Source organism: Terribacillus halophilus (genome assembly GCF_900101385.1).
Taxonomy (GTDB): domain Bacteria; phylum Bacillota; class Bacilli; order Bacillales; family Amphibacillaceae; genus Terribacillus; species Terribacillus halophilus.
On the sequence record NZ_FMZB01000002.1, the window covers coordinates 458,580 to 516,250 of the forward strand.

49 protein-coding genes and 1 pseudogene (2 of these 50 cut by a window edge) are annotated in these 57,671 nt (G+C 46.0%); 18 read left to right on the top strand and 32 right to left on the bottom strand.

The window, feature by feature from the left end; genetic code table 11:
• From BLQ53_RS05570 to proC, 8 genes and pseudogenes are all read right to left on the bottom strand, one after another.
• A protein-coding gene (locus BLQ53_RS05570) for an alpha/beta hydrolase (protein ID WP_244499263.1) crosses the window boundary here: on the bottom strand, positions 1-422 show its 5' portion. It extends 322 nt beyond the left edge of the window; the window shows 422 of its 744 coding nt (coding positions 1-422); its start codon is at positions 420-422; the stop codon falls past the left edge of the window.
• Between the two features lie 3 nt (positions 423-425).
• On the bottom strand, positions 426-1,463 hold the full coding sequence (locus BLQ53_RS05575) for a FecCD family ABC transporter permease (RefSeq protein ID WP_093726279.1): 1,038 nt from the start codon (positions 1,461-1,463) through the stop codon (positions 426-428).
• The gene (locus BLQ53_RS05580; RefSeq protein WP_093726280.1) at positions 1,453-2,469 is read right to left on the bottom strand and encodes a FecCD family ABC transporter permease; all 1,017 of its coding nucleotides are present in this window, start codon (positions 2,467-2,469) and stop codon (positions 1,453-1,455) included. The genes BLQ53_RS05575 and BLQ53_RS05580 overlap by 11 nt, the downstream gene beginning before the upstream one ends.
• 2 nt (positions 2,470-2,471) lie before the next feature.
• Entirely contained in the window at positions 2,472-3,419 is a 948-nt protein-coding gene (locus BLQ53_RS05585) for an iron-hydroxamate ABC transporter substrate-binding protein (RefSeq protein WP_093726281.1), read from the bottom strand.
• 168 nt (positions 3,420-3,587) lie between these two features.
• A complete protein-coding gene (locus BLQ53_RS05590; protein WP_093726282.1) occupies positions 3,588-4,625 on the bottom strand; it encodes a PTS sugar transporter subunit IIC in 1,038 nt (345 codons plus the stop codon).
• A gap of 103 nt (positions 4,626-4,728) precedes the next feature.
• Positions 4,729-5,991, bottom strand: a complete 1,263-nt coding sequence (locus BLQ53_RS05595) for a glutamate-5-semialdehyde dehydrogenase (RefSeq protein WP_093726283.1) — start codon at positions 5,989-5,991, stop codon at positions 4,729-4,731.
• Between the two features lie 16 nt (positions 5,992-6,007).
• On the bottom strand, positions 6,008-7,117 hold the full coding sequence (gene proB / locus BLQ53_RS05600) for a glutamate 5-kinase (RefSeq protein ID WP_093726284.1): 1,110 nt from the start codon (positions 7,115-7,117) through the stop codon (positions 6,008-6,010).
• A gap of 42 nt (positions 7,118-7,159) precedes the next feature.
• Positions 7,160-8,005 (bottom strand): annotated as a pseudogene (gene proC / locus BLQ53_RS05605) (pyrroline-5-carboxylate reductase); the annotation flags it as partial.
• A gap of 292 nt (positions 8,006-8,297) precedes the next feature.
• Here proC and BLQ53_RS05610 point away from each other — a divergent pair.
• The 4 genes from BLQ53_RS05610 (at position 8,298) to BLQ53_RS05625 (ending at position 12,800) form a co-directional block, all read left to right on the top strand.
• Entirely contained in the window at positions 8,298-9,677 is a 1,380-nt protein-coding gene (locus BLQ53_RS05610; protein WP_093726286.1) for a PepSY-associated TM helix domain-containing protein, read from the top strand.
• Between the two features lie 16 nt (positions 9,678-9,693).
• Positions 9,694-10,167, top strand: a complete 474-nt coding sequence (locus tag BLQ53_RS05615; protein WP_170829584.1) for a FixH family protein — start codon at positions 9,694-9,696, stop codon at positions 10,165-10,167.
• Between the two features lie 100 nt (positions 10,168-10,267).
• Positions 10,268-11,419, top strand: a complete 1,152-nt coding sequence (locus tag BLQ53_RS05620; RefSeq protein ID WP_170829585.1) for an FtsW/RodA/SpoVE family cell cycle protein — start codon at positions 10,268-10,270, stop codon at positions 11,417-11,419.
• 61 nt (positions 11,420-11,480) lie between these two features.
• A complete protein-coding gene (locus tag BLQ53_RS05625) occupies positions 11,481-12,800 on the top strand; it encodes an MATE family efflux transporter (RefSeq protein ID WP_093726289.1) in 1,320 nt (439 codons plus the stop codon).
• Position 12,801: 1 nt separating this feature from the next.
• Here the strand turns inward: BLQ53_RS05625 and BLQ53_RS05630 are convergent, their stop codons facing one another.
• Positions 12,802-14,058, bottom strand: coding sequence for a DNA polymerase IV (locus BLQ53_RS05630; protein ID WP_093726290.1), 1,257 nt, complete (start codon positions 14,056-14,058; stop codon positions 12,802-12,804).
• Positions 14,059-14,239: 181 nt separating this feature from the next.
• Here BLQ53_RS05630 and BLQ53_RS18890 point away from each other — a divergent pair, with 181 nt between their 5' ends.
• Entirely contained in the window at positions 14,240-14,413 is a 174-nt protein-coding gene (locus BLQ53_RS18890) for a hypothetical protein (RefSeq protein WP_170829586.1), read from the top strand.
• Between the two features lie 80 nt (positions 14,414-14,493).
• Here BLQ53_RS18890 and BLQ53_RS05635 read toward each other — a convergent pair whose 3' ends face one another.
• Positions 14,494-15,321: an HAD-IIB family hydrolase gene (locus BLQ53_RS05635; protein WP_170829587.1), complete on the bottom strand. Its 828-nt coding sequence runs from the start codon at positions 15,319-15,321 to the stop codon at positions 14,494-14,496.
• Between the two features lie 107 nt (positions 15,322-15,428).
• On the opposite strand from BLQ53_RS05635, the gene BLQ53_RS05640 reads away from it, so the two are divergent.
• Positions 15,429-16,409: a LacI family DNA-binding transcriptional regulator gene (locus tag BLQ53_RS05640; RefSeq protein ID WP_093726292.1), complete on the top strand. Its 981-nt coding sequence runs from the start codon at positions 15,429-15,431 to the stop codon at positions 16,407-16,409.
• Between the two features lie 45 nt (positions 16,410-16,454).
• Here the strand turns inward: BLQ53_RS05640 and BLQ53_RS05645 are convergent, their stop codons facing one another.
• A complete protein-coding gene (locus tag BLQ53_RS05645; protein ID WP_093726293.1) occupies positions 16,455-17,783 on the bottom strand; it encodes a 6-phospho-beta-glucosidase in 1,329 nt (442 codons plus the stop codon).
• 179 nt (positions 17,784-17,962) lie between these two features.
• Here BLQ53_RS05645 and BLQ53_RS05650 point away from each other — a divergent pair, with 179 nt between their 5' ends.
• Complete coding sequence (locus tag BLQ53_RS05650; protein WP_093726294.1) at positions 17,963-18,976, top strand: LacI family DNA-binding transcriptional regulator; 1,014 nt, start codon at positions 17,963-17,965, stop codon at positions 18,974-18,976.
• Positions 18,977-19,038: 62 nt separating this feature from the next.
• Entirely contained in the window at positions 19,039-19,317 is a 279-nt protein-coding gene (locus tag BLQ53_RS05655; protein ID WP_170829563.1) for a hypothetical protein, read from the top strand.
• 264 nt (positions 19,318-19,581) lie between these two features.
• Here BLQ53_RS05655 and BLQ53_RS05660 read toward each other — a convergent pair whose 3' ends face one another.
• On the bottom strand, positions 19,582-20,034 hold the full coding sequence (locus tag BLQ53_RS05660) for an NUDIX hydrolase (RefSeq protein WP_093726296.1): 453 nt from the start codon (positions 20,032-20,034) through the stop codon (positions 19,582-19,584).
• A 113-nt stretch (positions 20,035-20,147) separates the two neighbouring features.
• Between BLQ53_RS05660 and BLQ53_RS05665 the strand changes: the two genes are divergently transcribed.
• From BLQ53_RS05665 to BLQ53_RS05675, 3 genes are all read left to right on the top strand, one after another.
• Positions 20,148-20,507: a Lin0512 family protein gene (locus tag BLQ53_RS05665; protein ID WP_093726297.1), complete on the top strand. Its 360-nt coding sequence runs from the start codon at positions 20,148-20,150 to the stop codon at positions 20,505-20,507.
• 1 nt (position 20,508) lies between these two features.
• Positions 20,509-20,970 (top strand): 8-oxo-dGTP diphosphatase, encoded by a 462-nt coding sequence (locus BLQ53_RS05670; RefSeq protein WP_170829588.1) that lies wholly within the window; start codon positions 20,509-20,511, stop codon positions 20,968-20,970.
• A gap of 483 nt (positions 20,971-21,453) precedes the next feature.
• Positions 21,454-23,877: an immune inhibitor A domain-containing protein gene (locus tag BLQ53_RS05675; RefSeq protein WP_425288284.1), complete on the top strand. Its 2,424-nt coding sequence runs from the start codon at positions 21,454-21,456 to the stop codon at positions 23,875-23,877.
• Positions 23,878-23,898: 21 nt separating this feature from the next.
• On the opposite strand, the gene BLQ53_RS05680 is transcribed toward BLQ53_RS05675, so the two are convergent.
• Both BLQ53_RS05680 and BLQ53_RS05685 read right to left on the bottom strand, forming a co-directional pair.
• Positions 23,899-25,308 (bottom strand): sensor histidine kinase, encoded by a 1,410-nt coding sequence (locus tag BLQ53_RS05680; RefSeq protein WP_244499265.1) that lies wholly within the window; start codon positions 25,306-25,308, stop codon positions 23,899-23,901.
• Between the two features lie 14 nt (positions 25,309-25,322).
• Entirely contained in the window at positions 25,323-26,000 is a 678-nt protein-coding gene (locus BLQ53_RS05685; protein ID WP_212733356.1) for a response regulator transcription factor, read from the bottom strand.
• A 204-nt stretch (positions 26,001-26,204) separates the two neighbouring features.
• On the opposite strand from BLQ53_RS05685, the gene BLQ53_RS05690 reads away from it, so the two are divergent.
• Together BLQ53_RS05690 and BLQ53_RS05695 are read left to right on the top strand one after the other, a co-directional pair.
• Entirely contained in the window at positions 26,205-27,683 is a 1,479-nt protein-coding gene (locus BLQ53_RS05690; RefSeq protein ID WP_093726300.1) for an ABC transporter permease, read from the top strand.
• A gap of 15 nt (positions 27,684-27,698) precedes the next feature.
• Positions 27,699-28,376 carry an ABC transporter ATP-binding protein gene (locus tag BLQ53_RS05695; RefSeq protein WP_093726301.1) on the top strand — a complete coding sequence of 226 codons (678 nt, stop codon included), beginning with the start codon at positions 27,699-27,701 and terminating at the stop codon, positions 28,374-28,376.
• 38 nt (positions 28,377-28,414) lie between these two features.
• On the opposite strand, the gene BLQ53_RS05700 is transcribed toward BLQ53_RS05695, so the two are convergent.
• The gene (locus BLQ53_RS05700) at positions 28,415-29,776 is read right to left on the bottom strand and encodes an amino acid permease (RefSeq protein WP_093726302.1); all 1,362 of its coding nucleotides are present in this window, start codon (positions 29,774-29,776) and stop codon (positions 28,415-28,417) included.
• Positions 29,777-30,361: 585 nt separating this feature from the next.
• On the opposite strand from BLQ53_RS05700, the gene BLQ53_RS05710 reads away from it, so the two are divergent.
• On the top strand, positions 30,362-31,771 hold the full coding sequence (locus BLQ53_RS05710; RefSeq protein WP_093726304.1) for an amidase family protein: 1,410 nt from the start codon (positions 30,362-30,364) through the stop codon (positions 31,769-31,771).
• A gap of 241 nt (positions 31,772-32,012) precedes the next feature.
• Positions 32,013-33,548: an amino acid permease gene (locus BLQ53_RS05715; RefSeq protein WP_093726305.1), complete on the top strand. Its 1,536-nt coding sequence runs from the start codon at positions 32,013-32,015 to the stop codon at positions 33,546-33,548.
• A 17-nt stretch (positions 33,549-33,565) separates the two neighbouring features.
• Here BLQ53_RS05715 and BLQ53_RS05720 read toward each other — a convergent pair whose 3' ends face one another.
• The 3 genes from BLQ53_RS05720 to manA form a co-directional block, all read right to left on the bottom strand.
• On the bottom strand, positions 33,566-33,829 hold the full coding sequence (locus tag BLQ53_RS05720; protein WP_093726306.1) for a hypothetical protein: 264 nt from the start codon (positions 33,827-33,829) through the stop codon (positions 33,566-33,568).
• 106 nt (positions 33,830-33,935) lie between these two features.
• Positions 33,936-35,960, bottom strand: coding sequence for a penicillin-binding transpeptidase domain-containing protein (locus BLQ53_RS05725; protein WP_093726307.1), 2,025 nt, complete (start codon positions 35,958-35,960; stop codon positions 33,936-33,938).
• Positions 35,961-36,092: 132 nt separating this feature from the next.
• Positions 36,093-37,046 (bottom strand): mannose-6-phosphate isomerase, class I, encoded by a 954-nt coding sequence (gene manA, locus BLQ53_RS05730; protein WP_093726308.1) that lies wholly within the window; start codon positions 37,044-37,046, stop codon positions 36,093-36,095.
• A gap of 129 nt (positions 37,047-37,175) precedes the next feature.
• Here manA and BLQ53_RS05735 point away from each other — a divergent pair, with 129 nt between their 5' ends.
• On the top strand, positions 37,176-37,652 hold the full coding sequence (locus tag BLQ53_RS05735) for an STAS domain-containing protein (protein WP_093726309.1): 477 nt from the start codon (positions 37,176-37,178) through the stop codon (positions 37,650-37,652).
• 33 nt (positions 37,653-37,685) lie between these two features.
• Here BLQ53_RS05735 and BLQ53_RS05740 read toward each other — a convergent pair whose 3' ends face one another.
• The 13 genes from BLQ53_RS05740 to BLQ53_RS05800 form a co-directional block, all read right to left on the bottom strand.
• On the bottom strand, positions 37,686-38,243 hold the full coding sequence (locus tag BLQ53_RS05740; protein WP_093726310.1) for a TetR/AcrR family transcriptional regulator: 558 nt from the start codon (positions 38,241-38,243) through the stop codon (positions 37,686-37,688).
• 21 nt (positions 38,244-38,264) lie between these two features.
• The gene (locus BLQ53_RS05745; protein ID WP_093726311.1) at positions 38,265-40,589 is read right to left on the bottom strand and encodes a YhgE/Pip domain-containing protein; all 2,325 of its coding nucleotides are present in this window, start codon (positions 40,587-40,589) and stop codon (positions 38,265-38,267) included.
• 368 nt (positions 40,590-40,957) lie between these two features.
• Positions 40,958-42,163 (bottom strand): S1C family serine protease, encoded by a 1,206-nt coding sequence (locus tag BLQ53_RS05750; RefSeq protein WP_093726312.1) that lies wholly within the window; start codon positions 42,161-42,163, stop codon positions 40,958-40,960.
• 56 nt (positions 42,164-42,219) lie between these two features.
• Positions 42,220-43,017 (bottom strand): MBL fold metallo-hydrolase, encoded by a 798-nt coding sequence (locus tag BLQ53_RS05755; protein ID WP_093726313.1) that lies wholly within the window; start codon positions 43,015-43,017, stop codon positions 42,220-42,222.
• 13 nt (positions 43,018-43,030) lie between these two features.
• On the bottom strand, positions 43,031-43,882 hold the full coding sequence (locus BLQ53_RS05760) for a two-component system regulatory protein YycI (protein WP_093726314.1): 852 nt from the start codon (positions 43,880-43,882) through the stop codon (positions 43,031-43,033).
• Entirely contained in the window at positions 43,882-45,174 is a 1,293-nt protein-coding gene (locus tag BLQ53_RS05765; RefSeq protein ID WP_093726315.1) for a YycH family regulatory protein, read from the bottom strand. The genes BLQ53_RS05760 and BLQ53_RS05765 overlap by 1 nt, the downstream gene beginning before the upstream one ends.
• Positions 45,171-47,018 carry a cell wall metabolism sensor histidine kinase WalK gene (gene walK, locus BLQ53_RS05770; RefSeq protein WP_093726316.1) on the bottom strand — a complete coding sequence of 616 codons (1,848 nt, stop codon included), beginning with the start codon at positions 47,016-47,018 and terminating at the stop codon, positions 45,171-45,173. Before walK ends, BLQ53_RS05765 begins: the two co-directional genes overlap by 4 nt.
• A 5-nt stretch (positions 47,019-47,023) precedes the next feature.
• The gene (gene yycF, locus BLQ53_RS05775) at positions 47,024-47,728 is read right to left on the bottom strand and encodes a response regulator YycF (RefSeq protein WP_093726317.1); all 705 of its coding nucleotides are present in this window, start codon (positions 47,726-47,728) and stop codon (positions 47,024-47,026) included.
• Between the two features lie 178 nt (positions 47,729-47,906).
• Positions 47,907-49,196 (bottom strand): adenylosuccinate synthase, encoded by a 1,290-nt coding sequence (locus BLQ53_RS05780; protein WP_093726318.1) that lies wholly within the window; start codon positions 49,194-49,196, stop codon positions 47,907-47,909.
• A gap of 152 nt (positions 49,197-49,348) precedes the next feature.
• Positions 49,349-50,713: a replicative DNA helicase gene (gene dnaB / locus BLQ53_RS05785; RefSeq protein WP_093726319.1), complete on the bottom strand. Its 1,365-nt coding sequence runs from the start codon at positions 50,711-50,713 to the stop codon at positions 49,349-49,351.
• 102 nt (positions 50,714-50,815) lie between these two features.
• Positions 50,816-51,262: a 50S ribosomal protein L9 gene (gene rplI / locus BLQ53_RS05790; protein ID WP_093726320.1), complete on the bottom strand. Its 447-nt coding sequence runs from the start codon at positions 51,260-51,262 to the stop codon at positions 50,816-50,818.
• Positions 51,259-53,229 carry a DHH family phosphoesterase gene (locus BLQ53_RS05795; protein ID WP_093726321.1) on the bottom strand — a complete coding sequence of 657 codons (1,971 nt, stop codon included), beginning with the start codon at positions 53,227-53,229 and terminating at the stop codon, positions 51,259-51,261. Before BLQ53_RS05795 ends, rplI begins: the two co-directional genes overlap by 4 nt.
• Positions 53,230-53,265: 36 nt before the next feature.
• Positions 53,266-54,204 (bottom strand): YybS family protein, encoded by a 939-nt coding sequence (locus tag BLQ53_RS05800; RefSeq protein WP_170829589.1) that lies wholly within the window; start codon positions 54,202-54,204, stop codon positions 53,266-53,268.
• Positions 54,205-54,948: 744 nt separating this feature from the next.
• On the opposite strand from BLQ53_RS05800, the gene BLQ53_RS05805 reads away from it, so the two are divergent.
• Both BLQ53_RS05805 and BLQ53_RS05810 read left to right on the top strand, forming a co-directional pair.
• Positions 54,949-55,764, top strand: a complete 816-nt coding sequence (locus BLQ53_RS05805) for a histidinol-phosphatase (RefSeq protein WP_093726323.1) — start codon at positions 54,949-54,951, stop codon at positions 55,762-55,764.
• 208 nt (positions 55,765-55,972) lie between these two features.
• Entirely contained in the window at positions 55,973-57,289 is a 1,317-nt protein-coding gene (locus BLQ53_RS05810) for an APC family permease (RefSeq protein WP_093726324.1), read from the top strand.
• Positions 57,290-57,322: 33 nt separating this feature from the next.
• Here the strand turns inward: BLQ53_RS05810 and serA are convergent, their stop codons facing one another.
• Positions 57,323-57,671: the 3' end of a phosphoglycerate dehydrogenase gene (serA, locus tag BLQ53_RS05815; RefSeq protein WP_093726325.1), read on the bottom strand. 1,235 nt of this gene lie beyond the right edge of the window; only the last 349 of its 1,584 coding nucleotides appear in the window; its start codon lies off the right edge, out of view; its stop codon occupies positions 57,323-57,325.

Below are 57,671 nucleotides of genomic sequence, written 5' to 3' on the forward strand. Positions count from 1 at the left end.
TACAAGCACTGTTTCTCCTGCTGGATAGGATAGCTGTCCATGATCCTGGGCTGCAGCTCCTCGGCGAGCCAATCCAGGAAAGTATCAGCTCCTCCGTGCTTACTCATCGTCACGCCTTTAAATCTGTCCGGATACTTATAAACCGCAGCTGGGGGTGTAAAATCATAAAATCGATGTTCTCTAACAACCGCATTTTCGGCGTGTAATGCTACTCCCACAACTATTGCCGGTTCGATTCCTGTTTTAGGTGCATTACCGGCTTGATTTCGTATCGTATCAGCGCCATATCCGAAATACATATGGCCATCCAACACATAAATGACAGGAAATCCTTCTGGCGGCGGGGATTGTTCCGGAATGTATATTTGGACATGATACTGCACTTCCGGCTCCTTGCCAGGAACTATCATTTCTTCTATCATGATTCAGCCTCCTCTGTTCGCTCTTGCCAGCAAGAACAAGAAATAAGGTACTCCAATAATCGAAACCACAATACCTACTGCCAACTCTGCCGGGGCAAAGACGGTTTTTGCGATATAATCCGAAAAAACGAGCAGGACCATACCGGCCAACGCGCTGATTGGCATATTGTAGCGGTAATCATTTCCGACTAGACGCCTGCTGATATGCGGTGCAATCAAACCGACAAAGGCAATGCCGCCGGAGACAGATACACAGGCACTGACCAATCCGATACTGGCCAGCAGCAGGACGACCTTCTCCCGTTCATTGCGGATGCCGAGGCTACGAACCGAATCATCGCTCAACTGAAAATAATTGAGCAGGTACGATTTCCGGTAAAGAATGGCGCTAAGGATGATGACCCATGGCAGCATGGCATAAATATAAATCCAGTTCGCATTATAGATACTGCCTGTTGTCCACACTGTGGCCATTTCAAAATCATTTGCGTTCATTTTCAGGGATATGTACAAAGAAAGCGCCCCAAAGCCTGTTCCCAGCGCGATACCAGTCAAGATGAGCCGCTGCATATCAAGCGTACCTTGACGCCAGGAGAAAGCAAAGATGAGCAGCGCCACCAGCAGACCACCCACAAAGCCGAATATCGGCATCATCAGGACGGCCAGCCAACCGCCAATCGACTCCGATTGGATCATTCCTTGGAAGAAGAAGATATAGATGACGATAGCAGTCCCGGCACCGGCATTGATGCCGAGTATGCCTGGGTCGGCGAGGCCATTGCGCGTGATTCCCTGCATGACAGCTCCAGCAATGCCAAGACCTGCACCGACGAGAGCACCGACAATGATCCGAGGCAGACGGAACTGAAAGATGACCAGTTCAAGTTTACGATCATCGCTCCACCCAAAAAGTGTCCGGAAAATTTCCCCAAGGCTCATTGCATAACTGCCGCTTGTCAGGTGCAGGTAAATGGAGATCAAGAGCAGCACCGTAATGACAAGTCCGCTGAGCATCAGCTTCGACCCGATTTTAAGCTGCATATTGTTTCCCTCCCTTTCTCCAGATGAGATAGAGGAAGAACGGAACGCCAATAAAAGCGGTCACAACACCAATCGGTGTCTCAAACGGCGCGTTAATAAAGCGGCTGATCACATCCGACAAGCAAAGGAAAATACCGCCAATGACCGCAGCGCATGGAATGAGCAGCCTGTAATCGACTCCGATCAAAAAACGCGTGATATGGGGCACGACAAGCCCGACAAATGCAATTTTCCCAACAAGTGCGACAGCAGTACCAGTCAGGCAGACAACACTAAGCATACTAATCAGTTTGATATACACCGTCTTCTGACCCAATCCTGCTGCAACCTCTTCCCCCAAAGCCATGACGGTGACTGACTTGGAAACGGACATAGCCAAAACCAAGCCAACCAGCCCAATCGGCACAGCCAATTTCAGCATATGGACATCCACGCCATCCATTCTTGCGTTGTACCAAATGCTGATATGCTGTGACACCTGGTAATAGGAAGCAAATGCTGCAGCAATACCGCTCAGGAATGTACCGATAACTGTCCCGATGATCGCCAGCTGAACTGGCGCCATCCCGTTTTTCAGCAGTGATGCAAAGCCAAACACAATGCCTGCACCCAGAGCTGAACCAGCCATGGAGTAGATGATCATCATATGATCAGATAAACCTGGAGCCAATACCATGCACATTGTAATCACCAAAGCCGAACCGTCATTGACACCCATAATGGATGGAGAAGCGAGATAGTTCCTTGTGATTCCCTGCATTATTGTCCCTGCTATTGCCAGGAATGCACCGACTAGCAACGCTGCCAGCGCCCTCGGCAATCTGGCGGTCAGGAGGATTGTATGATCGACATTTTGGGCATCATAGTGGAAAATCGCATCCCAAATCGTACTTACAGGCATGTCCTTGACGCCATATAGTACAGAAATCAATACAACCAGAGCTCCTGTCAAAGGAGCCGTAAGCAGCACTAACCAAGCAATTCTATTTTTTGTGCCTTGATACATGCCTACTCAGCCAGCTTCTCAGTTGCTGCTTTCAGGAATTCCGTTTTACTCCATGCTGTGCCTCCTTGGGCAAGCGGATCGATTGCGTTTACGAATACATGATCTTCCTTGGCTGCATTAATCGATTTGAATATTTCATTAGCTTGCAAATCATCTAAAGCACTAGCATTCTCAGGGTTTTCTGACGCTTCGAATTGGAGGAAGAGATAGTCAGGATTTACTTCCGCCAGTTTCTCCAGCGATATTTCTGCCTGTGCTTCTGCTTCTCGGACAACTTCAGGTACTTCCAACCCCAAATCGTCGTATAGAACCGGGTTCAGATATACATTTTCCGGATAGACATAGAGGCTGCCTGCCCGGATGCGTACAACAAGTACTTGCTTATCCTGTAGCTTTTCCCCAATTTCTGTCTTGCCTGATTCCACGTCTTCCTTATAATCTGCGATGATTTGTTCTGCTTCTTCCTCTTTATCTGTCAGTGAGCCTAGAAGCTCCAAGTTTACTTCCCAGTTTTCCGAAACATGGGAGTATGGAATCGTTGTAGCAATATCATTCAGTGATTTGCTCACATCTTCCGGGAATTTAGAAGAACCTAAAATTACGTCCGGTTCAAGGGAAAGAATCGTTTCGTAATTCGGCTGCATCTTCTCACCAATTAGTTCTACACCTGACAACTCATCCTCCAAATAAGCTGGCGTTTCACCGCCAACAGATAGTGCTCCAGCCGGTTTAACTCCTAAAACAGCTGCATCCTCCATTGATTCAAGGCTTGCTGCTACAATAGTGCCCTTTTCAGCCGGCAAGGTATATTCTTTATCTAAGTATGTAATCTGTTGTTCCTTTTTCTTCGATGATTCACCAGATGCTGTATCTTCCCCATTCCCGCAAGCAGCCAAAGAAAAGCTCAAGGCTGCAGCAAAGCCAATACCAGTTACTGTTTTCCACTTCATATTGCTCTTCTCCTTTTCGTACTTTAGCTTGATCAGGACTAAAGATCGGGATTAATTGATAATGATTATCATAATCAACTATAGCAAAATAGGAAAAAGATGCAATAAGAAATGACCACCAACCTCATAAAAAAAGTAAATAGGCTGCAGGGAATCCTGCAGCCAGCCTCAATCAAAATGTAATTTATAATCGCCGGACTTGATCCAGTTCCACTTTTTTGTGAATAGATATAACAGTATCACGTTCAAAACAAAAGGCAGGAAAAAGAAAACAGCTACCATGATAGTGATATTAGCAGCTGTCCATCCTCCATCGGCAAGCTGCATATAGTTTAGCGGTCCAACAAATCCCGACAATCCAAATCCTGCACTATATGGCGTTCCTTCGATCTTTAATAACCCTGCCAATGCCCCCAATGCTGCCGCTGTCAAAAACATGGGCAATGCAATACGGGGCTTCATGAAGAAGTTTCGCATTTGGATTTTTGGAGAACCGAGAACATGTGCCAAAGCAGTACCAAGTGAATTGGCTTTATAACTGGCAATGGCCAATCCGATACCCGCTGCAACAATGCCAAGATTGGCTGCGCCAGATCCGATGCCGGCCAAGGAAATGACCGTCGCCACACCGACAGTGGATATGGGAGATAAAATAATGAAACAGAAAATAACTGCAAGAAGTGCTCCCATTATTATTGGCTGCCATGTTGTCATCCCTGCGATTGCTTCCCCTATAAGTCCAGTACCGCCTTTTATGTAAGGTAATAAAATCAAACCTATCATACCAGGGACAAGTATACTTAGAGTCGGCAGCAGGAGGATGCTGTACGCCTTCAATCTGTCCCCGATGAATCTTACGAATAATACTGCCAATGCTGCTGTTATACCTGTATTGATAACAATACCGATACCTTGCAAAGCAAAAAGGCCATCCGCCGTTTTCTGGATCGCTCCGCTTCCGACCATAGCAGCTATGCCCACACTCGCTGTCTGTATCGGTGTCAGCTTGAATGAGATACCTACCATCACACCAATCAATACAGGCAGCAGGCTCATGACGAAAACCGTTGTATCATACACTGCTTGCAAAACGGGCACGTGGGGTATTGCAAGCTTCAGCAGTTCACCTAGCAGTGCATTCGGAATCAAAGCAACGACGATGCCGATGCTCATGCCATTCAGCAGCTTGCTGAAAAATTCTTTCATCTGCTTCTCTCCTCTCATATAGCGTTTGATTATAGATAATCAATTATGAATTGTCAATATATTCTGACCAATAAAAAAGCTCATCCGAGTGGACGAGCCTTTCTTATCTTGTTTGGCCATTGCCTTTCATGACATATTTATAAGTGGTCAATGCTGGCAGTCCCATTGGTCCGCGTGCATGAAGTTTCTGTGTTGAAATACCAATTTCAGCTCCGAAACCAAGGGCATGGCCATCAGTGAATCGTGTTGATGCATTATGATAAAGTGCTGCTGCATCGATAGCTTTCATGAATTTGCCGACTGCTTCATCATCTTCAGAAATGATAGCCTCCGAGTGTTTTGTTCCATAACGGTCGATGTGGCCGATCGCTTCTTCCACTGAATCGACGACACGCACCGCTACATCCAGACTAAGATATTCATCCGTCCAGTCCCCTTCGGTTGCAGGCGTACAGTCAGGCAGCAGTTCAACAGCTGACTCATCGCCATGTGTCTGAATGCCATTTTCACGTAATGCCTGTACCAATGCATCTTTGTTTGCTTCCAGCCATTCACGATGAACAATCAATGTCTCCAAAGCATTACATACTGCCGGACGATCCGTTTTGGCATTCAGGAAAGTTGCCAATGCCATATCGACTTTAGCAGTTTTATCAATGTACATATGACAGTTGCCCACGCCCGTTTCCAATACAGGTACTGTCGCAGAATCAACGACAGCCTGAATGAGCGAGGCCCCGCCGCGAGGGATGAGTACATCGATATGCTCCTTCATCGTAAAGAGCTTTGCCGTTTCTTTCCGATCCGTCGATTGGATGAGCTGAACTGCATCAGCAGGTACTTTTGTCTTCTGGAGTGCTTTCTTGATGACCTTCACGATTGCCGTATTCGTATGAATGGCAGATGATCCGCCTTTTAACACGATTGCGTTACCGGACTTCAGTGCAAGACCTGTCGCATCTGCTGTCACATTCGGACGAGCTTCATAGATCATGCCGATGACCCCAAGTCCAACTGTGATACGGCTGACATGCAAGCCGTTTTTCAATGTCCATTCACTGACTACCTGTCCAGTCGGGTCTTCCAGTTCAACAACTTCCTTCAGTCCATTCGCAAAATCCTCGATACGCTCACGAGTCAGTTTTAAACGGTCCAGGAATGCTGCATCGAAACCCTTTTCTTCCCCAGCCTTCATATCCTTGTCATTCGCTGTGAGAATTGCCTCATAGTCTTTATCCAATTGCTCTGCCACTGCAAGCAGTGCCTCATTTTTATCGGCAGTCGTCAATAGTGCAAGCTTTTTAGCCCCTGCTTTCGCTGCAATGGCTTGCTCCTCGACTGTTACTACTTCTTTTATTTGCTCCACGGTTTTCCTCCTTCAGTCATCGAATTGGTACAGTGTGTTCCAGCTCACAGACAAATGCTTCCTGATCGACGATTGATTCTTTCCTATTTCGTACCGAGCTTCTCAATGCTTGCCAAAGCTCCGACGCAGCTTGATTTACAATGCCAAGACCGATCCGCGCTCCTGTTTCGTCCTGAATCCGGACGACATCGCCCTTTTTGAAATTGCCCTTGATCGAATTTATATCGGCAAATTCTATCGAAGACGGCACTTGGCTGGTTCTCTTGATGATAATTTCGCCCTCGGGACCAGAATTGAAGGCAATCCACTGTTTCTTGCGATTCAAGTAATCCATATCTTGATCCGCTTCGAAATACGTGCCCCCTGCCTGGCCCAATACCGAACGGTAAATGATATCTTCTTCCGTTGCATCCCCAAGGAAGCCTTTGATACCCGATGCCAATGCAATCTTGAAGGCATCAAGCTTCGACTTCATGCCACCGGTTCCCACTGCACTCCCTGCATCACCTGCAGCTGCCTCGATTTCGGGTGTGATGGCTTGCACACGCTCAATGCGTGTTGCTTTTGAATTCTTGACCGGATTATCGGTATACAGTCCATCAATATCGGATAAAACAGCCAGAAAATCCGCACCGACCAACCCGGCAACCTTAGCCGAAAGGGTGTCATTATCTCCAAAGCGCAGTCTGTCGACTGTCACGGTATCATTTTCATTTATGATCGGGATTATACCACGATCAACTAAGACATTTAACGTATTTCTAACATTATTATAGCGGGTTTCGTCCGAGAAGTCCCCTCGAGTAATCAAAATCTGCGAAGCTACGTAGCCATGGGACAAGAACAAATCTGAATAAGCTTCCATCAGCAAACCTTGGCCGATTGATGCAGCTGCTTGTTTTTCTGGCAATGATTGCGGTCTTTCCAGAAAACCCAGCTTGCGATAACCTGCCGCGACAGCTCCGGATGAAACAAGCAGCACCTCATAGCCATTGTCTTTCAGTTTCACGAGCTGCTCCACTAGTTTTTCCAGCTTCCTCCTGCTAATTTCTCCATGCAGGCTGGTCAATGAACTGCTTCCGATCTTGACGACAATCCGTTTCGGTTCCGTTGCTTGTGTAGAAATGATGATATCCTCCAGTTTTTTATTTTTTCCCTTTTTCGTTCATTAACGTGTCAGCAGTTGTTTCTTTAGCTCCTCGCTGATTTCATTTGATCGTTCTGCCGCTGATAGAATAGCTTTGGTCATCGCTTCTCCTGCTCCCGCCTCGTTCAGTGCTTCCAAACCAGCTGCGGTCGTTCCATTCGGAGAAGTTACTTTCTTTCGCAGGCCGGCAGGTTCCTCCTGCGTTTCCAACAGCATTCTGGCCGCACCAAGCATTGTCTGTGTTCCGATCTTTCTTGCTGTTTCCCGGTCGAATCCTGCGGCAACACCGGTTTCCTCGAAATGCTCCATCAGCTTATAAAAATAGGCAGGTCCGCTTCCAGCCATACCTGTGAAGACATCCATTTGATTTTCTTCAATGACAAATGCTTCACCAAACGTCCGGACCAGCTTCTTGACTAATGTGAGTTGCTCTATAGAAACATGCGTCCCTGGTGCAATTGCAGTAGCAGACTCCCCAATGGTACTGGATGTGTTAGGCATGATACGAACAACGGGTTGGTTGTCTGGCAGATAATGCTCGATCTGTTCATTCTGGATGCCTGCAGCTACCGATATGATCAGCTGTCCTCTCTGAACCTTCTCTTGCAAATCGATCAATGCAGCGGTCATGTCCTTCGGTTTCATCGCAAGTATAATCACGTCCATACTATGCCATTCCACCTTTTCCTGAGGAATTGCGGTAATACCATAGCGCTCCTGCAGCTCCTGCAGACGATCCACATTCGTTCGGTTCGTCACATAAATCTGCCCATTTTGCAGACTGCCTGAAGCCTGCATCCCGGCAATCATTCCCTCTGCCATCGATCCTGCTCCCACATACATAATCCGATTGTTAGTTAAGATACCTAATCGCTCCTTATTATTAGAATATTTCGTTCTTTATTAACAGTTATCTATGCTACCACTATAGGACGCTATGTCAAGGAATGTGACGACTCCCATGCCCGTCCCACCTACGTTTCATCCTCATAATCTAAGCGTTGTAAACGCTTCACAAATTATTCTCCATCGCGTTCAAGGAATGGTCATAATATCCTCCATTTACCTACTTGTAAGGGCATGAAAATTGTCCTAAGCTTAGGCTTGTACTACTTTGCCTACTATCACTTTTACTATAGAAGAAAAGGAGTTGTCCTATATGGAGGCACAAAAAGAGCCGTCGGTGTCGAAGAAGAAACAACGGAAGCGCCGGTCACTTTATCAGTCTGTATGGCGCTGGCACTTCTATGCAGGTCTTATTATCATGCCATTCCTGATTATTTTGGCTATCACAGGCGCTGTTTACCTGTTTAAACCTCAAATCGAAGCTGCCCTTTATAAAGACTATTATGAAGTCACTCCGCAAACCACTATCACAACTCCATCTGAGCAAATCAATACTGTGGAAGCTGTGCACCCGAATGCAGCAGTGACGTCGTATCGTCCAAGTGACAGTCCTGACCGTTCAGCAGAGGTCGGTATCACGGAAGACGGTAAAGCTTATACCATTTACGTCGACCCTTATGAGAATGTCATACTAGGGAAATTAGAAGACTCCTTCAAACTCGTCAATGTATTCGAAAAGATTCATGGTGAGCTGCTGATGGGCACTGTCGGGGATCGTATCGTCGAATGGGCCGCTTGCTGGGCACTTATTTTGATCATAACGGGTGTCTACTTAGGCTGGCCGAAGATGAAAGGAAAATCAAAAATCCGCGGTGTCCTCGTTCCTCGCCTGAACAAAGGGAAAAAGCTGCGGGCACGCGACTTGCACGTGGTTCCTGCATTCTGGATTTCATTAGGATTGCTCTTTCTGATCATGACTGGGCTGCCTTGGTCGGGTTTATGGGGCAACAATTTCCAAACGCTTACGACAAATGCCGGTGTCGGCTACCCGCCTTCAGTATGGGTGGGAGATGCTCCTGCATCCGATGTCAAAACAAAGGAAATTGCAGACGTTCCTTGGTCGGCAGAAAACTTGCCGGTCCCTGTTTCCACAAACCAGCAGTACACCCAGCTTTCTGTCGATGATGTCGTGTCGATAGCCGAAGAGGAAGGTGTAAAACCGGGTTATAATATCATGATTCCACAAACGCAGGATGGCGTATTCACTTTGTCTGCTTTCCCGCCGAAAGCTCGTGACGAAGTGACCATGCATATTGATCAGTATACAGGAGCTGTCCTGGCAGATTACCGCTATGATAATTATCATACGCTCGGTAAAGTCATCGCTTACGGCATTACCATCCATAAAGGAACGGAATTCGGAATCTGGAATCAGATTATCGGTCTCCTCGTCTGTATCGGAATCGTCGGCATTGCAGTGAGCGGCTTCATCCTATGGCTCTCCAGGAAACCAGAAGGCAAGCTAGGCTCGCCGAAAGCACCTTCCGACAAAGTCATGAAGGGTGTCATCGTGCTGATCATCATCCTTGGCATCATCTTCCCGCTTGTCGGAATTTCCGTCATATTCGTATGGCTGTTTGACCGGTTTGTCATTCCGCGAGTGCCAGCACTGAAGAGGTTCTTCAATGCATAAGAAAGGAGAAAAGCTGATGCGAGTTGTTAAATTTTCACCGCTGTTACTGACGTTCTTTCTCCTTGCTGCCTGCTCTGCGGATCCTGAAGCAGCTGATCATTACGCAAAACGGGAAGAAGTGAATGTGATCATTGAAGCTCCTGCATCCATCGAAGCTGATTCTGCTCCGCAAATCGATGTAAAGCTGACGCAAGATGGACAAGTGCTTGAACAGGAAGCATCCGTCCATTTCCTTGTTTGGAAAGATGACAACAAAGCAGATGCAGAATCGATTCCAGCATCATTAGAAGACGGAACGTATCACCTGGAATATAACTTCCCATCAGATGGTGTTTACTTTATAAAAGCAGATGTAAAGGTCGATAACATTCATTTGATGCCAACGAAACAAATCAGAGTCGGTGAATTGACCGAAGAAGAGAAGGAAAAGATTTTAGAAGAACAGGAACAGAAAAAACAAGAAAATAGTGGTGGCCACCATCACCATTAATTGATAGAAAGCCGTATTTCTTCCAAAATACGGCTTTTTTATTTGGAAATATCTGTTACGATAGAACGGTAGTTCACTTTTATCTGAAACGGTGATGGTTATGCAGAGGCTTCGAACATATATAGAGAAAGTTGATTATATCTACTTCTCTCTCATCGTACTGCTTGGACTGGTCAGTTTAGTAAGTTTATATCAAGTACAGCTATTGCAAGGAGAATATTTCGTCTTTCAGCAGATTGTCTGGTATGTCATCGGTTTAGGAGGCTGTTTCATCGTCTCTTATTTTCTTGATTTGGATATACTGAAGCGTCTATCACTTTTTGTTTATCTGTTTTTCCTGCTGCTACTGATCGGCATCCTGATTGCCCCTGGCAGTATCTCGAAGGAAATCAATAATGCATACGGCTGGTATTCCATCGGCGGTTTTTCTTTCCAGCCTGCCGAATCGATGAAAATAGGGCTGATCTTATATTTGGCCCAGGTGATCAGTAAAGGGACGGATGCATCTCCCACTCTCAAAGAGGAAATGTGGCTCATCGGGAAATTGACGATCATCACCTTGATCCCTGTAGCTGTCGTCATGCAATTCCCTGATTTCGGAAATGCGATGGTCTATCTTGCTATTTATGGAGCGATGTTGCTTGTCTCCCGTGTGCGGATCAAAACGATCCTGCTCATCTTCTCGGTACCATTAGCCATCGTCCTTACCTTGACTGTTACATACTTTGTCACAACTGATTTCTTCCTGGATCGAATACTGGGCATGCTGCCAAGCTACCAGGCAAGCCGGTTTTATGGCTGGCTGCAGCCGGAAAAGTATACTATTTCCGGTTATCAGCTGAACCAGTCCATCATGGCGATTGGTTCAGGTAATGTGAGCGGCTATGATCATCTCCCTCATGTACCTTATGCATATTCCGATTTGATTTTTGCTGTCATTGGCGGTGTCTTCGGTTTTGCCGGGACCAGCATTGTGCTGATGCTTTACTTTACGCTGATCTATAAGATCGTCATGATCTCCCAGCGCTATCATGATTCCTTCGGTACCTTGGTTGGTGCAGGAATTGCTGGATTCCTCACATTCCAGATTTTCCAAAACGTCGGTATGAGTATCGGACTGATGCCTGTTACAGGGCTAGGTTTGCCGCTTATCAGCTACGGAGGGAGTGCGCTTGTCATTTCGCTGGCTTCGCTTGGGCTGATCCTTAATATGCGTGTGAACACGATGACATTTATGTTTGGGAGCAAATAGCGTTTACTTCTGCTCGCATATACGTTATATTATTCGTAATTACTACTATTAAGGTGAACGTATGCAGCATAAACAATATCTAGCACTCGCACTCCCACTGACATTATCGACAATCACGACGCCATTACTCGGCGTTGTCGATACGGCAGTTGTCGGCCAGCTTTCCGATGCCTCCTATATTGGCGGAGTCGCCATCGGTACAATTATATTCAATACGATGTATTGGCTGTTCGGATTCCTGCGGGTCAGCACCTCCGGGTTCGCTGCACAGGCATCCGCCAGCCTGGATACAGAAGAGCATGTCATGGCATTGCTACGGCCTTTTGTGGTCGCTTTTGCTGTTGGTTTGCTATTTGTTCTCATCCAGCAGCCGATTCTGCACTACTCCCTCTCCTTCCTTGGAGCGAGTGATGCAGTCAATAGCAGTGCTTCAACTTATTTTTCCATTCGGATTTGGGGTGCACCATTTGCGCTTGCCAACTATGTCATCCTCGGCTGGCTGATTGGCATGTCTTATATCAAAGCGACGCTTGTTCTCCAAATCAGCACGAATGTACTCAATATCATCCTTTGCATTCTGTCTGTCCATGTGTGGGATTGGGGAGTGGCAGGCGTGGGAGCTTCTACGCTAATTGCCGAGATTTTCTCCTGTGTGTTTGGCATTATATTATTGCGCAAATACGCCGGCAGCATCTGGCAGCATCCATTTGTTCAAGCTTTGCGCCGTGCAGTGGATCCAAAACCTATGTGGCGCATGATGAGGGTCAATCGTGATCTGTTCATCCGAACGATATGCCTGCTCGTTGTCTTTAACTTGTTTACGGCAAAAGGAGCTGAGTTCGGGGAAGATGTGCTGGCAGCCAATGCGATCTTGATTCAAATTCACTATATGATGGCATATTTCTTTGATGGGTTCGCCAATGCATCCAGTATTGTCGCCGGCCGTGCACTCGGGGAACGCAATGAAAAACTTTTCTCGCAGTCGCTGCGTCTATCTCTTCAATGGGGACTTGGTATCGCGGTGGCACTGGCACTTCTTTTCCTTGTTGGGCAGAAGTGGATTTATCCGTTGTTCTCCGATCAGCAGCATATCATTGAACTGACCGCCTCCTATGCCAACTGGCTTGTGTTGTTTCCCATTGTGGCTAGTCTGGGGCTCGTCTATTACGGTGTGTTTACAGGTGCGACAGAGGTACGCTTTGTCCGCAATTCCATGATTCTTGCTGCTCTACTCTACTTAGCAGCACTTTATGCGCTGCAGCCACTTGGCAACCATGGTCTGTGGATTGCTTTCCTGTTGTTCAGCCTTGGACGTTCCGTCTTCCTCATCATGTATGTACCAAAGCTGCGCCGGCTGTTCCAGCAGACGGCAGCAGCCTGAATCAGGCCTGGTGGCCTCCGATTTTCGTACTGCGTTCGATCGTCATCCCGGCAGCTGTATAGCTGCTGGCACGCAGTATCGCAGTAGTCCCGAAGCGTGAGCGGATCTCATCCATCGCCCGGCTCAAATCCTTTTGCTTGCTTTTGTCCTCAAATAAGCTGAGCTGTGTCGCTTCTTCATTGTATAAATTGGTCAGGGAAACAGACACCCGTCTGATTTCGTGGCCTTTTTGGTAATGCTCGTGAAATAACTCCAGGCAGAGCTTATACATATCCGTCGTCAGATTCGAGGGGCTGGTGAAGGAACGGGAGCGGCTGAATCCTCCGCCATGCGGACTCGCATACCCTATTGACAAGTGGACTGTATTGCCTTCCTTCTTATCTCGCCTTGCCCGTCTGCAGGCTTCCTCACAGAGCTCCAGGATGATGGTCGGAATCTCTTCGCCTCGGTAATTTCGCAGCAGGGTGATACCATGGCCATAGCTCTTCTGCTCCTGCTTGACGAAATCTCCGAGCACCTCGCTCTCATCGATTCCCCATGCATGCCAGTACAACTGCTCCCCCATCACTCCATACCGTTTCTTCAAATGATCCATCGAAGCATGCGCCAAATGCCCGAGTGTGACAATGCCCATCCGGTTCAAGTTCCGCTGCATGCGGCGCCCGATTCCCCAAATATCCTGTATCGGAACAGGCCATAATAAACGCGGGACATCCTGATAGCGGCAAACGGCAATCCCTGAAGCTTGTTTCTTGGCATGGATATCCATCACGACCTTGGCAAGGAACTTATTGTCCCCGATTCCAATCGCTGCTGTGACCCCGAATTGCTCCAAGATATCCGCCTGCAGCTTGGCTGCTGTCTCTTCCGCAGTTCCATGCAGTTTTTCGGTACCATCGAGCGTCACCCAAAATTCATCGACCGAATAGACGTGGATTGCTTCCATCGGAACATACTCATGCACAAGCTCGGTGATTGCCACCGAAACCTCCAGATAATCCTTCATATGCGCTTCGGCAATCACGATTTCCGGATCTTCCGGCAGTTCGAAATATCGGCTTACATTGCTGACACCATGCTTCTTCTTCAACGCAGGACTGGCAGCCAGCACAATGCTGCCCGGCCGCTTCGTATCCCCCACCACCGCAAGCAATGCCGTCATCGGATCAAGGTCGCGTTTGACGCATTCCACACTTGCGTAGAAGCTCCGCATATCCACACACAATACCTCATGCTGCTGAAATTCGCTGTAATCCATCTTCTTCACCTCCAAAACGGGAACGAGTGTTCTTATATTAGATTACCCGATTTCTAGGTGTTATAGTAGCTGTAATTTTTGGATGGGGAGGAAAATCGAAAAAAGATCGCCTGGAATACCTGATTATATTCCCGTTATTTGGTATTGTAGTTATGTAAAGGAAATTCAAGAGGTGTTCAAAATGAGAAAATGGTTGATTTTTCATTATGTAGCAGGAATCTTAGCAGCAGCTGAATTTATATATGATCTCGTTCTGGATGGACACATGAACTGGCTTTACCTAGCTATACTAATCAGTCAGTTGTGTGCTATATATGCTATGAAACGAGAACAAAACGAGCAAGCATCACATTAATTTAAAGATTTCATTTAGTAATGAACTACGCCCTAAAAGATAAGGTGACACGCAACTTTTAGGACGCATATCAGCACTCATTAAGAAAAGAAATGTTGCAGTGTTGATTGAATACCGGCTGCATAAGGTGCTTCGCACATCTGACTATGCTTCTGCTTTGCCTCCACTGTTGCATTGGCAACCAGGAACCCATTTCCTGCATATTGCAGCATTTCAAGGTCATTCCCACTATCTCCAAAAGCATAAATCTGGGCAGGCTCTACCTTGCAGTGATTTGCCAAAAACTGGACTGCCGCCCGTTTTCCAGTTTTCAGTGGAATGAAATCAACATCATATGCCCCGTCCGGATCCCCTGCCTGTGGATTACACGCATTCACATTCAGTCCTATCTTAGCTGCAGCAGCTTCCTTTCTTAATCTGTGCATGACATCGGTCACATCATCTCCATCGGGAAAGTAATAGAAGTTCTTTTTATACGCACTCTGCCCATGCGATGTCTGTGGCTGTAGCGCTGTTCCATCCAGAGAAAGCTTTTGAATCAGCCTATCCACGAGTTGATTGAATTCTTCTTGAACAGGTAAAAGCCGTCTCCAATCGTGTATTTCCATGAGCTCTCCATCGGCTGTGGTCTGGTAAAGTTCCGTTCCCAGATTAGCTGCAATGTAGTGGGGCATATACGTCAGATGTGCACGCTCCATTTTATCAGCCAGAGCTGTACAATCACTTCCAGTGACCCAAGCTATTTTCACATGATACTGCCTGGCAATCCGATCAAGATAGAGTTCCATTCCATGCAAATCCTCCAGCTGCCTATCCCCGCATGCATGAGGAAAATAAGTTTCATCGAAATCAAAACAAATAAGCGACTTTGTACTACCGCTATTGGCAAAGCATCTTTTTGCAGACACTGCAACCACCTCCTTTTCTACCATAAAAGATGGGAACGTTCCCAAGTCAACAAGAAAAACAGATATGCTATGATATAGCTACATTTAAAGTCCAAGGAGCTGGTTGAATGCGTACCATCAACGATATCGCAAGGCAATGCGGCGTTTCCAAAAGTACTGTCTCCCGCGTATTGAACGGGCATCCTTATGTGTCTGAACAAAAGCGGCAGAAGGTCCTTTCTGCTATCGAGGAAACCGGATTCACCCCTAACAATTTGGCTGTTCAATTTCGTAAGCGCAAGACCTCTGCCATAGGCATCATCACGCCCCAAGTCGATCACCCTTATTTCGCATCACTCGTCCAATCATTATCGAATGCCTGTGCAGCAAAAGGATGGAAACCCGTTATCTTTCAAACATTCGGTGATAAAAAGCGTGAACTAGATGTATTCGCCAAGCTGAAACAGCGTGAGTTGGATGGTATAATCCTAACGTCATCAGCACTGGAAGCTCCCCTTTTAGCCCATTGCCTAGAAAATGGCCCGATACTTATTTGCAATGAGAAATATGAAATGGATACAACCGTATGCAGCCTGGACGAAGAGAGTGCCGCCTACACATTGACCATGCATATGCTGCAAACAGGCAAGAAACGTCTTTTATTCTGCCTCGATCAAACTTCTCCATCCCAAGAAGCAAGATATAGAGGTTTTCTAAAAGCCTTAGCTGTGAAAAATTTAGCAGAAGGAGCAAAACGCATAGAAGCAATGGTAACGATTGAGGATGGTATTCGTTTAGGAAGCGAGTTATTTCGTAATAACCAATCGCTGATAGATGGTATTTTTGCTGGGAGTGATTTCGTTGCGGCAGGTATTTTGCATGCTGCTAAGCAGCACCAAATTTCTGTACCCGAAAAGTGCGCAGTCACTGGGTTTGATAACCATCCTATTTCCCGGATTACCGATCCCCCGCTGACCACTTATGATAATGAAATTGCTGCCATGGCACAAGAGACTACTGCGCAATTAGATTTGCAGCTAACTGGTCATTCATATGTGCCCAAACATTTACTATGGAAGGGATATCTTGTACCGAGGAATTCCACATAAGAAAGACCCGCGCTGCTCTCTTTTGTGCGTCGCGGGTCTTCTTCATTATGCTTCTACTTTATTGAAAAACTGCGGCAAATGCGCTTTATGCGCTTCCAATAGGTCATCCATCAAATTTTTCGCGATTTCATCCGAAGGTACAAGCGGATTGATCGTCATCGCAAGCAGCGCAGTGTTGTAATCACCTGTTACAGCTGCTTCTGCTCCGACACGCTCGAAGGATTTGATTTGCTGCACAAGTCCGCGTACAGGAACTGGCAGATCGCCGATACCGATTGGTTTTGGACCGTCTTTCGTAATGACGCAGTTTATTTCGATGGCGGAATCGTTTGGAATGCTTTGGATAGCCCCGTTATTGATTGTGTTCACTGTCTGGATATCGCGTTTGTCATTGTAGATGGAGTTGATCAGACTGCATGCTGCATCGCTGTAATATGCACCGCCTCGTTTGGACAGCTGTTCAGGTTTCTCTGCCAGATTAGGATCCTTATAAAGCTCAAACAAATCACGTTCGACACCTTGCACAACCTCGGCACGAGTACCTTCGTTTTCCGCTTCCTCAAGCTCTGCTTCCAGCATTTGCGAGGTCTTGTAATAATAGCGGTGGTATGGACACGGGATAGCTTTCAGACCTTTGATAAAGCTAGGTTCCCAGTCAAGATTCTTGATGTTTCTCATCGTCATCTCATTTTTATCGGCACTTGTCATTTTATCCAGTACGGTGTCCGTCACATTTTCCCCGTCCAAGTATACATTCAAGCCGAATACCATGTGATTCAGTCCAGCAAAGTCGATGTGCACACGATCTCCATCGGCACCGAGCAGCTCTGCTACTTGCATCTTCATCATGATCGGCACATTACACAAGCCGACGACATTTTTGATATTGGAATAACGAAGCACAGCTTCCGTTACCATACCAGCTGGGTTCGTGAAGTTGACGAGCCATGCATTCGGGCAAAGCTCCTCCATGTCTTTACAGATATCCAAGATGACCGGGATTGTCCGCAAACCTTTGAATAAACCACCTGGTCCGTTTGTTTCCTGTCCGATGACGTTATATTTCAATGGAATCCGTTCGTCCTTCGCCCGTGCATCCAAAAGGCCGACACGGAATTGTGTTGTAACGAAATCTGCATCCTTCAAGGCTTCACGGCGATCCAATGTCAAATGCACATCGATCGGCAAACCAGCTTTTTCGACCATGCGTTTTGCCATGTTCCCTACGATTTCAAGCTTTTCTTTCCCTGCTTCCACATCTACGAGCCAAAGCTCTGTAATTGGCAATTCATCATAGCGTTTGATGAACCCTTCTACGATTTCTGGTGTGTAGCTTGACCCGCCGCCGATTGTTACGATCTTCAATTTTCCCATGATTACAGCCTCCTATATGGTTACGTTTTAGATCTACAACCACAGCTTAATTGCTGGAATGCATCCCAGGTCAAGTGCAAAATCGTAAGGAATTTGTAAAGGGGCAGCCCAAAGCTTACAAAACGTTCATTTTCCGCTAAAATAAAGGTAAGAAAGCGATTTCCAAAGAGGTGATGTACATGAGTAATATCAAGCAGATCGCACAGATGGCTGGCGTTTCCCGCAGCACTGTATCACGTGTCCTCAATCAACATCCTCATGTCCATGAAGATACTCGGCGCAAGGTTCAGCAAATCATTGATGAGCTGGACTATATCCAAAACAGCAATGCCGTGCAGCTGAAAAAAGGCAGGACGAATACAATCGGCGTCGTTTCCCCCTCCATCAGTCACTATTTTATGCAAATCGTCCAAGGCATTGCCGAAGCAGGTACTTCCTGCCATTACCAGACTTTACTATACCAAACGAACGAGAAACCAGATCAGGAATTACAGGCGCTGGAAATGCTGCGTCAAAAGAAACTTGACGGGCTGATTATCCTGCGCTGCGGGATAGGCTGGGAAAAAGTCGCCGCCTATGCGAAATACGGTCCTATCATGACCTGTGAACCGCTGCAGCATCCAAAAATCCAATCCATTTATATGAATCATTATGAAGGGTTCCAGCTTGGCTTGGAGCATTTGATAGAAAAAGGCTATACCCGCATTGCCTGTACAATAGGTAGAGCCGTAAGCAGAAACAGCCTGGAACGAAAGAAGGCATTCGAGGATATTTTGCAAAAGTACAACCTTCCCGTCCATCCCGAATGGATCCTGGATGAGACATTCACAGTCGATGACGGACGCAAAGCTTTGCAGAAGCTATTAGCCGGCAAAGAGATGCCCGATGCGGTGATCCATGCCAGCGATTATGTTGCGGCCGGAATGGCAGCCCAAGCACGAGCAAAGGGAATCCACGTCCCCGATCAGCTGGGGTTAGTCGGCTTTGAATCCGACCAAAGTGATATAGCCGGCTTGATGGAGCTGACACATGTACGCAATCCTCTTAAGCAGATGGGGGCAGAGGCATTCCGCCGCATGTATGCGGAGCTGACCGCAACACCTTATACAGCAGCTGCCCTTTCCTTCTCCCTGACGGAACGCCAATCCACTGCCCGAGGTGTGAATTCAGTTCAGATGGGAAGGGGGCATTAAGAAGTTCTATATATGTATAATCGTTCCGCGTGCTAGGATAGTGGCATGGAGGTATGAATATGATGACGCCCAGAAGAACCATCAATTTTACGATATGTTCAATCCATCTCGGTATATTCATTATCTGGTTGATTGCATGGGAACAGCTTTTCACCAAGACAGGGTATATCATTTGGGGAAGTTCCGTGTTACTCGGTGCAGCTATTTTCATTTTACGATTGCGGCAGAGTGGTAAAAGCATTGGTAACAGTGATCGGCTATTAGGCTTAGCCACCATACTGAGTATACTGCTTGCAGTCATTTCTGTGTTCATTGGCTATACGGTTGCCTCGATGCCATGAAATTACTACCATAACCGTTTAATTTCAGAGCAATATTTCCACGTCCATCTTTTGCTGCTATTGCCCAACCAATCCAAAGAGTGGACTTCGGGTGAGGACCCTACCCGATTGTCCGAAAGCCAAGCTTGAGATCGACGCTTTACAAGACATTACTCTAAGAGAACGCAGTACATACGGTTCACTTCACTTGAGGTTCCTGATGAAGTCGATCAGATGGATATCACACTGGACACAGGAAGAGACAGAAAAGGAGTAGCTGCCAAGCTACTCCTTTTCCCTGAAGTCTTTTATAAAACGACGGTGACTCCCGATCATCTTTTCCGGCAGTCCATCAAGCGGGAAAAAGGCCAGTTCTATGGATTCCGTTTCATCATGCATCAGCTCTCCCTTAAACCGATCCGTCCGATACACGATCGTCACATTGTAAAATTCATCACCATTGGCTGCAACGGCGAAATTATCTTTACCGGAATAAACATCAACCAGCTGTAGATCCTCAACCGTCAGACCTGTTTCCTCGAGGACTTCCCTGGCAGCGGTTTGTTCGGCGGATTCCGCCAATTCCATCAGACCGCCGGGCAACCCCCATGTTTCAGGCGGATGGATTCGCTTTTGTAACAGGATATGCTGTTTTTCATTCAGAAGCAGACATAATGCCCCTACCAAGATGACAGGCTGATGGCCGACATATTTACGAAGATTCTCTACATAACCCATGGGCATATCCCCTTTCTTTCAACCAGTTTACCAAATTTTCCATATGGCTGATAGAATTCTTTTATCCTAGTATGATACAGTAAATATATCAGAACGAACCAGGAGTGATTTATATGAAAAAAATCATGTTCATCCAAACCGGCTTCGGTGTCGATGTCCACGGCCAGGATGTCACAAAAGCAGCGGTACGTGCGGTAGTCAATGCCATTCATACAAATTCCATGCCAGGCATCGCCAGCGTCCTGCCGGAAAATGACTTGCACAATATGAAGGTGAATGTCCGCTTGGCCGTTCCTGCAGACAAGGACAAATTGGATGTCGAGCAGGTGAGAGCACGGATTCCATACGGTACCGTGACAGTGGAAGTGATCGATGGGGGCATGCTGACTTCCAGCGCCATCTATTTGGAGGAGAAAAATGATAAGAACGATATGATGTATATCGTGAATGCCTCTGTCGAAACAGGCTACTGAAATGATCGAACATAAAATCTTTAATATGGTGATGGTCCATCACGAAGATCAAGTACTTCTGCTGGACCGTCAGCATGATGACTTCAGCGGCTTCATCCCGCCAGGCGGAAAGGTCGATTTCCCGGAAAGTCTCACTGCAAGTGCCGTCCGGGAAGTGAAAGAAGAGACGGGTCTGGACGTTTGGGATCTCGAGTACAAAGGCGTTCAGCATTATGTGGATGATGAGCGGAATGCCCGTTATTTGATATTCTATTATCTAACGGACTCTTTTTCTGGTAAGCTTTTGACGGATTCAAGAGAAGGCAATCCTTCTTGGTTCAATAAGTCGGAAGCAATGAAACTGCCGATGCAGGATGTCGTCCGAACTGTCTTTCCGTTATTCTTCCAAGAGGGCACATTCGAACTGTATCTGCATAGGGGTTCCGAAGCCTCTAATTATGAAGAAGAAATCCTGCATACCTAATCAAAAGGAAGCCTGCCAGCTTCCTTTTCTTTGCATCACGTATACCATTGCAAAGCGAAATACGCGCCAATACGCTGCAACTTGCATGCCTAGTCTGTTACACATACGGTGCCTGATCAAAAAACCAGTTTAATAGATAGGTCTATTTACTCATTTTCTTATATTTATTTCATTTAATGTCCTCTTCTTACTTTCCCAACTTCTTACATCCTTCTACAAGTTTCCATAGATCTGTGTTATTTTTCACGAAGCTGTTTCCCAACTTCCTGCCGACCTTGTCGGATTGTGTGAATATATCTCCCAAAAACCGCATCAATTCAAGGAACATTGGATCTTTCTTCCTCCCAAAGTACCATTGTAAATCTAGCAGACTAGTAGCTATACTACCCTCTAAGGAAAACTTTACCTACATACACCTTTTGTTTTCCGACTATTTAAACTATTAGCACAGGGAGAGTGACTTGCTTGAAAAAGAATAAATGGATGGCTTCTGCGATGGCAGCCATTATTGGATTCAGCACTTTTACATTATCATTCACGCCAGCGCAGGAAGCCCAAGCGGAAGCGTCCACTGAGGAAGCATCATCCGTGACGTACTCGCCGAAAGCTTCACAAGGCGGTGCACCTTTCGATAGCGCAATTGCCAACGAAGATAAATTGATTGAATTGCTTAAGGAAGAAGGCAAGATCAGTCAGGATGCTACCGAAGCGCAAGCGCAGGAAGCATTGAATGCTTATCTTAAGGAACGGGAAGAAAAAAGTGCAGAAGCTGCTAAACAACCTCTGCCAGAAGAGCTGGAAGAAGCTGCAATCGATGAGAAAATCGTAAGTGACACCGACAAACAAAACGGCAATGCCGACAATGCAGCAAACAATTCCCAGAAGCAAGAAGCCTTGAAAAAAGGCAAAGGTAAAGGGAAAGATAAGAAAAAGGACAAAAAGGTCGATAATGTGAAGGAAGAGAAGTATGAAGGCGAAGTACGTGAAGATAAAGTGCTTGTCCTGGCAATCGACTTCCCGGATTACCAAAACAGCTCCATCACACCCGAAGAGACCGACATGTGGTATGAGGATTACACACATGATCACTACCAGGACATGATTTTCGGTGAGAATGGCTATACTGGTCCGGATGGTCAGAATTTCACTTCCATGAAACAGTACTATGAAGCACAGTCCGGCGGAAGCTATACCGTGGATGGCGAAATTGCCGGATGGTACACGGCAGATCACCCTGCCGCTTACTATGGCGCCAATGATCCTGCTCCAGACGGCAGTGATGCTGCAGCGAGGGAATTGGTGTATGAAGCTCTGACCAAAGCTGGAGAAGACCCGAATATCGACTTGAGCGAATACGATCAGTGGGATCGTGATGACTATGACGGTGACGGTGTCTACAATGAACCGGATGGTATCATCGATCACTTGATGGTCATCCATGCCGGCGTCGGTGAAGAAGCTGGCGGCGGAAGCCTTGGCAGTGATGCCATTTGGTCCCACCGCTGGAATCTTGGCGGACTTGTCGCAGTACCTGGCGGAAGCTCCACTAGTGACCGCTTTGACGGTCAGCTTGCCGCTTATGACTACACAATCGAACCGGAAGACGGTGCCATGGGGGTATTCGCACATGAATACGGTCATGACCTAGGATTGCCCGATGAGTATGATACGAACTATACCGGTCAGGGGGAAGCTGTTGCTTATTGGTCCATCATGGCAAGCGGAAGCTGGGCTGGTGATGTACCAGGAACCGAGCCGACTGGTTTCAGTGCCTATGCGAAAGAGTATTTGCAAAATGCCCATGGCGGCAATTGGCTGAGCGGAACGACAATCGAAGCAGAAGATCTGGATGATGACGGCGTCGAGCTGCTATTGGATGAAGCCGTGACAAAAGGTACGAACAACGATGTGATTCGTGTGAACCTGCCAGATAAGGAAACGGAAGTCACCAACCCCGCCAGCGGCACCTATGCTTACTTTGGCGGTAAAGGCAATGAGCTTGATAACAGCATGACAGCAACCGTGGATCTGACTGATGCCACATCTGCTGAACTGACATTCAAAACGTGGTATGACATCGAACAGGATTGGGACTATGCTTCTGTCAAGGTGAATGGAGAAACCATTCCTGGTTCCATCACGACAACGGATAACCCGAACGAACAAAACCCAGGTGATGGTATCACTGGTACATCCGATGGCTGGGTGGATGCCAGCTTTGATCTGAGTGCCTATGCCGGCCAGGAAATCGAGCTGTCCTTGAACTATTGGACAGACGTAGCTGTTTCGAATGCTGGATTCTACGTGGATGACATTCAAGTGACTGCTGAGGGCAATTCTGTCCTTACCGACGATGCTGAGGGCGAGAGTATATTTGATCTGGCTGGGTTTGCTAAGGATAAAGGTGTTTCCACATCCGAGCACTACTACTTGCTCGAATGGCGTACACATAACGGTGTCGACATCGGTCTTGACCGAATCCGCCGCGGCGACAGCTTGATGAGTTACAACACCGGTCTCCTCGTTTGGTACGTAGATAACTCCTTTGACGATAACTGGACTGGTACGCATCCAGGCGAAGGCTTCCTGGGCGTAGTCGACGCTGATCAGAAGGCGCTGTACTGGAGCGATAAATCCGTTGCGTCCACGCGTTACCAAATCCACGACGCTGCTTTCAGCAAAGACAAGTCCGAGAAGATGTTCCTCGATTACCGAGCAACAAATGGCCTGACATTGAAAGATAACCACACGAAGAACTACGATGAATTCGAGGATGATAACAATTACTTGAACAAAGCACTTCCAGATGCCGGGCGCAAAGTTCCAGAATACGGAATTGAGTTCGAGGTCAAAGCCGACAGCAAAGATGGTTCAGTCGGTAAGATTGAAATCTCCCGCGAAGACTAAGGAAAAAGAAGGAACCCATCATCATTTGAGGGTTCCTTTTTTTGGTATCAGCACCCGGAATACAGTACCTTTTCCTTCCTCACTATCCACTTCTATCGAACCATGGTGCGCTTTGACGATCGAATGGCTGATGGAAAGGCCCAGCCCGGCACCGCCTTGCTTGCGCGTACGAGAGCTGTCACTGCGGTAGAAACGGTCAAATACATATGGAAGATGCGTGATTGGTATACCAGATCCATTATCTTTGATGGTGATTTCAGCCGATCGGTCCGTCTTACCGAGACTTATATCTATTTCCCCATGTTCTGAGTCTGTATGCTGGACTGCATTATAAAATAGATTCAACAGCACTTGTTTCAATTTGTCTTTATCTGCAGCCACAATCAGATGCTTATCGGCTGCAAACCGTACTTTCCTAATACCGGCAAGCATATTAAAGTGCGGCTTCATTTCCTCTATGACAGAACTTACTTCCAGTTCTCGCAGCTGTATATCCTCGTCCTGGTCAAGCTTAGTGAGTAATAATAGATCTTCTACCAGCTTCTTGATACGGGTCGATTCCTTGAGCATGCTCTCAAGAGCCGGATACAACTGTTCCGGTTTATCCGCTGCTCCTCTCAGCAATACCTCCAGAAAGCCATGGATGGAGGTGAGCGGGGTCCGCAGTTCATGCGAGGCGTCCGCGATGAACTGCTGCATTTGCTCCTTGGCTTCACGTTCCGACTTAAAGGAGGTATCGATCCTTTCCACCATTTGATTGAAAGCATCTGTCAGACGTTTGATTTCTATCTGCTCTGTCTCTTCTTTCATACGCTCGGACAAATTCTCCGCACTGGTTCGCTCTACTTTCCGGATGATTCTGTGCAGCGGATCAAGTGCCTTTTTGATCACCCGTGTGTAGAGCAGGATACCAGCAATCAATGCCACAATAGCCAGGATGAAAAATACCTGCAGCTGCCCTTTGATGACATCATTGATCGCTGCTGTTTCGGTGCCAGCCTGCAAATACCCATTTAGCTCCCCGAACCCTCTATCAGCAACGATGACAACCAGCTGCTCATTGCCGTCTTCATCCTCTGTCACGACATATTGAGCCGATTTGCCCTCTCTGCCATTTATGTGGCGTCGTAGCTCCTCCAGATCCAAACGGGGACTGGCTAATCCATTTTCCTCTGATAAGTCCGTGTAGTTTCCCGATGTATCGATTCTGGCCAGGGAGCGATCGAACAGGAATGGCTGATGCATATCATCATCCGGTTCAAGCAGTGCCGGCGGCAGCGAATGCAGCTGGGATTGCATGGCATCTGCTTCATTCTGATATAAGAAATCCTTCATCAGAAAGTATTGCAGGATACCGACAACAACAAGGATGATAGCTAGAATGAAACAAGATAAAGATACAATCTGTTTATTTAAGGTTCTCGGTCTCAATCGGCTTAATCGCTTCATTTAACATCCAGGCGGTAGCCTGCCCCCCTGATTGTTCGGATGAGCTGCCTGTCTTTATCGTGGAGTTTTTCCCGTAATGAGCGGATATACACTTCGACGATATTCTCCTCCCCATTGAATCCATATCCCCACACTTTATCGAGGATCAGTGCCTTGCTGAGCACAATCCCTTGATTCATGGCAAGGTATTTCAAAAGTTCATATTCCGTCGGAGAGAGCTGCAGCAGTTCTTTTTCCAAATAGATTTCCTTGCGGCGGTCATCAATTCGTAAAGGACCCGCTTGGATGGAATCACCCAATTCCGGAAACTGGTTCCGAAGGCGTGCCTGCATTCTGGCCAGCAGCTCTTCGAAACTGAAAGGTTTGACCAGATAATCATCCGCCCCATCATTCAGACCTCTGATTCGATCATCTACCTGATCCCGTGCAGTCAACATAATGATTGACAGCTTCCGCCCTTTCTTTTTCAGCATCCGGCACACCTCAAAACCATCCATACCTGGCATCATCACATCCAATATGATGATATGAGGCTCAAACTGATCTGCTTTGGCGATTCCTTGCATGCCGTCTGAAGCAGTTTCGACGATATAGCCTTCATTTTGTAAACCTAGCATCAAGAACTGCGTGATAGTCTGCTCATCATCGACGATCAATACTTTGATATTTTTCATTCTGTCATCCATTCTTTCTTTTTTCTTTATTATGGAATATTTATCTGAAAACCAGCTGAAGACTCCCGATTTTTTCATTTTCAGTAAATCTTCAGCTAGCTTTCAAGTGGACTTCAGCACATGGCTGCATACTAGCAATTAGCCAAAGCGGGTGTGGCTCAGAGGCATTATAGCATGCCCCGAAAAGGTAAAGGAGATGGCAAGATGAATTTCTTGAAACGTGCTTTCTGGAGTATGAAGGCCAAAAAAGGAAAGACCTTATTACAACTGGTGATCTTCACCGTCATATGTGTATTTGTCCTATCGGGACTTACGATTCAATCGGCTGCCAAAGCATCCAGTGAATTGGCAAGACAGGAACTGGGCGGATCTGTCACACTCCAAGTCGACAGGGAAGCTGCCATGGAAAAACAGCAAAGTGAGCAAAGCGAATCAGACGGTCCGCCGCAGTTCACCAGCACGCCAATCAGTCTGGATGATGCAGAGTCCATTGCAGCTTTAGATCATGTAAAAAGCTACAACTATACCGTTTCCGCATCTGCCAATGCGGAAGACTTCGATATCATCGAAAGCAGTACATCCACAGATGACAGCAGTGAATCAGAAAATGCACAGGCTCCTTTCGGTGATCAAGGCCGGGGCGGCATGGTGCAAGCTGACCTTACTGTGAACGGTACGCTGACTAGTGAAGAAGCAGAAAGCTTCCGTGATGGCGAAGCGGAAATCGTAGATGGCCGCGGTATTGAAGAATCAGATGCTGGCAGCAACGTTGCCGTCATCGAACAGACCCTTGCAGAGGAAAATGATTTGGCTGTCGGAGACACCATCACCATCAGCTCATCCAATGATGAAGATACAACGCAAGAATTAGAAATCGTCGGTATTTACGAAACTAGTTCTGCAGGAAGCGACCAGGCCATGAACTTCTCCTTCCTGAATCCATATAACTCGATTTATATTTCGTATACAGCAGCTAACACGCTTAAAGGCGAGGACTACACGGATACGGTCGAGTCCGTGACATACCAAATGGATGATGCAGAAAATATCGATGCATTCCTTGCCGCGGCTAAGAAAACGGACGTCGATTTCGACGTGTATGAACTGGACGCAAATGATGACCTTTATCAGCAAATGGTTGGACCAATCGAAAACGTCGCTTCCTTCGCGAAGAACATCGTCTATCTTGTGACGATTGCTGGTGCGATCATTCTTGCATTGATCGTTATGCTTTCCATCCGTGAACGTAAATATGAAATGGGCGTTTTGATGGCGATCGGAGAGAAGAAATGGAAGCTTGCGGGTCAGTTCATTACAGAGATTGTGGTAATTGCCATTGTTGCCGTAGGATTGTCTTCCCTTTTCGGAAATCCGATTGCGAACGTACTAGGAAATCAGCTATTGGATCAGCAAACAACTGCTTCTGCCGAAACGGCAACTACATCCATGCAGCAAGGACCTGGCGGCGGTGGCAGTCCGATGGGAAGCGGCCCGGGACAAGCTGTCTCGGATGCATTCAGCCAGCCAAGTGAAGCAATCAGCAGTCTGAATATCAACGTGACATGGGAAAATATCTTGATACTAGGCGGTATCGGATTGGCAGTGGCAATCATTGCAGCACTCATCCCATCGATTTCGATCTTACGATTGCAGCCGAAAAATATTTTGACGAAACAAGAATAGAAAGCAGGGGTATATATGACGGCACCATTATTGGCATTCAAAAATGTTGGCTACTGGTACACGAATAAAGAAAATGCATTATTTCAAAATGTGAATATCGATTTTCATAAAAATATATTCTATACGATCACCGGTACATCCGGATCGGGCAAAACCACATTCCTGTCTTTGGCAGGAGGGCTGGACAAGCCGAAGGAAGGTGACATCGAATATGACGGGAAATCAATTCGTAAAATGGGGCTTGGCAAATTCCGCCATGATTATGTCTCTATTATCTTCCAATCATATAACTTGATTCCTTATATGACAGCCTATCAAAACATTGCATCAGCCATGGCCATCACAGGTAAAAAAGCGGAAAACCAGGAAGACTACATCTTAAAGATGCTGGCTAAAGTCGGCATCTCCGAGGAGCATGCCAAGCAGCGTGTCCTCACACTCAGCGGAGGGCAGCAGCAGCGTGTGGCCATTACCCGGGCTTTCTGCTGCGACACTGATTTGATTGTGGCGGATGAGCCAACCGGTAACCTGGATGACAAGACATCCAAAGAAATCGTGAAGCTCTTCATCGATCTTGCCCACCAAGAGAACAAATGCGTGATCATGGTCACCCATGACCCGCAAATCGCAGCTCAATCAGACATAAACATACAGCTGTCCAACGGCAGCTTCCGTTTGCTGCAGCACGTCTAAAATAAAAAATGCGTATCCCAGCCAGGATACGCATTTTTTCATTTCCGCTTCAGCTTATAACCGACTGAAAGGATTATCACCCATATCGGCAAGATGATAAGCGCCAGACGGTAATCCGGGATGAACCCCATAATGACGATTACTGCAATCAGGAATAACAAGACAAGATAATTGGATATCGGATAAAGCGGCAGTTTGAAAGAGAGTTTACTTGCTGCTTCTTTCCCGATACGTTTCCGGAAAGCTAGATGGATGATAACGATCATCATCCAGTTGATGACAACTGCAATCGTTGCAATCGCCATCAGATAGCTGAACACTTTTTCGGGAAACAGGAAGTTTACGATTACAGCTATCGCTGCCACTCCTGAGGATACAAGAATCGCTGCTACCGGAGCACCTGTCCGTTTGCCGACTTTGTCTAAGAACTTCGGTGCATTCCCTTGCTTGGCCAAGGAATGCAACATCCGTCCATTACTGTAAAGACTGCTGTTATGCGCAGAAACCGCGGCAGTAAGGACGACAACATTCAATATACCTGCAGCAGCCGGAATACCGACGCCGTCAAATATTTGCACGAATGGACTGCTTTGACCGTCGATTTGATTCCAAGGGAAAACGGACATGATGACAAGCAGAGCTCCAACGTAGAAAATCAAGATCCGATAGACAACCTGGTTGATTGCCTTTGGTATCGTCTTCTTCGGTGTATCCACTTCTCCGGCCGTAATACCGACCAATTCGACCCCGCCAAAACTGAACATGACAAGCACCAGTGACAAGACTACACCTGTTAAACCATTTGGCATGAAGCCTCCCTCATCAAACAAGTTGGAGAAACCAGTCGGAACGCCATCATTCCCGATACCAGTGAATATGATAACTAATCCGAGGATGATCATCCCGATAATTGCGACAACTTTGATGATAGCAAAGTAGAACTCGAACTCACCATACAATTTGACACTCAGTAGATTGATGCAGGTAATCAAGATAAGGAAGCCAAATGCTGTCACCCAAGTCGGAATGCTTGGGAACCAATATTGGACATAGATGCCGACAACCGTCAATTCTGCCATGCTTACTGCCACATAATTGAACCAATAATTCCAGCCTGAGAAGAATCCAAAGAAATCACCAAGATTCTGATAGGCGTAATAACTGATAGAACCAGAATTCGGTGTATCTACAGACAGCTCACCGAGCGCTCGCATAATGAAAAAAATCATAATACCGCCAATCAGATATGCAAGCGCGATTGCCGGTCCTGCCAATCCGATTGAGGATGCAGAACCATAGAACAAGCCTGTTCCTATTGCTCCGCCAAGCGCAATCATCTGCACATGGCGGTTTTTTAAACCTTTGTGTAACTCACTTGATGATCGATCATTTCTTGCCATGTCTATGCCCCTTGCCAACTATTTCTTTCCTAGTTCTCGTCTGCTTCCAGGATCATGATTTCTTTCCTGACCGAAAGCAACAGTCCCCAGAAGCAGGTCAATGGAAAGATAATAGTAAAATAATGAATACCACAACGCCCGAAAGCGTACGGGTTATTCCATATGCTATATCATATGAACACAAAGATAAACCGTAAAATCGAAAATGAATAGCCAGTTGTATGAAAAGATCCCGTCCGTCATGAATCACATAGTGCAAAAAAAACAATAAAAGTAATTCCATAACAGATCATACCGGTCTTGTAGCAAGAAGATTCATTATCCTTTACCCCGTGAAAGCTGGCAGTACCTGGTTTATCCGAAGATGCACTCCTAGTCTGACCAATGCTAGATGGAATGATCCTACCCTTCTGCAAAACCGCAGCTATTACCAGCTGAATATCCTTACCGATCTGCTTTTGTGTATATTTATGTGTCGCTGAGTAATCGAAGTCTCCCGAAAATTTAGTACAATGAATATGTCTGACTTGTCCAAATTTAGAAGATTTCTTTATCATACTCATTTAAAAGGGGAGAATCCAGTCTATGAATAATTTTCCGTTGGAAGAAGCAACCCTCTCATCCTTACAGCTTGAACTAGCATCAGGCACGCTTTCATCTTTTGACCTAGTTCAAGCTTATCTGGGACGTATAGCTAACAAAGACGGTACAAACAGTATCCTGGAGATTAATCCAGATGCATTATTCCTTGCCTGTCAAATGGATAGGGAAAGAAAAGCAGAAAAGCTGCGCGGACCGCTTCATGGTCTTCCTCTTTTGATCAAAGACAACATAGATACTGCAGATGGCATGCACACAAGCGCTGGAACCCTCGTACTTGCTGATAATTACGCGAAACAGGATGCCTTCATCGTTGGAAAACTGCGCGAAGCTGGCGCCATCATACTAGGCAAGGTCAATATGACAGAGTGGGCCAACTTCATGTCAGAACCGATGCCAAATGGTTTCAGCGCCCGCGGCGGTCAAGTACGAAATCCATATGGCAGTTTCGATGTCGGTGGCTCAAGCTCAGGGACAGGTGCTGCCATTGCCAATAATTTGGCCGCAGCAGGTATCGGAACAGAAACAAGTGGTTCTATCCTGAGCCCATCCAGCAGCAATTCATTGGTCGGTATCAAGCCTACCGTGGGACTTGTATCCCGCAGCGGTATCATTCCGATTGCTCATAGTCAAGATACAGCTGGGCCAATGACGAGATCTGTAGAAGATGCGGCCATCCTGCTTCAAGTGATGGCCGGCACGGATAAAGAGGATCCTGCCACTCTATCAGCCCCGGCTCTTCCAGATTATACAGCATCACTCCAAAAAGAAGGATTGAAGGGAAAGCGTCTTGGTATAGATGGGCACACATTGGATAGCCTTCCCCCTGAAAAACGCGAGCTAATGGATAAAGCCTTTACCGTACTGCGAGCTCAAGGCGCAGAGCTTATCAATGTGCAAGTTCCGAAAATTACCAGGGAATCCAGCGTGCTGTATCATGAATTCAAGCATGGCGTGAACCGATACTTGCGAAAAGTATCAGCGCACCTTCCAGCTCATACATTGAAAGAAGTAATGGAATGGAACCGCATCAACACAGGAGCCGCACTCGTACACGGTCAAGATATTCTAGAAGCTGCTGAGAAGACAGATGGAATGCTTAAACAAGCAGAATATCTGCAGGATCGTTTAGCTGACATACGAGAATCCCGCACGGAAGGTCTGGATCCTGTCATGGCAGATGCAAAACTTGATGCGATCATTTTCCCTAGCTATTATGGATGCGACATCGCTGCCAAGGCCGGATACCCTTCGATTACGGTACCGGCTGGGTACACAGAAGCTGGCGAACCATTCGGAATTACGTTTACAGCTGGTGCTTTTGAGGAATCTACCTTAATAGAAATCGGCTATGGCTACGAGTGCGCCACAAAGCACCGTAAAGCTCCAAAATAATCCATTCTAGAATACAGTTGAAATATCCCGCTCTGTATAGTAAAGTTAGGGATGTTTTTCAATTGCATAAGAACTCATTGATTTGCATAGGCAATCATTGAACAATGAAAGTGATATGCAGCTTCTGCCAATGAACAGGTGAAAAGCTGCTTGAACGAGCACGGGATCGATATTCCTGCTGCGATATCTTATTTATTCTAGAATGATGCTGTTGTATAGAAAAAGCCGTTCGGATAGAGCAATGATATCCGAAACGGCTTTTTTAGTTAAGTTCACGACAACATGCCATACTATAGACGAGGTGAAAGAATTGGGCAACAAACAAAACAACACAGCGCCAGGCTTACAAAGGAAGCTCAAAGCTCGTCATTTAGGGATGATCTCCCTCGGAGGCACCATTGGGACCGGTCTATTCCTCGCCAGTGGCGGTGCAATCAGTCAAGCTGGTCCTGGCGGTGCGCTGCTGGCTTATGCCCTCATCGGCTGCATGGTCTTCTTCCTGATGACCAGTCTGGCTGAAATGGCTGCCTTCATGCCTGTATCCGGCAGCTTCAGTACTTACGCAACGAAATTTGTTGATGAATCGCTCGGCTTTGCACTTGGGTGGAACTATTGGTTCAGCTGGGCGTCGACGATCGCAGCTGAACTGGTTGCCGTGACATTGATCATGGACTTCTGGTTCCCGAATACACCATCCTGGATCTGGAGTGCAATCAGCCTGATCATCATGTTCTTATTGAACTATATTTCTGTCAAAGGCTTCGGTGAATCTGAATATTGGTTTGCCTTGATCAAGGTTATTACAGTCATTGTATTCATCATTGTTGGTCTTTTAATGATAGTCGGAATTTTAGGTGGGGAATCGCCAGGCTTTTCGAATTTTACCGTAAAAGATGCTCCATTCAACGGCGGTTTCCTTGCTTTGATCGGTGTGTTCATGGCAGCCGGTTTCTCCTTCCAAGGTACGGAATTGCTTGGTGCTGCAGCCGGGGAAGCAGATAATCCGAAAGTATCGATACCAAAAGCGATTCGATCTGTTTTCTGGCGTATTCTGCTATTCTATATCCTGGCTATCTTCGTCATCGGGATGCTCATTCCGTATACAACAGAGAGCTTGGCGAGCGAAGATGTTCAGCTGAGCCCATTCACACTTGTCTTCGAAAAAGCCGGTATTGCTTTTGCTGCATCTGTGATGAATGCTGTCATCCTGACAGCAGTCTTATCTGCTGGGAACTCTGGTATGTATGCGAGCACCAGGATGCTGTGGAATCTGGCGAAAGAAGGAAAAGCCCCACGCTTCCTTGGCAAATTGAATAAGAACGGAGTACCTGTCAATGCTTTGATCGGTACTGCAGCAGTTGGCTGTGCGGCCTTTCTCACATCCTTCTTCGGTAACGGTATCGTCTACACATGGCTGTTGAACGTGGCTGGTATGACAGGATTCATCATTTGGATCGGAATTGCTATCAGTCATTATCGTTTCCGTAAAGCGTATATAGCGCAGGGCTATGATATCAAGGATTTGCCATACACGGCGAAATTCTACCCCTTCGCTCCGTTGTTCGCGCTTATATTGAGCATCACAGTGGTAGTCGGACAGAGTGTATCATCCTTTACGGAAGACGGCTTTGATATCGGCAGTTTTGTCGCCTCCTATATCGGCATCCCGATCTTTTTGCTTTGCTGGATTATTTATAAGGTGAAATATAAAACAAAAGTGCATAAACTGGAGGATGTCGATTTGACAACGCCTGAACATGAAACAGCCCCGGACTGAGTCCGAGGCTGTTTTTATTAATAAAACAATGGTGATAATGCTATTGTGAATATAAAAATGATATAAATGACCATCAATCCCTGGTAGCACAACCCAATTATCGCACATACCCTTCCGCCGAGATACAATGCCTTTATCGCTTCTGTGTCCTCTGTTACTTTGAGACTCTTATTGGCAAATATGATTGCCAGAATACCTGATATGATTCCGATCACTGGGATAAACATCGTCACAATGCCCAGTGCTAACGTGCCAGATGGCGAATATCGTTTCTCTTCCATAATCCGTCTCTCCTTCCATTTCTCGTTCTCTATACCCGTTCATCTTGCTATTATAGCTTATTTTTCCAATATGGAAAAAGCGCACGGAATACCCGCACGCTTTGCCTCATTTGAATACATTTTTTACTTTTTCAACGGTATAATGGCTGCCGCCCTTATCCTGGACGCCTTCTACCATCATGCTGATCAGCAAATCCTGATTATCGTAATCATAAGCAACAAACCAGCCATTTTCAGTACCATTCTCATCATCCTGGCTTTGCTTCAATTCTGCCGTGCCAGTTTTACCTGCCAGTGTCAGACCATCCACTACCGGATTATGTGCTGATCCACGTTCATCTTCTACAACACCGCGAAGCCCTTCTGTGATTGCATCAGCACCTTCTTTAGGCAGGACACCCTCATTCCATACGACAGACTCCTGCGCTTTAGACTTGAGCAAAGTCGGCTTAATCAAGTTGCCATCGTTGACGAAAGGTGTATAAGCTGCTGCCAAATGAAGCGGAGACATAAGCACCTGTCCTTGGCCATAGCCGGAATCAGCAAGGAGTGTCTCATTATCCAAACCATCATTAGAGATGGACGATGCTGCCGTCGGAAACTCATAATCCAACTCTTCACCAAAGCCGAAAGATTTCAGGCCTGCCTCAAAGTTTTCCGCTCCTGTATCCACTGCAGTCATCGCAAAGTAAATGTTATCAGACGTAATCAATGCATCCTTCAAGTCGACATCCGATAAGCGGTCCGATACACGTGTCACACTGTAATTACCGAACTTGCCATCATTGTCCCATTTCAGTCCCTCGATATGCTTCTTCTCGTCTGGAGTGATGACGCCATTATCCAGTCCTACAGCAGCTGTAAGCGGCTTGATGGTCGAACCCGGGGCATAAGCTTTATTGAACTTAGCTGAGAACGGGCTGTTTTCATCATTGGAAAGTTTTTCATATTCCTCGTCATCCCAACCGAAAATGAAGTTATTCGGATCATAGGATGGTGCGCTCACCAATGCCAAAGTAGCTCCAGTTTTCGGATCCAGGGCAACGGATGCTCCGCTATCATCCTTCAGCTGATCATAAATCTTCTCTTGCATATTGATATCGATCGTCGTCTCGACATCTTCTCCATTTTTCACTTCGGTCTCGGCAATCACTTCTTGTTCATCGCTTGTTTCGGAAACCGTATAGATCTTCCATCCGATAGTACCTCGAAGCTGATCCTCATAGACAGATTCCAATCCTGTTGAGCCAACGTAGGAGTCAGCATCATAATTGGAAGCATTGTCATCCTCCTCAAGGAACTCTGCATCTACTTTTTTCACATAACCAGTCAAATGTGCTGCCGCTTCCCCATGCGGATAGAATCTTGAACTAGTGTCCGTGATTTGAACACCGGGAAGTTGACCGACCTCATCAGCCAAGTCACGCTGATCGGGGCGCAATGTTTTTATCGGGACATTCACTTCATCCGTCACCCAGCTCTGCTCCAGCAGAGCGTCGATTTCTTCCCTATCAACGTCAAGCTTCTCCGCCACTTGATCCAGTGTCTCATCCCGGCTCGTCCCGTCTGCTTCCAATTGACCTGGAACGATTCCGACGGACGGAACAGTTGCATTGAATGCCAGTTCTTCCCCATTCGCATCCAATATCCGGCCGCGTTCCGGCTCCACTGAAGTTATACGGACGCTTTCATTGTCATTAAGTTCAGCAAAGATATAGGAAGGATCCCAGTTCACCTTCCAAGTCGCACCATCTTCTTCATCGACTTTTACAAGTTCCGCTTGCTTGTCAAACTCCACTTTTCCGGCAACTGTCTGCATGCTGACAGACAAAGGCAGCTGTTGGGTATCCGCATTTGATTTTTCATCCTCCTCAGACACATCACCTGCCGTGACCTTCAAATCAGATACTCCAGCCTGATCATAGATATCTGTGTACCGTTTGGTGAAATCTTCCTTGGAAATTTCTTTTTGCGATTCCTCGGTCAGCTGATCATACATTTTATCGAAATCCTGGGCATTCCAATTGTCGACAAACTGATCAAGTCCATCTTTCGCTGACTGATCATCCGAACAAGCGGAAAGCAGGAATACCATACCAACCACAAACAACATTGCTGCTAATCGTTTCATAGCTCACCTTTCCTGTCTCTTTGAACTGTGCCCCAATTATAGCATAGGGAAGGAAAAACTTTGCAGCAATTCACCAAGTATTTCCCAGGAAATAGACGAAAGCTATCGAAAAAAGTGCATGTCATCTTGCTCTCATACATGGGAAACTATCGCCTCAAGCTGACCTTTCCATGTGAATTTTTTGATGTGAACCGGAAGCACGAAATGATCACCTTTATTCAGCTGGTAAGATCGATCTTCAATTACGACCTCACCGCTTCCTTCAATGATACTTACTTGAAGAAATGAGTCCGGTGTTTCTAATTCAGCTTCTCCTGCTATTTGCCAATGATAAACGGTGAAATACTCGCTTTCGACAAGTTTCTGTTCTGTTTTTGCTCCTAGCTGCACAGGAGCTTCCCTTGTTTCGGTTGTTTCATGTGGAACAGTCGACACTGCCTTGGCAGCATCCAAATGCAGCTCACGTTCATTCCCTTGATCATCTTTACGGTCATAGTCATACACGCGGTACGTGATATCCGAGCTTTGCTGGGTTTCCAAGATGACAATACCAGCTCCGATAGCGTGGATTGCACCACTCGGAACATATACGAAATCACCTTTCTTCACTGGTACCCGTCGCAGCAGCTGATTCCACTTTCCTTCATCTATCATCTGTTCAAGCTGTTCTTTTGTTTGTGCATGGTGTCCGAAAACAATCTCGGCTCCAAGCTCGGCATCCACTACATACCAGCATTCCGTTTTTCCATACGGCTCTTTCTCCACTTCTTGAGCATAGTCATCAGCTGGATGCACTTGCACAGACAAATCGGTCTTAGCATCAAGGATCTTTACAAGCAATGGATAGTCCTCATTTTCATGTTCCCCGAATAATTCCCGATGGTCCTGCCATGCATCCAGCAATGTTTTCCCGGCTAGTTCACCATTGCGAATTTTGCTCGGACCGTTCGGATGGGCAGAAATGACCCAAGCCTCGCCAGTTTGATTGGATGGCAAATGATAACCGAATACATCTGCCAGTTTCGTCCCTCCCCAGATTCGTTCCTGCAGAGCAGGCTCCAAAAAAATGGGCTCCTGTTTATACATAAATATTCCCCTCACTTTCAAACACTTTATTCCACTAGTATTTTACCAATAGTTCCCTCAAGCTGACCATATAATTGTTGTTTGTTTTACAAGTTGGATGATGGAAAGCCATTCTGGAATGAGCTATCCATGTATCCCATCTATGTCCCAAACGAAGATAAGCTATATTTTGTCGGAATTCAAAGAGATGCTTCTGATCGAAAATCCGAAGAGACGAAGGCAGAGGAATTTAAACAGCAGGCCTCCTTGCTGTCGACCCCGTTTGTGCCCATTTCAGAGAACATTTGTATCTTGCCCCTTGTCGGTAATATCAACTTAGAACGCTGGGAAGACATCTATCAACGGATTTCAGCCCATGTTCATGATCGGGATGTGGAAATATTCATCATGGATCTGCAAGGTCTTCAGGATGTAAACGATGATATGTACAGCGGCATCTTGCGACTCCAGCAGATACTTCAAGTGATGGGAGCCCGCCTCATGGTTACAGGAATCGAACCGAGCATGGCAAAAGTCAGTGTGAATCTGGCTGACTACAGAAAAAAGAAAATATCTTTTTATGCTAATGTCCAGCAAGCTTTGGAATCAATCCGTGCGAAGTATTGAAAAAACCGCTGCGTGCAAGCACGCAGCGGTTTTCTAATGGATTTGTGTTCTGATGATTTCCGTTATCGTTTCTTTTGGAAGTGGTTCATGCTGGCGTTCCCAGTCGTAAATGAGCGCTATATATGTTTTATATACAAGAAACGCAAGAAGCTCGGGATCGCGATTTGTTGCTGCGCCTTTTGCCCTTTCTCTCACGATGACCGACTTGATATAATCAAGAATCAATCTCTCTACTTGGGTAAGAATCCCCAATACTTCCACTGTTCCCAATTCCTTTGCTTCCTGACTCAGTTTGATCAGCAGCTGATGACTCTCACGGAACCCCAGGATTGCATCTAGCATCGCTTGGATATTCTCATGAAAAGCTGCTTCCTCTTGAATCGCTGCATCGGCTGCTTGTCGCAGCTGTTTCATTGTCCGTTCCAGGATAGTCGAGAACAATGACTCTTTGCTGTCAAAGAACGTATATATCGTGCCCTTTGCTACTTTGGCTATTTTTGCAACTGAAGCCATTGTTGTCGCTTTGAAACCGAATTGACTAAATGACATAGCCGCAGCTTCGATAATGCGTTCTTTTTTATCTACTATCATTGTTCTCTACCCCTTTTTCTTTTACGTGGAAACAACAGCCTCATCTTCATCGTCTTTTTTGAATTTACGAGTCTGCAATATATAGACAAGAATTGTCAATGCTAAGAATAGCACAGAAAAGATACTCAAGTAACCAGCTTGCTGCCAGAGATAACCCCAGTCATCACCGATGGAAATGATCTCCCGGAATCCGCTGATTGCATATGTCATCGGGACGAACTTATGAATGACTTGGAAGAATTCCGGTAGTAACGCCACTGGATAGGTACCTGCACCTGCACCAATCTGGAATAACAATGCAATGATTCCCAGGAAGCGCCCCACATTATCCAATGCAACTGTCAGGAACTGAATCAGTAAGAAACTAGTTAAACTGAATAGGATGGCGAATAGGAGCAGACGCCATTCACTTTGCACTTGTACATGCATAATATGGACAAGCATCATTACTGCAAACAAAGATTGGAGCACACTGACAAACAAGACAATACTGAACTTGCTCAGGAACCATGCAAAGCCCGATGTCGGTTCACTTGCAGGGTCACGAAGCGGGAAGATATTCGTGAATACAAGTGCTCCAACAAATAAACCAATGGAAAGAATATATGGCGCAAGTCCTTCTCCATAGGTATGCACAGTACTTAATTTTTCATCCTTCACATCTGTTGGACTGGCAAACATATTATCTGTTTTATCGCTTGTGCTGATGTTTGCATCTTCGGCACCTTTAGCCAACTCATCATGCAGTTCATTGCTTCCATCCGTCACACTCTGTGTGCCGTCGGATAGAGTTTGTGAACCATCTGTCAGCTGCTGCGCCCCATCGGCTAATTGCGGACCATTGGCATGCAATTGATCAAGTCCTGCTGTTAACTTGCTGCTGCCCGCTTGTAGCTGTCCCAGTCCATCCATTACCGTCTGGGAACCTGAAACTAGCGCAGGGGACCCGTTTGCCAACTGATTGACTCCATCCGTATACGAATGAATCCCACTATTCAGTTCAGTCTGCCCGGACTGGATAGAAGATGCACCATCCGCCAGCTTGCCAGCTGCTTCATTTAATCCGTTCAATGCTGTCTGTGTCTGCTGTGCACCTTGTGCTAGCTTATCAATCTGGTCAAGCTGTGTTGTCACTTCAGTCAGCTGTTTTGTAATTGCTTCGGGATCAATATCCGGAAGCTGTACATCCACATCAGGTACTGCATCCGCAAGCTGCTGAATCTGCTTTTGCAGTTCCTCCTGCTTTTGCGCAGCAGAGAGGTCATCATTGGTCACGATATCTTCCAGCTGTTGGATCCGAGCAGCTTGCTGTTCCTTAATCTGCTGCTGCGACTCCTGCAGTTGCTGTGCCAAATCTTCCAACGCCGTCAATTGAGACTGCGCAGCTTCCAGTTTGTCTTTGACAGTTTGTGCTTTTTCATTCGCCGCGGCAATACCATTATTCAATTCAGGAAAACTGCCTGCTAATTGTTCAGTGGCCTGCTGCAGTTGCTGTAATCCACTTGATATCTGATCGGTGGCCGATACCAATTGATCAGACCCGCTTTCCAGATCACCGCTATTTCCATTCAATGTCTGAAGACCATCATTGATTTTTGTAATTCCTTGGTCCAGGTCTGGATATTTTGAAGCTAAACTCTGAATACCTGTATCCAACTCATTCATGCCTTGATCTGCTTCACCAACCTTCTCTGTGTAAGTTGCTGTGCTAGTCGACAGGCTGGCTAAGTTCTTGCTTAAGTTTTTAGCCCCTTCATTAACTTCGTTCGAACCATCTGCAAGCTCCTTGGAGCCATCACTTGCTTTTTTCAATCCATCTGCCACATCGGAAAGACTGGCAAAAACGGAATGGGCATATTCCTCTGTTACCTGCTCTGCCACTTCTTTATCCAGCTGTTGTATCGCACTATCCGTAATCTTGGAAGCTGGATAGTTTTTACCTGGATTGGAATAGTATTCGATATTCATTTGTTTCGGATCATCATCCAGTAAAGTAGCTGCATTTTCCGAGAAATCCTCCGGAATCTTGACTATCATATAATAATCCTCTGATTTCAGACCATCCATAGCCTTTGACTCATCGACGAACTGCCAGTCAAATTTATCATTTTCTTTCAAGTTATCCACAAAATCACTTCCGACGTGAAGTTCCTTGTCTTCAAAAGTTGATCCTTTATCAAGATTCACGACAGCGACCGGTAAATTATCCGTATTATTGTATGGATTCCAGTTAGCCGCCAGAAAAATAGCACTATAAAGCAAAGGAACAACCAATATACCGCATATGGCCAGAAGCATTTTCCGGTCTTTCCATATGTGAAGCCATTCCTTCTTCAACATGTTCATAACTCTTCCTCCTAGGTATCATTTACCGAGTTGTCCACATAGACCAATTGACCGAAATAGTCTTTTGGTCAATCTGCTAAACAATAATAACAGAAAAAGCCTATTCCTACAATGGATAGGCTGCTTCTTTTCTATGTTTTCGCTTTCATAATTTATCCACCATTATTGTGAATAACTTGTGCATAACCCTTTTATGCACAGTATTCCACACGCTATGAACAAACTATCCACAAACTTATACACATATACACAAAAGTGATTCTTTATTTAGTAATAAGAATATTTGTTCCCTACAAAATAGAGTATGTTATCCTCATATACATCCACAGGTTGTGTATAACTAAAAAAGCAGCCTATAAGAGGCTGCCTTATTGCTGTGAGCTTAAAGTTACAGTCGTTTCATTCTTTTCCCCGTCTCGATAATACGTCACGGTCATCTTATCACCGATTTGTTTATCTTCGTAGAGATGCTTGCGTAATGATGTCATATCTTCAATCGATTGACCATCCAGCTCCGTAATGACATCCAGCTCCTGTAACCCGGCACTTGCTGCTGGGGATAGCGCTTCGATACTCCAAATGTAAACCCCATTTTCGATACCGTCTGGCAAGCCTAGGTGTTCTGTCCGCTCAGATGCTGGAATTTCATTTAATGAGTATGCTTCCACTCCTAAGTATGGACGCTCGACTTGCCCATTCCGCTCCAGCTGTTCCATTACAGGGACAGCGCTATCGACAGGAATGGCAAAGCCGATACCTTCAACAGATGATTCAGCTATTTTCATCGAGTTGATCCCTATCAGCTGACCCGCCATATTGATGAGGGCTCCGCCGCTGTTACCTGGATTGATCGCAGCATCCGTCTGCATGACATCCGCTTGCCAATCTGCTCGGCCGTCCCCGTTAAAATCCTGTGGCACTGTACGGTTTACACCACTGATGATGCCTTGCGTGACCGATCCTGAAAATCCCAATGGATCTCCAATGGCGATGACGGGCTCCCCGGTTTTGACGGAAGAAGAGGTTCCGATTTCAATTGCCTGTTCAACTCGGGAAGCATCCATTTCCAAAACTGCTAAATCAGTAAAAACATCACTTCCTAGCAGATTCGCGGATACTTCCACGCCATTATGCAAGATGACATCGACGTCTGTTGCTCCTTCGACGACATGATGATTCGTCACTACATAGGCCTTGTCGCCTTCTTTTTTATATATGACACCAGATCCGCTTCCTGCAGTACTCTCCTCCTGTGAGAAAAGTGCATCACCCTGCTGCAAATTCACTACTCCTACAACAGCCGGTGCGGTTTCATCCACGATTTCGGTAATGCCGGATTGCACATCGACACTAACATTCTGTAAATTAAGGTTTTGATCCGAATCCGCTGCGAGCTGCGTAGCCTCTCCTTGCTGCGATTGGTCGTTCGGCATCAGACTGTCCCGATCAAGCCCATAAGCGACAAGCAATACGATACCGGCGCCGATGATCCCGCCCAATATAGCTGGCAGCAGCCAGCTTGCGCGTCGCTTCGGTTTTTCCGGTTCCCTGTGTTGATCATCAAAATAGTCCATGTTAGCCTCCGTTCCAATTCTTTTCGATATAGCTATCTTTCCACGATATTAGAAAATTAAACTACTTGGAAAAGCGGTGTCGATGTTTTTGGATCTGTATCATGCAATTCGATGTGCTTATTTAAATCGAAGCCTCGCTCCTGCAAGATATTCCCGACAGCAAGTCGTGCAAGATCTTTCATGTTATTATCGCGGCTCAAGTGTGCCAAATAGATGCGCTTCGTATTGTTATCAATCAAATCTGTCAGAGCAAGCGCGCTGTCTTCATTGGATACGTGACCAAGATCCCCCAGTATCCTCCGCTTGACATTCCATGGATAACTGCCCATTTGGAGCATACCTACGTCATGGTTTGCTTCAAAAATGTAGGCATCCGCTTTCTCGACGATTTTCTTCACTCGATCCGATACATAACCAGTATCCGTCACTAACGCTACCTTTTTACCTTCATGATGAAAGCAATAGAACATCGGCTCCGCCGCATCATGGGATACGCCAAATGACTGCACATCCAGATCTCCAAACGTTTTCGTCTCTTCCATGTCAAAAACGAATTTATGATCCAAAGGTATCTTCCCGATGCTGTTCTCCATCGCTTTCCATGTCTTCTCGTTAGCGTAAATCGGCAAATCGAATTTCCTTGCAGCCACACCTAATCCTTTTATATGGTCACTATGCTCATGTGTGACCAGGATTTTCGTCAGTGTTGCCGGATCGATTCCTGCTTCCTCCAATAAACGCTGCAGCTCCTTGCCTGTCAAACCGGCATCGACCAGGATGCGCTCCTTTTCCGTTCCAATAAAGAACGCATTACCTGAGCTGCCGGAAGCAAGTACGCTAAAGCTTAACGTCATGCTGTTTCACCTCTTATTGTGTTTCTTCTGTCTCTGGTTCTAAGCTGCTAAGAAATACTGACTCAGTCGGTGCATTCGTATATGGATAGTCCGGAAGCAACATATAAAAATAATGCTTCGTTCCATTTACTGTAATCTTGTAAGCAGGGGCAAAATTGAGCTTTGAAGAAAGCTCGATAGTCGGGTAAAAGCCCTTTTCCACTTCAATTTTGTCGTTGATTTCAATCAGCTGTTTACTCTGTAATGCTTTGACGGCTTGCTTCTCTGAGTAATGTTTCAGATTCTCCTGATTTTCACTCTTTTTAAAATCCTCGATATACGTTTGTGTATACTCGGTTACTTTGTAATCACTATTGAGGGTGACAAGTAGCAGACTATCCGGACTGAAATAGGTTTGCCCCTCACTTGTCTTTTGGAAGAATAGCAGTTTATTACCTTGTCTGCCCCAATAGGTGTAATCTTTTCCGTTCAAAACATAATCCTCGGCAAATTCACTTAATTCTTCCGTGATTTGTTCTTGATCATCATCTGCTGAAATTTCGATAGGCAGTTCCTTCGGTTCTTTGAATGTTGCAACCAGCTGATCGCCCGAGCTGACATCGAAGTCCAGTTCCTCGTCCTGCGGAATCTTCTCTAAATCCTCATCAGTAAAATGCAGCTTTTTTGCTTCATATTGCTGATTGGTTTCCGTTTCCTCATCAGAGAGCTCTTTGTACCCTGTCACACTGGATAGAACCTTATCCTGACTTTCTGTTTCCAATACCAGCTGTTCCGTTTCTTCCTGCGGAAACAGCTGGAATATAAGATAAATGTTCAAGACAAGGAAGGCAAGGATGAACATGAGCTTAATTTTATTCCACTGCATCAGCTCTCCCCTCCTGTTTCACTATCCTTGACCTCATTCCATTCTCCTTCATATTTCACATACCAACTAGGTTTCAGATGGTATTTGTAAATGTCCGAATCGTTATCATCCAAACGATAGCCGATGACTACATCCTGTATATCACGCGGATTGTATTTGTTGTTCTCCAACCAATCCCTCACTTGCTGGACCGTTAGCTTATAGTCACGGGACCCCCCGGAAACTCCAATATCAAGCAGCGTCCTCTCATAGCTGACTGGTTCGGGAAGCGTGCTCTGCATCCGGATGGTTATTAACGATAAACCATTCGTCTGGAATACCGGATAACCATCGTTCATCATCCGAAATTGGAAAGTAAAGTTACTTTCACCGCTCACTGCATACAAATTATAATCATCAGTCCATCCTTTATGGGTATTGATCGTATTGATTGCAGCCTGCATCTGTTCAGCCCTGTTCGTCGTACCAGCACCAGGAGAGGTTGAACTATATTGATAGGAAGCAAATTGTCCATTATTACTGAATTTGATCATCTCCAATAGATTGCTATCGGTGTATTGATCTGTTCCTTGAATGGTGTAATTATTATCCATATAGATTTCAGCAAATGCATTCCTGGAAATTGTCTCTCCGCGGACATTACTGTCTTTCACGACAATCTCTTCCGGCAGGAAAATCTGGTTCAAGTCATTGGTACCTGTCTCAGATAAAGGAACAGCTGCGGTAAGACTGTCTTCGGCTAGGATCGTATTTTGGATATTATTCGTTACTGTCGCTGTTACGACATTGTGTAAGGGATCCTCCTGCCGGTCATTAACAAAGATCAAATCTGTCGTATTATCCTCATTAGGTTCCAAATACAATTTAGTAAAGCCGCCATCACCCAGCCTGCTTGTCACGTTCTCTGCCCCTTCCACTTGGAATAAGGCATTCAGCTGGGAATAAGCTATCGTCACCGGATAAACGAGCTCCACATTTGTCTTTGGCAATTCGTCCAGACTACCCAGTTTGGTATTGGTAAGCGTCCAGTCCGCCAATCCATCCGTGAAAACCTGTTCTTCTTCCTTGGATTTAAAAACGAAGTGATTATCTCCATTATGCACATAAATATGTGTCGGACGGACAACATCCGCAAGCTGCTTCTCCACTCCGCCCAGCGTCTTCGCTTCCTCGGTGCCGATTCCTTCCGATTTCAGGCTATTTGGCTGAAAAGTCCATACATAGGCTGTCAAAATCAGACTCATCGCTACAAGAATGACTAACAAAATCGTATTGAATGTCTCTAACTTCAACGCACCTCACCCCTTTTCCGGTTAAGCGGAATAGTGAAGAGCACGGTCGTGCCTCTACCTTCTTTGCTTTCGGCCCAAATGACTCCGTGATGAGCTTCGACAAGATCCCTAGCTATTGCCAGACCGAGACCCGTGCCGCCAAGCTTCCTGGTACGGGCTTTATCCGTCCGATAGAATCGTTCGAATATCTTGTCCAGTTTTTCATAAGCAATACCCATTCCTTCATCAGAGATGCTAATCAATAGCTTCTGACTATCTTTTCGAAGACGGAAACGGATAGTGCCGCCATCTGGTGAATACTTGATGGCATTACTGATGATATTATCCAACACTTGCATGATTTTATCTTTATCAATCGAGATGAACGCTTCCTCTTTTGGTAAATAGCGTTCAAATGCAATATCTTCCCGCTTGTTCATTTCAAAGCGGTCGATCACATGATGGAAGAAATCGACGAAATTGATCCGTTCCCATTCCATCGTATAGTTGCTGCTATCCATACGGGAGAGCTGGAGCAGATCATTGACGAGGCGAATCATCCGATCCGTTTCCTGCTGTGTGACATCCAGAAACTGCGGGGCGATTGATTCATCCTTCCACGCTCCATCGGTCAGCGCCTCCAAATAACTCCGCATCGTTGTCAGCGGAGTACGGAGCTCATGTGATACATTGGAGACGAATTCCCGCCGCTCCTGTTCAATCTGCTCTTGTTCGGTAACGTCACTAATCACCGTGATGAACCCACTGATTTGCTCGTATTCATCCTGTACGATGGAGAAATTGCAGCGAAGCAGCAAATATTGGTCATCATCACTCATATCAATGATGATCGATCCTGTTTCTTGTATTTCCGTTATATCGACTATTTTTTCATTCAAGTTCAGCACTTCGATCAGGAATTGACCGCGTACTTCGTCAGCACTTCGTCCGATCAAACTTTCTGCCGGGGCATTCATCAATGTAATGGCACCATTCCTGTCGGTTGCGATGACACCATCTGACATGTGGGAGAGTACGGAACTGAGCTTGCGACGCTCCCCTTCTGTCCGCATATGCGCTTGCCGGAGTTCATCATTCATATGATTGAAAGTACGGGCAAGCTGTCCTATTTCGTCCTCCCCATAAACATTCACTCGCTTGGAGAAATCTCCAGTTGCCATGATACGGGCTTGCTTTTGCATTTCCTTGATTGGCTTCGTTATTGCCCGGGCAATGAGAATACCAAGGATGGCAGCGAAAATAAGGGCAATGAATGTAGCACGCAAAAAGATGAGATTTGTGCTCTTCAGCTGACTATATACAGGTTCAATCGATGTACGGACATAGATCAGGCCAAGCAGTTCGTTATCGCCATTACTATCTGTTCCTTCGATGTTGTAATATGATTTCAGGGTTCTATCTCCGCTATCTGCATCTATGACGATATTAAGCTTACTCTGATCCGGGAATCCATTGTTCGTAATTGCCTGGACTATGTTATTATCCGTTATCCGCGCCCCTACGGTATCGTTATCGCTTAACTCATTTGTACCTACAAGCTGACGCTGCGTATCGATCACCTGGATCTTCGTTGTATTACCTTCCGAATAATTTTTCAGCAAGTCTGCAATGTCTTCTTCCAATGTAGGATCAGTTGGGGAGCGATCTTCCTCAAACTCCTGAGCTAAGGATTGTTCCAGCCATTTCATATTGGATTCCAGGGATTCACTTGTATTTTGAATCAGCTGGTTTTCCAAGCTGTTCGTAAAAAAGACGCCGATCAGCAAAAGAGCGATGATCAGCAGCAAAATGTAAACGACAACCAGTTTTAGGCTCACAGAGCGGAAAAAGCCTATTTTATTCATAGATATTACTCCTGTTCAGGGCTGCGAAGATAATATCCTACACCCCTTCGTGTGATGATCCAGAGCGGACTGCTCGGATTGTCCTCGATTTTCTCGCGGAGACGGCGCACGGTTACGTCAACTGTACGTACATCACCGAAATAGTCATATCCCCATACTGTCTCCAGCAAATGTTCACGCGTCATGACTTGTCCGCTGTGACGGGCAAGGTAGTGAAGCAATTCGAATTCACGGTGGGTCAGTTCCACCTGTACACCATCATTTGTCACGGTATATGCTTCTGGATGGATGACGAGTTTGCCGATTTCGATATCCTTGTTCTCTTTGTTGTCTTCCTCTGGAATCTGCGCTTGTCTGCGTAAATTCGCTTTCACACGAGCAATCACTTCCCGGTTGCTGAAAGGCTTTGTGACATAGTCATCGGCGCCGAGCTCAAGACCAAGGACCTTATCGATTTCCGCATCCTTCGCAGTCAGCATGATGATTGGCATATTATGCGTCTTCCGTACTTCACGGCAAACTTCATTGCCGTCTTTGTTCGGCAGCATGATGTCTAAAAGGATCAAATCCGGGTTCTCCTGCTGTACCAATTCGACAGCTTCATCACCATCATAGGCACAGATCACCTCATATCCTTCTTTCTCCAAGTTGAATTTCAATATATCAGCGATTGGTTTTTCGTCGTCCACCACTAAGATCTTATGGTTCATCGTATCCCACGCTTTCTAGTGTTTTTTATCTGAATTGTATTATCTTTATATTACTAGTTCAGTATTTGCATACCCTTCCTATTTTACAGCAATTTCGGTCAAATGTCTTTGGAAGGGGGCAACCCGACATTTTTTGGAAGAAAAATGAAAAAAATCGCCCGTATGGACGATTTTTAACTTATTGACTGTATACGCTTCTTACTTCATTTGTTTGTGTACGATCCGGACCGACAGAGAAGATGCTTAGCGGAATGCCTGTCAGCTGGGAAATACGCTCGATATAGTGGCGTGCATTCGCTGGCAGTTCACTCAAGTTGCGGACACCTGTGATGTCTTCTGTCCAGCCTGGCAGCTCCTCATAAACTGGTTCGCATTGTGCCAGTTCTTTCAGGCTTGCTGGGAAATGCTCCATGATTTCACCTTTATAACGGTAAGCAACACAGATTTTCAATGTTTCGATACCAGTTAGTACATCGATCGAGTTCAAGGAAAGATCTGTAATGCCGCTTACACGTTGCGCATGACGCACAACCACGCTGTCGAACCAGCCGACACGGCGCGGACGGCCTGTTGTCGTACCGTATTCACGGCCAACTTCGCGGATTTGATCTCCGATTTCATCGTGCAATTCTGTCGGGAACGGGCCATCACCGACACGAGTCGTGTACGCCTTGGAAACACCAACGACGTGGTTGATTTTCGTTGGGCCGACACCGGAACCGATCGTAACACCACCGGCAATCGGGTTGGAGCTTGTGACAAATGGATACGTACCTTGGTCGATATCGAGCATGACGCCCTGTGCACCTTCAAATAGAACGCGGCGGCCTTGATCCAACGCATTATTCAGCTCAACGGATGTATCCGTTACATACTTCGCAATCTGCTGCCCATAGTCAAAGTACTCATCTAGAATTTCTTCTACTGTGAAGGCTTTGCTTTCATAAACTTTCTCGAATAGACGATTCTTTTCTTCCAAGTTCTGCTCTAGCTTTTCACGGAAAGCATCTTTGTCCAATAGATCCGCAATACGGATACCCATGCGGGCTGCTTTATCCATATATGCAGGGCCGATGCCTTTTTTCGTCGTACCGATTTTATTAGCGCCTTTTGCTTCTTCCTGAAGCTCATCCAATTTCAGATGATACGGGAGAATGACATGTGCACGGTTGGAAATGACTAGATTATCTGTGCTGACATTGCGTTCGTGCAAATATTCCAATTCATTAATCAATGCTTTTGGATCAATGACCATACCATTGCCCAATACACATTTCTTTTCCGGGAAAAAGATACCGGATGGAATCAAGTGAAGCTTATATGTGACATTATCGAATTTAATTGTGTGACCAGCATTGTTCCCGCCTTGGTAACGAGCAACAACTTCGGCATTTTGTGAAAGGAAGTCAGTGATCTTCCCTTTCCCTTCATCTCCCCATTGGGTTCCTACTACAACTACTGAGGACATCTGTGTGGCACCTCCGCCAAATAAACTATTTTTAACACTTCTAAAGTTTATCAATCCCCAAAACACATGTCAATGATACAACCGAACATTTAATAAAAACACTCGATATTTGTTCGTTAAAAAACACCCTATCAACTGATAGGGTGCTGTTATTATGCCGGTGGAACATCACTTTCCGAATATCTATGATCCAAATCCACGAATTTATTATATTCCTTCACGAAGGCAAGCTCCACCGTTCCAACCGGGCCGTTACGCTGTTTGGCCAGGATGATCTCGATGATATTCTGTTTTTCCGACTCTTTGTCGTAATAATCATCACGGTACAGGAAGCCGACGATATCGGCATCCTGCTCGATACTTCCGGATTCACGCAAGTCGGACATCATCGGACGTTTGTCTTGTCGCTGCTCAACCCCACGGGAAAGCTGCGACAGGGCGATGACCGGAACTTCCAGTTCACGTGCCAAAGCCTTCAAGGAACGGGAAATCTCCGACACTTCCTGCTGACGGTTTTCTCCTTTTCCAGAGCTTGAACCCATGATGAGCTGCAAGTAATCAATTAAAATCATACCCAATCCGCCTTCTTGCTTCAGCCGACGGCACTTGGAACGAATATCACTGACACGGATTCCGGGTGTATCATCAATGTAAATACCCGCATTGGACAAACTACCCATTGCCATTGTGAGCTTACCCCAGTCTTCTGCTTGGAGACTTCCTGTACGCAATCGCTGCGCATCGATATTCCCTTCTGCACAAAGCATACGGGAAACAAGCTGTTCGGCCCCCATCTCCAAACTGAAGATAGCGACATTTTCACCTGCGTGGATACTGACGTTCTGTGCGATGTTCAATGCAAAGGCCGTCTTCCCTACCGATGGACGCGCGGCGATGATGATCAAGTCATTCCGTTGGAAACCGGATGTCATCTTATCCAGATCTCGGTACCCGGTAGGAACACCTGTGACCGTCGCATTCTGATGATGCAATTTCTCAATATTATCGTAAACATCGATCAATACATCTTTGATGTTCTGAAAAGCACCGGAATTCTTTCGTCCGGAAACTTCCATGATCGACTTTTCCGCTTCATTAAGCACGTCCTCGACAGCATCTTCTTTAGCGAAGCTTGAAGTGACAATATCCGTAGCAGAACGGATCAGCCTGCGAAGCAGCGCCTTTTCCGCTACGATTTTGCTATAGTATTCAATATTTGCTGCTGTCGGAACGGCATTGGCAAGATCGCTTAAATACGAAACGCCGCCGACCTCCTCCAACAGTTTTGCATTGGCAAGTGCTGTTGTGACCGTTACAAGGTCCACTGGTTCCCCTCTATCGGATAAGCGCATCATCGCATCGAAGATACGCTGGTGGCTTGCACGATAGAAATCGTCAGCTACAACTTGTTCCGACGCTCTCGATAGTGCTTCTGGTTCCAGAAAGATGGCACCAATTACAGCTTGCTCTGCTTCTATATTATGTGGAGGGGTCCGGTCATTCCAGACTTCTTCCATCATGATTCCCCCATTTCTGGCATACTGCTACCATTGTACCGAAATATCCCCCTTTTGTGTCAAAAGGGGGATGGAAAAATGCTAGTATTTTGTTGGAAAAAATTATTGCTCGCTGATATGCACTTTCACTTTTCCGGTTACTTCCGGATGCAGTTTCACTTCAAGATCACGGTAACCAAGGGCGCGAATCGGCTCATTCAACTCGATTTTCCGTTTATCGATTTTGATATTATGTGCTTTCTTCAGTTCATCGGCAATCTGTTTGCTTGTGATGGATCCGAATAAACGGCCGCCTTCACCGGATTTCGCTTTGACTTCCACCGTCAGATCAGCAAGTGTTTCACGCAGTTTTTTCGCATCTTCCACTTCCTGGAGCTCCAACTGATGCTGTTTATTTTCTTTTGCTTCCTGTACTTTCACATTGCCTTTTGTTGCAGGCACTGCCAAGTTATTTTTAAGCAAGTAATTACGTGCATATCCATCCGGTACGTCTTTTACTTGTCCTTTTTTTCCTTTGCCTTTGACGTCTTCTGTAAAAATGACTTTCATTCTTCATTTCTCCCTTCAACATAATCATCGATGATCCGCTGCAGGTCGACTTTAGCCGCCTGTACAGTTGTATCGGCAATCTGGGTAGCGGCATTGGTTAAATGTCCGCCGCCATTCATTTTCTCCATGATCACCTGGACATTGACTTGTCCAAGTGACCTGGCACTGATTCCTATGCGGCCGTCTTCTCGCTCGGAAATGACAAAACTTGCACTCACACCATCCATCGTCAGCAATGTATCTGCTGCCTGGGCGATGACGACCGGTCCGAATATCTGCCCTTTTTCTGCAGCAGAGATCGCAATGCCTTCCCGGTAAATATCCGTATGTTCAATCAAATGCGCCCGTTTTACGTACGTATCCAAATCTTCTTTCAAGAATCGCTGCACGAGTACGGTGTCAGCTCCTTTGGAACGCAAATAAGATGCTGCATCGAATGTACGGGAACCGGTACGGAGCGTAAAACTTTTTGTATCAACGATGATTCCTGCAAGCAACGCACTTGCTTCCAAGGTGGATAATCGCAGCTTTTTAGGCTGATAGTCCAATAGCTCGGTCACAAGTTCCGCTGTCGAGGAAGCATATGGCTCCATGTAAACAAGCGTAGGCTTCTCGATGAATTCCTCTGCCCGGCGGTGATGATCGATGACAACGACATGCTCCGTTTTGCTGAGCAGTCTTTCCTCCGCCACCAGCATTGGTTTATGCGTATCGACGACGACCACAAGGGTATTCTTTGTCACCCGATCAAGCGCTTCTTCCGGGCTGATAAACTGTTCCCAAAGCTCTTCATCCTCCTGGATAGCGGACATCAGCTTGGAAACGCCAGTATGGATATCTTGTTTATCCAAGACAACATGCCCGACGATATCATTTGCTTCCGCAATTTTCAAGATACCGATGGCAGCTCCTATGGAATCCATATCCGGTGCCTTATGCCCCATGATAAGCACCTGTTCACTTTGCTTGACCAATTCCTTCAATGCATGAGAAATGACGCGCGCCCGCACCCTGGTCCTTTTCTCCATCGGATTCGTCTTTCCACCGTAGAAACGCACCTTGCCGGCTTCTCCTTTGATGGCGACCTGATCTCCGCCCCGGCCAAGCGCCAAATCCAGGCTTGATTGCGCAAGTTCGCCGAGTTCCGGCAATGTCTGCCCGCCGGATCCGATCCCAATACTTAGCGTGATCGGTATATTCTGATCCGTTATCAACCCGCGGATTTCATCCAGGATTTCGAATTTCGTCCTCTCCAGCTCCTTCAAAATACGCTGATTGAGTACTGCCAGGAATCTCTCCTGTGATGTCCGCTTCAAATAAAGGCCTTTCTGACGCGACCATTCATTCAATTGCGCGGTCACCCGGGAATTGATTTGACTTTTCGCCGTATCATCAAGATTTTGCGTCATTTCTTCATAGTTATCGAGGAAAATGATAGCTAGAACCGTCTGTTCTTCATTATATAAGTTTTGGATCTCCAGCTGCTTCGTCCGGTCGAATAAATACAGCAGCCGTTCTTCCTTTTTGATTACTGTCAGGAAATCGTAATCATCCAGTGTAATCCAAACCTCATTTTTTTCGTCTTTGATTGCTGGTATGAGCGCATTTGACAAGGTATCGAGCGAAACACCAACAAGCGTATCCTCTGCAAACCTGTTCATATACGGTGTCGTCCATTCAACCTGGTAATTCTCGCTGTAAAGCACAATGCCGATCGGCATCTCCAAGAGCGCTTCCTCACCAACCTTCTTCACACGGTGGGACATGGTGGAGATGTACTCCTCCGTCTGGTCCTGCATCCGCTGTTCCGTCAGTATGCTGTAGAAGAAAGACAGCGCCAGTAACACTGTCAGCGGCAGCCCCAGCTTCCATTCATAAAACCACACACAAATCAGCAGGATGACAGCAAGTATATATGTCACGATCAAATGCTTACTCAATGCTGGTTTTTTAAATATCTCTGGCATATATGTCAGCTCCTAAACCTAAATTCCGCGACCATGCTATTTCTTGCTGCCCATCCGTTCCCGCAGCCTGAATCCTACATCAATTATACCCAAAATACGTACAAGATACAGCAGTATTGGCCCGAAAAGGACTGAGATCACGACTGCAAGGATCGGCAGCACTTTCGGCAGTTTCCGCTGATAGGCAAAATAGAAAAAGAATGAAAATCCCTGCAGGACAAGCAGGATGCCGGCAAGCTCCGCGACATTTGTGACAATCGGATAAAGCCAGCCATTCTGATCCATCTCAAACCAGCGGGCTAATGAACCGATAAAATAGATGAACAATACAATCACCGGCAAATTGAACCGGCGGAATGGCGGATAAAGGATCCTCTGTTTGCTCTGACGATTATGGATTTGATGAGCCAACCATTGAGAGATAAAACCATACAGCAAAGAAGACACGGCGATCATTGTCGGAATCAGCACCAATACATAATCGAAGGTAGCATCAAACTGCTCCCACTGAGCTTCCGATACCGTCATTCCGACAGTATCCATTTCGGATTGGACTGTCTGGATCGTATTCTGATAGCTGTCTTGGATCAACTCAATGATATTGATTCCCGATACAAATTGTGCCCCGGCCAGGTATATCGTGAAACCAAGCGCGTATCCCAAGGTCCCTTTCAATAAAGCTTCATACGTGGATTGCTTTTGATGAAGGGTGTAACCAGTTGCTGCTGCCCCGATCACGATTGGAATCGTGAGTAAGAAACCAGCAAATGTTCCGACGAAGGAAACAAGCAGGATGGCTGCAGAAAAATAGATCCCAGACTTAAAACCATGTCGGATCCAATAGAGGATGATCGGAACTGGCATAGCAAGTATCACCAATAAGCTGATCACTGGTACAAATATTGCTATAAGCAGCAGAACGAGATAAATCCCCCCAAGCATAGCTCCTTCCGTCATTTTTCGAGCATTATTCATGAATCGTGACACCCCATTTAAATATGTAATCTTGCGATTGTAGAAAAAGCACAGCTGCATAGGCTGTGCTTATCGTTCGTTTGTATGGACGAAAACGTATCAAAAGTCATTTCATCCTAAAAATAACTACCCCACGATTATACCTGAAAGCAAGTATTCAAACAAATGTTTCGCCATAGAGAGAAACTGCCTCATTGTTTCGCTTGTGAAGATCTTAATTTGTTGTTTATTTTTCCGGAATGACCCTTTATAATAATGAGACAACCTTACCACAGGTTGGCACTACATACTTTACACCTCATTAGCCACTAATGAGACGACCGTTAAGATCGGCGGCATCGCGATAAGCATGCTGCCGATTTTTCTATTCCACACTTTTTACACATTTTTTCTACTGAAACTAGAAGAAGTACAAGATTTCTGCATGCTATGATTAAGTCAAGATCAGCACAAGTTATAAACAATAAGAAACGGGTAAACATAAAACAACTCAATCTAAAGAAAGGAACAAAACACCATGAAAAATAGTCATTTCAATGCTATTCTTGCAGCAACTCTATTAATCAGTAGTATCGGCGGCTACTTGCACTCTATCTTCTAATTCCATATTCCAAGCAAGCTCTTCCTGTACAGGCGGAGCTTTTTTATTTGCTGCATATGGATGTTTACGAAGAAACCCCTCTTGGAACATCCTGCAGAATATGTCAAAATATTTTTAACTTAACTATGGGGGAGTGGGACGTTTTGTTGACAGATTATCATGTACATATGGCAGAAACAGGCTCGTTCACTTTGGATTATATCCGTGAGTACCTTAACGCGGCCAAAGAAAAAGGGATAGAGGAATTTGGCATATCCGAACATGCTTATTTTTTCCAGGAAACAAATAAAATTCTATCAAATCCATGGGTGGAAAACCGCCGGACCCTGCATTTTGAAGATTATCTCGCTTTCTTTAAAGAGATCAAACAAGCAAGTCTTCCTGTCAAAATGGGCATCGAGATGGATTATACACCAGGAAAAGAAACAGAAATGGCTGAATTCCTGGATCAGCACCCTTTTGATTATGTCATTGGGTCTGTCCATTGGATACGGGATTGGGGAATCGACCTTGACATTTTCAAAGACGAATATGAAAAGCGAGACTTGAAGCAAGTTTATCGCGATTATTATGATCAAATCATCACGCTTGCGGAATCCAAGCTATTTAGCTTTGTCGGCCATATCGATTTGATCAAGATTTTCGGCTATAAACCGGATGATCAAGCCTTCATCGAAGGAGAATATGATCGTGTTGTAAAAGCGCTCGCTGCAAATGATACATGTATCGAGATCAGCACAGCTGGTTTGCGCAAACCTGTAGGCGAAATATATCCGGATCCGATTCTGCTGCAAAAATGCTATGATGCCGGTGTCGGCATCGTAATCAACTCGGACGCGCATGCTCCCAAGCATGTAGGATATGCATATGACCAGGCAATCGAACTCGCTAAGCGTGTCGGCTATACCGAAATCCAGACATTCGAAAAACGGCAGCGAAAAGCAATGCCTTTAGACTAAACAAATGAATAATCATCCGCCAAGGCGGAAACATTATCAACAGGAGCTGCATATTGATGCAAGCTCCTTTCTTTATGCGTAAAACCCTTACAAGTCAGAATACTTTTTCTAATTTCTATTTGCAGGCACATTTCCTATAATGGACTACATATATCCATCACTACACTAAAGGAATGCAGTATGCTGCGTCAGAAGAAGGAGTGACATCATGAATCAACCGGAGAACACAGCATTAAAGAAAGAAATTGGAATTTTTCTAGGATTATCCATTGTAGTAGGAACCATCATCGGTTCTGGCGTGTTTATGAAACCAGGACCTGTACTGAACCATGCTGGCAGCTCTGAAGCAGCCATGCTTGCCTGGCTGATCGGGGGATTGCTGACGCTTGCTGGCGGTCTTACCATTGCAGAAGTTGGAGTACAGATTCCAAAGACGGGTGGATTGTATGCTTATCTGGAAGAAACGTACGGCGAGCTGTGGGGGTTCCTGTGCGGCTGGGTTCAAACCGTCCTGTATGGACCTGCCATCATCGGGGCTTTGGGGCTTTATTTCGGCACCCTTTTAGTCAATCTGTTCGGCTGGGATCCGAAGTGGACAGCTGCCATCGGTATCGCAAGTGTCGCTTTCCTTTGTATCATCAATATTCTCGGAACAAAATTCGGCGGTGCGATACAGCTTGTTACCACAATCGGCAAACTGCTCCCGATTATTTTAATTGTGGTATTCGGCTTCTGGAGAGGGGATGCAGACTTTTTCAGTGCGATACCAGAAGCGATTTCCGATATGAACTTCGGCGCTGCCGTACTGGCAACATTGTTCGCTTATGACGGCTGGATCATGCTTGCCTCCATGGGCGGTGAAATGAAGAATCCAGAAAAGACTTTGCCTAAAGCAATGATTGGCGGTATTTTGATCGTTACAGCTTGTTATCTGCTTATTAACGCAGCGATGCTTTATATCCTGCCCGCGGCAGAAATCGTCAGCTTGAATACGAATGCTGCCAGCACGGCTGCCAAACTTGTCCTCGGTGATGCTGGTGAGATCGTCGTCAGCCTCGGTATCATTGTCAGCATTTTCGGCTGCCTCAATGGGAAAATCCTTACATTCCCGCGTATCCCGTTCGCCATGGCTGAGCGAGGTCAGCTGCCATTTTCCAACCTGCTGAAAAAGGTGCACCCTTCCTTGCATACACCTTGGGCAGCGGTCTTGCTCCAACTCGTACTCTCTGTCATTTTCATGCTTGTCAGCAACCCTGATAAGCTGTCGGAAATGAGTATTTTCACGATTTACATGTTCTATGTCCTGGCTTTTTATGCTGTTTTCATCTTGCGAAAACGAAACAAAGGGAAAGAACGCGCCTATAGCGTGCCACTTTACCCATTCATCCCGATTGCTGCCATTGCAGGCTCCTTGTTTGTCTTGATCAGTACGCTGTTCACAGACTTCCTAAGCTGCCTCTTTTCGATCGGAATAGCAGTCATCGGTCTTCCGATATTCTATATGTTGAAAGCCAGTAAGCGTTAAAAAGCGAGCAGACAAGATCTGCTCGCTTCTTTTTTATATCGTGATGGCTATTACATCAAAAATATCATCCAGCTGTTTCAATCCTTCGACTTCGCCTGCCTGCGGCTCTTTATCGACAGTGAGCATCATGATTGCGTCGCCGCCTTCGTTCGAGCGTCCTACCTGCATCGTCGCAATATTCACTGCATATTTCGCCAGCAAAGTACCGACTCGGCCAATGGCGCCTGGCTGGTCCTTATGCCGTACCAGTAGCATATGGCCGGCAGGTGTCACATCGACATAATAGTCATCCACTTTTACAATACGGGCGCCCAGTCCGTTGACGAGTGTCCCGGCTACCTGATGCGTCACAGTAGCCGATTTAGCTTCCACTGTAACCAAG

Bases quoted from the DNA above. Each gene is read 5' to 3' on its own strand.
- BLQ53_RS05575 (WP_093726279.1), bottom strand. From the start codon at position 1,463: ATGCAGCTTAAAATCGGGTCGAAGCTGATGCTCAGCGGACTTGTCATT.
- BLQ53_RS05580 (WP_093726280.1), bottom strand. From the start codon at position 2,469: ATGTATCAAGGCACAAAAAATAGAATTGCTTGGTTAGTGCTGCTTACG.
- BLQ53_RS05585 (WP_093726281.1), bottom strand. From the start codon at position 3,419: ATGAAGTGGAAAACAGTAACTGGTATTGGCTTTGCTGCAGCCTTGAGC.
- BLQ53_RS05590 (WP_093726282.1), bottom strand. From the start codon at position 4,625: ATGAAAGAATTTTTCAGCAAGCTGCTGAATGGCATGAGCATCGGCATC.
- BLQ53_RS05610 (WP_093726286.1), top strand. From the start codon at position 8,298: ATGGAGGCACAAAAAGAGCCGTCGGTGTCGAAGAAGAAACAACGGAAG.
- BLQ53_RS05615 (WP_170829584.1), top strand. From the start codon at position 9,694: ATGCGAGTTGTTAAATTTTCACCGCTGTTACTGACGTTCTTTCTCCTT.
- BLQ53_RS05620 (WP_170829585.1), top strand. From the start codon at position 10,268: ATGCAGAGGCTTCGAACATATATAGAGAAAGTTGATTATATCTACTTC.
- BLQ53_RS05625 (WP_093726289.1), top strand. From the start codon at position 11,481: ATGCAGCATAAACAATATCTAGCACTCGCACTCCCACTGACATTATCG.
- BLQ53_RS05630 (WP_093726290.1), bottom strand. From the start codon at position 14,058: ATGGATTACAGCGAATTTCAGCAGCATGAGGTATTGTGTGTGGATATG.
- BLQ53_RS18890 (WP_170829586.1), top strand. From the start codon at position 14,240: ATGAGAAAATGGTTGATTTTTCATTATGTAGCAGGAATCTTAGCAGCA.
- BLQ53_RS05640 (WP_093726292.1), top strand. From the start codon at position 15,429: ATGCGTACCATCAACGATATCGCAAGGCAATGCGGCGTTTCCAAAAGT.
- BLQ53_RS05645 (WP_093726293.1), bottom strand. From the start codon at position 17,783: ATGGGAAAATTGAAGATCGTAACAATCGGCGGCGGGTCAAGCTACACA.
- BLQ53_RS05650 (WP_093726294.1), top strand. From the start codon at position 17,963: ATGAGTAATATCAAGCAGATCGCACAGATGGCTGGCGTTTCCCGCAGC.
- BLQ53_RS05655 (WP_170829563.1), top strand. From the start codon at position 19,039: ATGACGCCCAGAAGAACCATCAATTTTACGATATGTTCAATCCATCTC.
- BLQ53_RS05660 (WP_093726296.1), bottom strand. From the start codon at position 20,034: ATGGGTTATGTAGAGAATCTTCGTAAATATGTCGGCCATCAGCCTGTC.
- BLQ53_RS05665 (WP_093726297.1), top strand. From the start codon at position 20,148: ATGAAAAAAATCATGTTCATCCAAACCGGCTTCGGTGTCGATGTCCAC.
- BLQ53_RS05670 (WP_170829588.1), top strand. From the start codon at position 20,509: ATGATCGAACATAAAATCTTTAATATGGTGATGGTCCATCACGAAGAT.
- BLQ53_RS05675 (WP_425288284.1), top strand. From the start codon at position 21,454: ATGGCTTCTGCGATGGCAGCCATTATTGGATTCAGCACTTTTACATTA.
- BLQ53_RS05685 (WP_212733356.1), bottom strand. From the start codon at position 26,000: ATGAAAAATATCAAAGTATTGATCGTCGATGATGAGCAGACTATCACG.
- BLQ53_RS05690 (WP_093726300.1), top strand. From the start codon at position 26,205: ATGAATTTCTTGAAACGTGCTTTCTGGAGTATGAAGGCCAAAAAAGGA.
- BLQ53_RS05695 (WP_093726301.1), top strand. From the start codon at position 27,699: ATGACGGCACCATTATTGGCATTCAAAAATGTTGGCTACTGGTACACG.
- BLQ53_RS05700 (WP_093726302.1), bottom strand. From the start codon at position 29,776: ATGGCAAGAAATGATCGATCATCAAGTGAGTTACACAAAGGTTTAAAA.
- BLQ53_RS05710 (WP_093726304.1), top strand. From the start codon at position 30,362: ATGAATAATTTTCCGTTGGAAGAAGCAACCCTCTCATCCTTACAGCTT.
- BLQ53_RS05715 (WP_093726305.1), top strand. From the start codon at position 32,013: ATGATATCCGAAACGGCTTTTTTAGTTAAGTTCACGACAACATGCCAT.
- BLQ53_RS05720 (WP_093726306.1), bottom strand. From the start codon at position 33,829: ATGGAAGAGAAACGATATTCGCCATCTGGCACGTTAGCACTGGGCATT.
- BLQ53_RS05725 (WP_093726307.1), bottom strand. From the start codon at position 35,960: ATGAAACGATTAGCAGCAATGTTGTTTGTGGTTGGTATGGTATTCCTG.
- manA (WP_093726308.1), bottom strand. From the start codon at position 37,046: ATGTATAAACAGGAGCCCATTTTTTTGGAGCCTGCTCTGCAGGAACGA.
- BLQ53_RS05735 (WP_093726309.1), top strand. From the start codon at position 37,176: ATGTATCCCATCTATGTCCCAAACGAAGATAAGCTATATTTTGTCGGA.
- BLQ53_RS05740 (WP_093726310.1), bottom strand. From the start codon at position 38,243: ATGATAGTAGATAAAAAAGAACGCATTATCGAAGCTGCGGCTATGTCA.
- BLQ53_RS05745 (WP_093726311.1), bottom strand. From the start codon at position 40,589: ATGAACATGTTGAAGAAGGAATGGCTTCACATATGGAAAGACCGGAAA.
- BLQ53_RS05750 (WP_093726312.1), bottom strand. From the start codon at position 42,163: ATGGACTATTTTGATGATCAACACAGGGAACCGGAAAAACCGAAGCGA.
- BLQ53_RS05755 (WP_093726313.1), bottom strand. From the start codon at position 43,017: ATGACGTTAAGCTTTAGCGTACTTGCTTCCGGCAGCTCAGGTAATGCG.
- BLQ53_RS05760 (WP_093726314.1), bottom strand. From the start codon at position 43,882: ATGCAGTGGAATAAAATTAAGCTCATGTTCATCCTTGCCTTCCTTGTC.
- walK (WP_093726316.1), bottom strand. From the start codon at position 47,018: ATGAATAAAATAGGCTTTTTCCGCTCTGTGAGCCTAAAACTGGTTGTC.
- yycF (WP_093726317.1), bottom strand. From the start codon at position 47,728: ATGAACCATAAGATCTTAGTGGTGGACGACGAAAAACCAATCGCTGAT.
- BLQ53_RS05780 (WP_093726318.1), bottom strand. From the start codon at position 49,196: ATGTCCTCAGTAGTTGTAGTAGGAACCCAATGGGGAGATGAAGGGAAA.
- dnaB (WP_093726319.1), bottom strand. From the start codon at position 50,713: ATGGAAGAAGTCTGGAATGACCGGACCCCTCCACATAATATAGAAGCA.
- rplI (WP_093726320.1), bottom strand. From the start codon at position 51,262: ATGAAAGTCATTTTTACAGAAGACGTCAAAGGCAAAGGAAAAAAAGGA.
- BLQ53_RS05795 (WP_093726321.1), bottom strand. From the start codon at position 53,229: ATGCCAGAGATATTTAAAAAACCAGCATTGAGTAAGCATTTGATCGTG.
- BLQ53_RS05800 (WP_170829589.1), bottom strand. From the start codon at position 54,204: ATGAATAATGCTCGAAAAATGACGGAAGGAGCTATGCTTGGGGGGATT.
- BLQ53_RS05810 (WP_093726324.1), top strand. From the start codon at position 55,973: ATGAATCAACCGGAGAACACAGCATTAAAGAAAGAAATTGGAATTTTT.